Source organism: Microbacterium sp. bgisy189, assembly GCF_057707225.1.
On the sequence record NZ_JBYIPT010000008.1, the window covers coordinates 111605 to 157853 of the forward strand.

The following is a 46249-nucleotide window of genomic DNA, read 5'->3' on the forward strand; positions in this document are numbered from 1 at the left end:
GCGTTCTGCGGCGGCGAGCACCGGCACGGCCGTGCGCGTCGGATCGGCTGCCCGCTCCGACGCCTCCGCCAGCAGCTGGTCCGCGGCATCCAGTGCCTCGATCGCCGTCGTCGAGGCGGCGGCACCGCGCTCCCACTCGACCGCGTCGTAACGCTGCGACAGTTCGGCAATGAGCGCCGACGGATCGCCCATCTCGACGCGGAGTGCCGCGAGGCGCGTGCGCGCGGCATCCACCTGCTCTGCGGCCGAGACGTGCTGCTGCACCCAGTCGGCATGCTCGGTGCGGGCACGCGCCACAGCGGCGGTCGCCGCCTCGGCGCGAGTGCGAATTCGCTGCGCAGCGATGGCGCGCTGGGCAGGCGTGGGCGCATCGTCGAGGTCGCGGTACTGCGAGAACGCATCGTCGCGGGCGTGCTGCGCCGTCATGCGCGCGCGGCGCAGGGCGGGGGATGCCGCACCCTCATACAGCGCACCCGACAGACCGACCTCGAGATCGAGTTCGCCGACCGCATCATCGAGGCGCACCAGCGCGATGCCGGCCTGCGCACGCTCCGCGTCCGCGGCGGCGACCGCCTTGGGCGATCGTCGAGCCCGCCGGGCGAACCACACGCCGGCCGCCACGAGCGCGGCCGCGACACCGAAGACGACCAGCGCCGGGAACACCCAGCCCCACACCTCGCCGGCGGTCACGCCTCGTCCTGCACGAGCAGCAACGCGCGCAGCCCGTCGATGTCGTCGACGACCGCCTGTGCCCCCTCGGACTCGTGCGGCCAGCTGAAACCCCACCGCACGAAAATGACCGGTACACCCTGCTCACGGCCGCCGTCGATGTCGTGGTGGCGGTCGCCGATGAGCACGGGACGTGAGGTGTCCACACCCGAAGCCCGCAACTGGCGCAGCGATTCACCCACGATCGCAGCCTTCGACGCGAGCGTCTTCTCGTCGGCCGTGGCACCGACGATCGCCCGCAGGTGCGGGGCGAGGTCGAAGTGGTCCATGAGGGCGGTGACCTGCACCTCGGGCTTCGAGCTCGCGGTCGCCTGCGGGATGCCTGCGGCATCCAGATCGGCGATCAACTGTGCGACGCCCGGGTAGAGCTTCGCGCCCGTCGTGTACCCGTCGGCCTTGCCGATCGTGCGGTAGTGCTTGACCGCGTCGGCCGCCTGCTCGGGGCTCATGCCGACGTTCTTCTGGAACGACTCATACATCGGCGGGCCGATCCAGTGCACGAGCTCGGCACGCGTCGGCGCCGGCAACCCGTAGTCGGCGAGGCAGCGCGTCAAGCGCCCGAGGATGCCGTCGGATGCGTCGACGATCGTGCCGTCGACGTCCCAGAGGATGCAGGTCCAGGGGGAGCGCGCCATGGCATCCAGCCTACCGACGGGCGGGATGGGCGCCGGTGGTGTCTCGGCGCGCGCAACTCCTGGGATTCCAGCTCTTTCAGCGCGCACGGGGCCTGGATCCGGTCGCCCGGCGGCGAAAGTCAGGAGTTGCGGCCGTCGGCGCGGTGACACGTGAGGTCAAAACAGGCGGGGGACGCCGGACTCGATGCCCTTCATGCCCTCATAGTCGAGGGTGACGCAGCGGATGCCGCGGTCGGTCGCGAGCACGCGGGCCTGCGGCTTGATCTCCTGCGCCGCGAACACCCCGGTCACGGGTGCCAGGTGCGGGTCGCGGCCGAGCAGTTCGAGGTAGCGGGTGAGCTGCTCGACCCCGTCGATGTCGCCCCGGCGCTTGACCTCGACGGCGATCGTGCCGCCCTCGGGATTGCGCAGCAGCAGGTCGACCGGGCCGATCGCGGTCGGGTACTCGCGGCGGACGAGCTGCAGATCGTCGCCGATGACGTCGACCTGTTCGGCGAGCAGGCGCTGCAGGTCGGCTTCGACGCCGTCCTTCTGCAGGCCGGGGTCGATGCCGAGTTCGTGGGTCGAATCGTGCAGCACCTCGTAGATGCGCACGAGCAGCGCGTCACCGGTCTTCGCGTGCGTCACGCGCCAGTGCTCTGCGACGCCGGCCGAAGCGGACTCGGCATCCGGTTCTTCGACCGTGAGCGTGCACGGCGGGCTCATCCAGTTGAGCGGCTTGTAGGAGCCGCCGTCGGAGTGCACGAGCAGCGACCCGTCGCCCTTGTGCACCAGCAGCCGGGTCGCCAGCGGCAGGTGCGCGTTGAGGCGACCGGTGTAATCGACGGAGCAGCGGGCGATGACGAGACGCACCCGACGAGCCTACGCCGCTGCCCACCGTGCCGGGTGCATCGGATTCGGATGGAACCACCGGATTCGGATGCCGGGGGCGGTTTGATCCGAATCCGGTGCAATTCTCCGAATCTGGTGACGGCAGCCGGCCGCGGTCAGTGGTGGCCGGCGCCGACCTTCGAGCCGGCGAGGGGCTTGGCGGCGCCCGAGGCCAGACCGCTCATGACGATGAGTCCGACGATGATCCACAGGGTCGACAGGATGCCGATCTGCTCGCTGATCCAGCCGAGGACGGGCGGCCCGCACAGGAACGCGAGGTAGCCGATGGTGGCCGCGGCCGACACGGATGCGGCCGCCTTCGCCGGGTCGTCGGCGGCGGCCGACATGCCCAGCGGAAAACCGAGCGAGGCTCCGGCTCCCCACAGCGCGATGCCCATGAAGGCGACCGGCATCGACGGCGCGAGGATGAACAGCACGAGGCCCACCGCGGCGGTCACCGCGAGCACGCGCAGCGCCCACACGCGGCCGATCCGGTCGACGATCGGACCGCCGAGGATGCGGAAGAGCGTCATGGCGACCGAGAACACGGTCAGCGCGATTGCGCCGGTCGCCTCGGTCTCGTCGTGCCCGTCGACGACGGCGATCGTGAGCCAGTCGTTCGCGCTGCCCTCGGCGAACGCCATGCCGAGCATGATCGCGCCGATCGCGTAGGTGCGGGGGTCGCGCCAGACGGCGAGCAGCTCTCGCATCCGCTCCCTGCGCGTGGGGCCAGTCGCTTCGTCGTCGTGCACGATGTCGCGGGACGGCACGTACACGAGCGCGACGAACCCGGCCGCGAGCACGAGCACGCCCGCGCCCCACAGGTGCCACGCGACGCCGACCTGCCAGCCGGCCATCGCGATGCCGATGCCGGCGCCGGCGACGGTGCCGAGGCTGAAGAAGGCGTGGAACAGCGGCATGAGCGTCTTGCCGAAGGACTGCTCGACGGCGGCCGCTTCGACGTTCATCATCACGTCGGTCGAGGCCATGCCGAGCCCCATGAGCGCGAGGCCCACCGCGGCGACCGTGAACGACTGCGCGAACTGCACGCCGTATCCGGTGACGATGACGCCGAGCCCGAAGGCGAGGATCGTGCCGATCATGCCCCGGCGGGCGCCCCACCGTGCGACGACGACGTTCGCGATCGACAGACCGAGGATGGATGCCGCGCCCGAGACGAACAGCAGCACCCCGATGCCGACGTCGTCGATGCCCAGCGCCGTCTTGACCGCCGGCAGCCGCGACGCCCACGACGCGAAGCCGAGGCCGGTCGCGAAGAAGATCGTGAAGATCGCGGCACGCCACGCGACGAGTTGCGAGCGGGTGAGGGCGGTGTCCACCAGGTCATCGTACCGAATCGATTCGATGCCCGGAAACGCAGCACGCTACGATCGAGGGGATGAGCACACGCCGCGCCACGATCAGCGACGTCGCCCGAGAGGCGGGGGTCGCTGCGTCGACGGCGTCGGTGGTCTTCAGCGGCAAGACCGCCGTCTCGCAGGCGACGCGCGAGAAAGTGCTCGCCGCCGCCGAGCGACTGGGGTACACCGGTCCCGACCCGCGGGCCGCATCGCTGCGCCGCGGTCGCAGCGGCATCGTCGGCGTCGTCTTCGACGAGCGGCTCGGCGTCGCATTCCTCGACCCCGTCACGCGCCTCATGATGGACGGACTCAGTGAAGCCGTCTCGCCCATCGGTGCGGGACTGCTCCTGCTGCGCACGGCCGCCGGCGAAGCGGAGGCCACGACACCTGAGGGGCCCACCCTCACGACAGCGCCGATCGACGCGGCCGTGCTCGTCGGGTACAGCGGCCGACTGCGGGAGTCACTCGCGACCGTCGTGGCCCGCGGCATCCCCGTCGTCGTGATCGAGGGCGACGCGGGCGAGGGTATTCCGCGCATTCTGCTCGACAACCGCGAGGCGCAGGCGCAGGCCGCCGAACACCTGCGCCGGCTCGGGCACGAGACCGTCTCGATCGTCACGCTCCCGCTCGACAAGCAGCGCCGGCGCGGCTGGATCGCATCCGACGCGGAGATCTCGATCGACGTCACCCGCGATCGGCTGCAGGGTGCGCGCGATGTGTACCCCGACGCACCCGTCTACGCCGCAGCCGCCAGTTCGATCGACGAAGGGTACGCGGCAGGCCGGGTGCTGTTCGCCGACCCGAACCGCCGGCCGACGGCCGTCATCGCGCAGAGCGACCTGCTGGCCGCCGGCGTCATCCGCGCGGCGGAGGATGCCGGGCTGCGCGTGCCGGATGACGTCAGCATCACGGGCTTCGACGGTGTCGTCGTCGACGGCCTCGCGCCCTATCAGCTGACGACGCTCGTGCAGGCCTCGACCGAGAAGGGGCGGGCGGCCGGTGAGGCGATCGCCGCGATGCTCCAGGGCCGAGACCCCGCCTCGATCCGCTTCACGTGCACGTTCCGCGACGGCAACACGACCGGTCCCGCGCCCCGCTGAGTCGCGATCGGCCGACCGAAGAGGTCGATCGCCCCGGTAGACTGAAGATCCGACCCCCGCGAGCTTGAGGAGGCCAGGTTGCTGATCCTGCTCGCCGCGTTCGCGATCGCCCCCGTGGTGATGCCGTGGCTGGTAGGTCGCATCGGTCCCAGGGCCTTCCTCGTCGCAGCAGTGCTGCCGACCGCGACGTTCGTGCACGCCGCGCTGCAGGGGCCGCGCGTGCTCGCCGGCGACGTGCCGTTCGAGACGTACGCGTGGATTCCGAACCTCGACATCGACCTGTCGATGCGCATGGACACGCTCGGCTGGATCATGGCCCTGATCGTCACGGGCGTCGGCGCGCTCGTGATGATCTACTGCACCTGGTACTTCGCGGGCAAGAAGGACGGCGTCGGGCAGTTCAGCGCCGTGCTGCTCGCCTTCGCGGGCGCCATGTACGGGCTGGTGCTCACCGATGACCTCGTCGTGCTGGTGATGCTGTGGGAGGTCACCAGCATCCTGTCGTACCTGCTCATCGGCTTCTATCACCAGCGTGGCGCGAGCCGTCGTGCCGCGTTGCAGGCGCTGCTCGTGACGACCCTCGGCGGGCTCGTCATGTTGGTCGGCGTGGTGATCATCGTCGTGCAGTTCGGCACGTCGAGCATCACCGAGATCCTTGAGCTGTGGACAAGCCGCTCGGCCGAATCCACCCCACCGCTGATCGCCGTGGCGGTCGTGCTGCTGCTGGTCGGCGCTCTCAGCAAGTCGGCGATCTTCCCGTTCCACTTCTGGCTACCGGGCGCCATGACGGCGCCCACCCCCGTGAGCGCCTACCTGCACGCCGCGGCGATGGTGAAGGCGGGCATCTACCTCATCGCGCGGTTCGCACCGGCGTTCTGGGCGATCGAGCCGTGGCGGCCCATCGTCATCGCGCTCGGGGTCTTCACGATGCTGCTCGGCGGCGTGCAGGCGCTGCGCGAGACCGACCTCAAACGCATCCTCGCCTTCGGCACCGTCAGCCAGCTCGGCATGCTGACGGTCGTGCTCGGCTACGGCAGCCGCACCGCAGCGCTCGCCGGGCTCGCGCTGTTGCTCGGGCACGCACTGTTCAAGTCGGCGCTGTTCCTCGTCGTCGGTGTGATCGACCGTCAGCTGTCGACCCGCGACATCCGCGAGTTGTCGGGCGTCGGCAAGCAGGCCCCGACCCTCGCCGTGTTCTCGATCATCGCGATCGCCTCGATGGCGGGCGTCGCACCCACACTCGGCTTCGTCGCGAAAGAAGCCGCGATCACCGGCTTTCTCGACGCGTCGGGTGAGCCGTGGGCGATCGTGGCGCTCGTGGGGATGCTGCTCGGCTCAGCCCTCACCGCCGCCTACGGGCTGCGGTTCGTGTGGGGCGCGTTCTGGACGAAGAAAGACGCGCAGGCCGCGCCGCTGCAGCGCACCGAGTGGCCCGATCCGCCGGTCGGCTTTCTGGCCGCGCCGATCGTGCTCGCCGGCCTCAGCCTGCTGAGCGGTCTGGTCGCACCCCTGCTCGACACGGCGCTCGCCGGCTACGCAGACACCGTCTCGACCCGCACGATCGACGAGCACCCGTACCACCTGGCGCTGTGGCACGGGCTCGAGCCGGCGCTGTTCCTGTCGATCGGGTCGATCGCGATGGGCGCCCTCGTCTTCTGGCTCGTGCAGGTGACCGGGTGGCACAAGCGGGTGCTGCCGTTCACCGCCGCCGACGCCTACAACGCGACCCTGCGCGGCATCGCCCGCGTCGCGGTCGAGACCACCTCGCTCACGCAGCGCGGTTCGCTGCCGGTGTACGTCGGCACGATCTTCGTCGTGCTGGTCGCCGCCGAGGGCACGGCGCTGCTCGCCGGCGCGCCGTGGCGCATGGAGCTCGACGCGTGGCAGACGCCGATGCAGATCTTCGTCGCGCCCATCATGATCCTCGCCGGGTTCTTCGCGGTGCGGGCCGGCAAGCGCTACACCGGCGTCGTGCTCGTGTCGGTGACGGGTCTCGGCATGGTGATGCTGTTCGCCACGAGCGGCGCCCCCGACCTGGCGCTCACGCAGATCCTCGTCGAGACCGTCACCCTCGTCGCGTTCGCGCTCGTGCTGCGGCGCATTCCGTCGCGCATGGGTGAGCACAACGCCTCGGTGTGGCCGGTCGCCCGCGCCGTGCTCGCCGTCGCGGTGGGGGCGACGATGGCAGGGGTCGCGCTCGTCGCCACCGGCGCACGCGTCGCCGAACCCATCTCGACGACCTGGACCGAACTCGCCTACGACGGCGGGCACGGCAAGAACACCGTGAACGTCGCCCTCGTCGACCTGCGCGGCTGGGACACGATGGGCGAACTGTCGGTGCTGATCCTCGCCGCGACCGGTGTCGCGTCGCTCGTGTTCGTGACGCACCGCTCCGACCTGCTCTCGCGCGCGTCGTCGCTGCCCACCGGTGCCACCCGCACGCGCCGTCCGCTGCTGGAGACCGATCAGGGTCCGCGCCCGCGCAGCGCCGAGAACACCGGCAGCCGGCTCGCGTGGCTTGTGGGCGGGCAGCGGGTGCGGCCCGAGAACCGTTCGATCATCCTCGAGGTGATCGTTCGCGTCCTGTTCCACACGATCATCGTCGTGTCGATCTACCTGCTGTTCGCGGGGCACAACCTGCCCGGCGGCGGCTTCGCCGGCGGCCTGGTCGCCGGGATGGCGCTCGTGATGCGCTACGTCGCGGGCGGCCGGTACGAGTTGGGTGCGGCGGCACCCACGGATGCCGGACGACTGCTGGGCGCAGGCATGGCGATCGCCGTCGCGTGCGCGATCGTGCCGATCGTGTTCGGGCAGGAGCCGCTGCGCAGCACGTTCTGGGAGGCGGAGATCCCCGTGATCGGACACATCGAGTTCGTCACCTCGACGCTGTTCGACATCGGCGTCTACCTCGTCGTCGTCGGCCTCGTGCTCGACGTGCTGCGCTCCCTCGGCGCCGAGGTCGACCGGCAGGCGCAAGAGCTGCAGGGACGGGGGCGCGCGTCATGAACGTGTCTCTCGTGCTGATCATCATCATGGGCGTGCTGTTCGCCGCCGGTGTCTACGCGATGCTCGAGCGCAGCCTCACCCGTGTGCTCATCGGGTTCCTCCTGCTCGGCAACGCCGCGAACCTCTTCCTGCTGATCGTCATGGGCCAGCCCGGCATCGCGCCGTTTTACGGTGCGGGTGATCCGTCGGAGATGAGCGACCCGCTGCCGCAGGCGCTGACGCTGACCGCCATCGTCATCACCTTCGCCGTCTCGGCGTTCTTGCTCGCGCTGATCTATCGCTCCTGGCAGCTCGGTCAGGCCGACACCGTCGCCGACGACGAGGCCGACCTCGAGATCCGTGAGCGGGCGGCCGACGACGGGGGCGCGATGGACGACTCGATCACCGACGAAGACGACGACGCCACGACCGATTTCATCGGCACCGAGACCGCGCCCATCACGGTGCTGCAGCACCGTGATTTCGACGGCATCCGCGACGACGCCCCCACCGACTCCCCGTCATCCACGTCATCACCGGAGGACGCCCGATGAGTGCCCTCGTGCCCCTGCTGGTCGCCCTGCCGTTGATGGGCGCCGCCGTCGCGCTCATCTTCGGTCGCCGGCCCAAGGTGCAGGTGGGTGTCTCGATTGTGACGCTCACGCTCGTGTGTGCGATCGCGGGTGTGCTGCTCTACACGGTCGACACGACCGGCGACTCGATCGCGGTGTCGGTGGGCGGCTGGCCGATTCCGTTCGGCATCGTGCTCTACGTCGATCGGCTGGCCGCGCTGCTCGTCGTCGTCTCGAGCATCGTGTTGCTCGCCGTTCTGCTGTTCTCGGTCGGCCAGGGTGCGGCCGACGGCGACGACGACACGCCCGTCACGATCTTCCACCCGTCGTACCTGATCCTGTCGGCGGGCATCTTCAACGCGTTCATCGCGGGTGACCTGTTCAACCTGTACGTCGGGTTCGAAATCCTGCTGGTCGCCTCGTACGTGCTCATCACGCTCGGTTCGACGGAGTCCCGCATCCGCACCGGCGCCGTCTACATCGTCGTCTCGCTGGTCTCGTCGATCCTGTTCCTGTCGGCCATCGCCGCGATCTACGGAGCGCTCGGCACCGTCAACATGGTGCAGCTGGCAGAGCGGATGACGGAGCTCTCGCCCGAAGTGCAGCTCGTGCTGCACCTCATGCTGCTGCTCGCGTTCGCCATCAAGGCCGCCGTCTTCCCGCTGTCGTTCTGGCTGCCCGACTCGTACCCGACCGCGCCCGCTCCGGTCACCGCAGTGTTCGCCGGGTTGCTGACCAAGGTCGGCGTGTACGCCATGATCCGCACCGAGACCGAGATCTTCCGCGACAGCGACCTCAACGTGCTGCTGCTGGTCGTGGCGCTCGCGACGATGGTCGTCGGCGTGCTCGGCGCCGTCGCGCAGGCTGAGCTCAAACGCATCCTGTCGTTCACGCTCGTCAGCCACATCGGCTACATGGTGTTCGGGCTCGCGGTGGCCACCGCCGCGTCGCTCGGCGCGACGATCTACTACATGGTCCACCACATCGTCGTGCAGACGACGCTGTTCCTCGCGGTCGGGCTGCTCGAGCGTCGCGCCGGGTCGACATCGATCCTCAAGGTCAAGGGCCTCATGCGCGCCGCGCCGGTCATCGCCGTGCTGTACTTCATCCCCGCGATCAACCTGGGCGGCCTGCCGCCGTTCTCGGGGTTCATCGGCAAATTCGCGCTCTTCGACGCCGCAGCCCGCGAGGGCGACCCGCTCATGTACGTGCTGATCGTCGGCGGCATCGTGACGTCGCTGCTCACCCTCTACGCACTCATGCGCGCCTGGAACCTGTCGTTCTGGCGTGAGGACGAAGAACACGGCGAAGAGGCTGAGGTCGCCGACCGCAACGCCTACCTGGGCGCGGCACCGGCGGCATCCACGCAGACAGAGCGGCGGGTCATTCCACGCATCATGACGGCCGCGACCGCGGGAATGGTCGCCGTCACGATCGCCCTCACCGTGTTCGCCGGACCGCTGTACCGTCTCTGCGACAGCATCGGCGAAGCGCTCATGCAGCCCACGAGCCTGTCCGAACTGGAAGGGGACCGGCAATGACCCCGGCGCCCTCGCGTTCGCGCACCGCGCTGGAGACGATCTGGCGACAGCTGCCGTTCTTCATCTGGCTGATCGCACTGTGGATGCTGCTGTGGGGCCAGTTCACGGTGCTCGCGTTCGTCACGGGGCTCGCCGTCGCGATTTTCGTAACCCGCATCTTCCGCCTGCCGCCGGTCGAACTGTCGGGGCGGGTGAACCTGTGGTGGGGCCTCGTGTTCTTCCTCGAGTTCCTCGTCGCGCTCGTGCGCGGATCGCTGCTCGTCGCGTGGCAGGCGCTCACGCCGGGACAGCCCGGCACCGCCATCATCGGCGTGCAGCTGCGCACCGACGACGACCTGATCATGACGCACGTCGCGGTCACGGCATCCCTCGTTCCGGGCTCGCTGATCGTCGATTCCGACCGCGACCGGCGCGTGCTGTACCTGCACGTGATCGGGGTGCGCGGCGCCGACGACGTCGCGGCGCAGAAGCGGCACGTGCAGCACTGGGAGGAGCGCATCGTGCGCGCCGTCGGTTCGCGAGCGCAGGTGGCGCAGGTGGAGGCCGCCGTGCAGGGAGGCAAGGCATGACCTGGCTGCTGATCGCGTCGTACGTCGCCTTCGGGGCGGCGGCGCTGCTGACAGTGTGGCGCATCATCGTCGGCCCGTCGATCCTCGACCGCGCCGTGGCCTCTGACGTGCTGCTGACCCTGGTCATGTGCGTGCTGGGGGCCGAGATGGCCATCAACCACCACACCCGCACCCTGCCGCTGCTGCTGATCGTCGCGGCCGTCGGCGTGTTCGGCTCGATCTCTATCGCCCGTTTCGTGGCCCGACGCGATAGGGAGGGCTCATGAACGAGATCCTCGACATCGTCGCCCTCGTGCTGATCCTCATCGGCGCACTGCTGTGTCTCACGGCCGCGATCGGCCTGCTGCGATTCCGCGACGTGCCCTCGCGCCTGCATGCGGCGACCAAACCCCAGGTGCTGGGTCTGCTGCTCATTTGCATCGCCGTGGCGCTGTCGCTGCGGTCATGGCCCGTCGTCGCGTTTCTCGTGCCGGTTGTGCTGATCCAGATGGCGACCGCACCGCTGTCAGCGCACATGGTCGGCCGCCAGGCCTACCGCAACGGCACGATCGATGAGCGCTCGCTCTTCGTCGACGAGCTCGACGAGTCGCGTCGAACCCCGCCTGCCGCCGGCGGCTGAGCGCTCTCGCGCGCGGCGCGGGGTGTCACAGATTCGGATACTGATCACAGATTCGGATGCCAGGGACTGCGGCATCCGAATCTGCGTGCAATATCCGAATCCGGTGACCGGAGTGGTGGCGTCGGTCAGGGCGTGAGGACGAGGGTGTCGGTGGCGGCGGCCTCGACGGCGTCGGGCGTGAACGGCCAGGGGGTCTGCACGCCCTGCTGCCACGCCTCGGTCTGGTCGGTGTAGTTCGGGTGGAACGCGTGGCCGCTGTTGCCGGTCAGGTGGTTCCAGCGGGAGGCGTCGAGGTCGCTGAGGTCGATCGTCATGCGCATCGACGGCACCGTGACCGTGCGGAACGACTCGCCGAGCACCCAGCCGTTGGCATCCACGACGCTCGCGCCGCCGCCGACCGGGTAGGGGCCGCGGTTGAAGAGCATCTCGATCGGTGCGATGCCGCTCGAGCCGAAGGTGTCGCTGCGCAGGTCGAGGGCGTGCAGCGAGCCCCAGTTCCAGTGGTTGGGGTCCTCGCCCTGCAGTTCGACGATGCGGTCGTAGGCGTCGAGGGCGGACTGCGCGAGCATCTCGTCGCGCCCGTTCACGCCGATGCGGTCGTTGATCCACCACGCGGATGCCGGGTTGTCGAGCAGCGCGCCGACGACGGTGAACATGCGGCTCTGGCTCGAGGCCGGTGCGGTCACCTCGCCGCGGGTGAAGAGGTTCAGGACGAGTTCGTCCCACAGCACGTTCGCGAACGCGGCGGGAGAGGACTCGGGGCGGTTCTGCGCATCCCACGTCTGCAGTGCGTCGATCGCCGCCTGGGCGTCGGGGTCGTCGACCTGCACGTCGGCGTAGGCGGCGGCGAGCCGCTTGCCCATCCAGAACTCCTGATCAGCCTGGATCTGGGTCATGTCGTCGGCCGTCAGCGGTCGCACCGACGACGTGCGGGCGAGCAGGTCGGTGATGCGGGCCGCGCGGTACCCGTAGTCCCAGTCGTTCGTGAGGAAGTACGGGTAGTCGTGGCCGACGATCGCGTTGTTCGCGGTGACGATGTAGCTCGACTCCGGGTTGAGCACGACCGGCAGCTCGTCGAAGGGGATGAAGCCGGTCCAGTCGTAGTCAGAGTCCCAGCCGGGTGCGGGCATGGACCCGTCGCCTGCCCCGCGGATCGGCAGCCGGCCGGGGGTCTGGTACCCGATGTTGCCCTCGACGTCGGCGTAGATGAGGTTCTGCGCGGGCACGTCGAACAGCTCGGCCGCTGCACGGAACCCGTCGAAGTCGGTTGCGGTGTTCAGCGCGAAGATCGCCTGTGCGGTCGTGCCCGGCTCGAGCGCCGTCCATCGCAGGCTCACGGCGTACTCGCCGTCGAGCTCGTCGTTCGGTGCGGTCGTCTCGGCGGTCGAGCCGGTTCGGGGATCGGCGGCGATCTCGGTGAACCCGTCGGTCAGTCCCGACACGATCGGGCCGTGCACGGTCGAGCGGATCTCGAGTTCGACGTCGTCACCGCCTGCGACCACGAGCGTCTCGGTGCGCACATCGAGCGGCACGAGTTCGCCGTCGCGCCAGTACTCGTCGCCCGACACCTTCTCGAGGTAGAGGTCGGTGACGTCGGTCGTGAGATTCGTGAACCCCCACGCGATCTGGGCGTTGTGGCCGATGATGACGCCCGGCACACCCGAGAAGCCGAACCCGGCCACGTCGAACGGGCACTCAGCCGAGGTCGTCTCGCAGCGCAGGCCGATCTGGTGCCACACGCTCGGCAGGGCGGCACCGAGGTGCGGGTCGTTGGCCAGCAACGGCATGCCCGTCTCGGTCAGCTCGCCCGAGACGACCCACGAGTTCGAGCCGATGCCCTCGCCCGCACCGCCGACGAGTGCGCTCGCCGCCTCGACGACGTCGCCGACCTCGGTCCACGAGATCGCGGGCACGGTGTCGGTGTCCGCGTCGGATGCCGAGGTCGACGCGGGGGCGGCATCCACCTCCGTGATCGTCGGTACGATGACGGGGTTCGTGTCGAAGGGGTAGTCGGGGTAGAGGTCGGCGATCAGTTCGGGCGACAGGGTCTGGGCGAGGAGCGCGCGTTCGGTCTCGTCCTCGACGTTGCTGCGAAGGTCCCAGGCCATCGCCTTCAGCCACGCGACGGAGTCGGCGGGGGTCCACGGTTCGGGTTCGTAGTCGGGGTTCTGCAGGCCGAGCACCGCGTATTCGAGGGAGAGTTCCGCACCCGAGCGCGACTCGAGGTAGGCGTTGACGCCCTCGGCGTACGCGTCGTAGTACGTGCGCGTCGTCTCGTCGAGCGCTTCGACCTCCTGCTCGGCGATCTGCCGCCATCCGAGGGTGCGCAAGAACGAGTCGGTGCCGAGTTGCGATTCGCCGAACAGCTCCGAGAGGCGGCCGCTCGTGACGTGCCGGCGGAAGTCCATCTCCCAGAAGCGGTCCTGCGCGTGCACGTACCCCTGGCTGAAGAACAGGTCGTCGGTCGTCTCGGCGACGATCGTCGCGGCGCCCTGCGCGTCGCGGTGCACGGCGACCTGCGCGTCGAGTCCTGCGGCGGAGACCGTGCCGGACAATTGCGGGAACGAGCGCTGAATCGTCCAGACCACGACGCCCGCGGCGATGAGCGCGATGACGGTGACGGCGGCCACGATCGAGAAGAGCACGATCGCGATGCGGCGGCGCAGCGAGCGACGCGGGCGCACGGGTGTCGTGTCGGGCATCGTCGGTGAAGCTCCCCAAATGTTCCAGCAACGCGGTATCAGGCATCCCGCGACGCGGTCTCAGCACCTGTGACCGTGATGAGTCCGTCGTCGCATCGTATCCCGTGCGCTGACGGGTTCACATCAGCTTGGTCGACTCGAGGGCCTCGATCAGCTTGCGGTTGAACCGGATGAGCGGACGGCGCAGCACCAGGCCGAGCAGCAGCAGCGGGACCGCGAACAGCGCCAGCATCCCGAGCGCCTGCCAGAAATCGGCCCCGTACATGCCGGCGATCGCCGACCGCAGCGCATCGATGGCATGCGTTGCGGGCAGGAACGGCGAGATGTTCTGGAACCACTGCGGCAGCAGGTCGAGCGGGTAGGCTCCACCGGATCCGCTGATCTGGATCACCAGCAGCAGCACGCACAACGCCTTACCGGCATTGCCGAACGCGACGACCGCGGTATAGGTGATGAGGGTGAACACCAGCGAGGTCGCCCAGGCGGCGAGCAGCAGGAGCCACGGATGCACCGGGTCGATTTGGATGAACGCGATGAGCCCGATCGCGAGCAGCGTGCTCTGTGCAAGCCCGGTCAGGGCGAACAATCCGTAGCGGCCCAGATACTTCTGCGTCGGTGTCAGCTCGGTGCCGGGCAGTGTGCCCTCGTGCACGTCGACCCGGATTGCGACGGTCATCAGCAACGCACCGACGAACAACGCAAGGATCGTGTACAGGGGTGCCATCGCGACACCGAACGAGGCCACGGGATACACCGGCACGCGGTCGACACGCACCGGCTCGGCCAGCGAGGCCGCCAGCGTGCTCGGATCGGCGCCGATGATCTTGCTCAGCGCGGTCAGGTCACCCGTGTCCGCGGCTTCAGCGATGGCGTCTTCGAGCTTGCGCAACCGGTCGGCGCCCTCGTGCAGGGTCGTCGAGACCTCGGCTGCAGCAGACTGGGCACCGGTGAGCGCGGCGGTGACCGAACCGTCGGCGGCGAGACGGCTCGCGGCCGAGGCTAGGTCGCCGCGCACGGCGGCGACGTCGGCGTCGATCGTGTCGAGCGTGGTCGACAGCGCGTCCAGCTGGGGGCGGAGCTCGTCGGTGTACGCCGATCGCGCATCCGCGATCGCGTCGCGCGCCGCTCCGAGGGATGCCGTGAGCGCCTTGTGGCGCTGCTGGGCGGTGTCGCCGCCTGCCGCGGCGTCGTCGGCCGCGGCCACCAAACGGTCGTGCACGTTCTGCTGCCGATCGATGGCCTCGTTGATTCGCGCGATCACCTCGTCGAACGCGGACTGCGCAGCATCCGGCACCTGCGGCCCCACATTCGTCACCAATCCGTCGCGCACGGCGGTGTAGCGGTCGACCTGCTGCTGCACCGAATCGGCGAGGGTGCGCACGGTGGCGACGCGGGCGTCGGTGAGTTCACCGGCATCGGCGAACAGCTCATCCACCCGCGTACTCACCGCGTCGTACCCGGCCGCCGTCGAATCCAGGGCGTGCGAGAGCGACGAGGTGGCCGTGGACAGCGTCTGCTGCAGCCCGTCGACCGCTGCCCGACCCGACCCGACGGCGCCGGCCGCATCGGACAGCGACGCACCGGATGCCGAGATGAGTGCCTGACCGCTTTGGATCAGCGGGACGCCGGCACCCGCCAGGGCCGCGAACATGTCCGCGGTCTGCGCCCCGGCATCCAACTGGGCGGCAACCGACCCGACGCGCGCCTCAAGGCGGGTGAGCGCAGCCTGCGTCTGGTCGTCGGTGAGGTAGTCGGACAGCTCGTCGATGACGCCGAACGCGATATCGCCGAGGGTCTGCGTGAACACCTCCGTGATCTGCGCCGAAACCCCCTCGGCGCCCTGGCCGGTGATCTTGGGTGCCAGCGCGTTCTTCTTCTCGTTGCTGTAGTAGGTGATCGTGGTCGGATCCGACCCGTCCGAATAGAACGTCATCATGTCGGTGCTGAACGAGGGCGGCAGCACGATCGCCGCGTAGTACTCGCCCGACTCGGTGCCGTCGATCGCATCGGCTTCGCTGGTGATCTGCCAGTCGAGCTGCTCGTTCGCGCGCAACGCCGACAGCACCTGCTCGCCGATGTTCACACGCAGCGGCACCAGGTCGCTCTCGTAGCCGGTGTCAGCGCTGGCCACAGCCACCTTGAGGTCGCCGGTGTTCGAGAACGGGTCCCAGCTGGCCATCACGTTGAACCACGTGAACAGCGACGGGATCACCACGAGGCCGAACATGACGATGATGGCCATCGTGTTCGAGGTCGCCTGGCGCAGGTCGCGGCGCAACAGCCGAAGGATGTCGCTCATGCCTGGGTCCCCTCCTGCGTTTCGAGCAGCTTGGTGGGCGGATCGGTGTGCTCGACATGCAGGCGACCGTGGGATGCCTCGACGACCACCGCGTCACGCAACGCATCGTCGTCGAGCCGGTCGACCAGGCGGGCCGACTCGAAGCTGTCGCGCACATACTCGAGGGTGACCAGGAACGCGATCACCAGCAGGATCCACAGCACCCAGATGCCCAGCAGCACTGGCTTGGCGCCGGGGATCGCCCACGCCACCACACCGAGTGCGATCAGTCCGGCAAGCCCCGCGAGCAGCGTCAGCCGCACCAGCGGGCGGTAACGAGCGGCGAACGCCGCGGAACGGCGCGCCAGGTCGTCGCGGTACTCGCGCCGGTTCGACAGCGCATGCATGACGTCGGTGAGGCGGTAGTCGCTGCCGACGACCTGCACGTTCTCGCCGATCAGCAGATCGGTCTGCGCGATCCGACGGTTGAACATGCGGTTCAGGTGCGCCAAGCGACGTCGCAGCACCATGCCCACCACGAACGCCAGCACGATGAACAGCGCCAGCACACCCATGAACCGCCAGTAATGGCCGTCGTAGAACCCACCGATGGTCTCGCGCATCGCGTCGATGCCGTAGGTGAACGGCAGCAGCGGGTAGATCGCTCGGAAGAACGCCGGCATGAGCTCAATGGGATACAGGCCCGAGGCGCCCGGGATCTGCATGATCACCAGCAGGATCGCAAGACCGCGGCCCACGTGCCCGAACGCCGCGCACAGCGCGTAGATGATGCTCAGGTAGGTGAGCCCGGTGAACACACCGGTTGCGACATAGGCGACCGGGTTCACCGTCTGGATGCCGATGACGAGGTTGCCGATGCACACCAGCAGCGCCTGGGCGGTGGCCAGGCAGGCGAACAGCAGGAATCTGCCGACGTAGGCCTGCCCGACGGTGATGTCTTCGACCTCTTCGGTGTCGACCTCGATCTTGAAGATCACTGTCAGCACGAACGCACCGATCCACAATGACAGGTTGGTGAACAGCGCCGCCATTGCGGAGCCGTAGGTGTCGACCGGGTAGACGACCTGCTCGTCGACCGACACCGGCGAAGCGATGAACGCGGCGATCGCTGCCGGGTCGAGTCCGGTGACGGTGGCCAGGTTGTTCCACACTGACGCGGTGCCCAGCGCCGCGACATCGGTCTGCGCGGTGTCCAGCCCGTCCTGGGCGGCCGCGAGATTGGCGTCGAGGCTCTCCAGCGACGCGCCCGTGCTCACCAGTTGGGTGTCCAACTGACCCAGCAATGTGCGGGCCTGGGACAGCTGGCCGCGCTGTGCGTCGATCGCCGCAGAGAATGCACCCGCGCTGGTCGACAGCGTCGACATCGCCTGGTTCAGCGCGGGGACCGACTCGGTCATCGCGCCACGGATCGCTCCGGCAGCGGACTGCGCGTTCGAGGTCGCATCCGCCAGCGAATCACTCGCGGCTTGGATCGCATCGACAGTCGACCCCACGTCGGTGTTCAGCGTCTGCAGATCCGACAGCAGCTGCTGGTCGGTGGCGTTGCGTTCCTGCAGTACGCCGATCGCATCGGTCAGTCGCTGGGTCGTGGCCTCGTCGAACCCGGCGGTGTCGACGAGGTCCTGCAGTCGCTGGATGGCGGCGCCGTTGGCCTCGGCGACCGCAGTCACGCTCGTGATCGCGCCGTCGACGCGAGCGCCGGCCTCGTCGAGGGTCTGGGTCAGCTCGGTGATGGCCACGTTCGCACCCGAGGTGGCATCGGCCAGCGCGGTGGCACCGTCCACGTAGGCGGTGGTGGCCGCATCGGTGAAATCGACCACCTGCTGTTGCGCGTCAGCGATGATGGACTGCGCTTGCGCGATCGCCGTCTGCACGTCGCCGAGCGTCGTGTCGACGCCGCGAAGCGTGGCGGCGGTGTCGGCCAGCGACCCGCGGGAGTCGTCGATGCCCGACTGCACCCGCTCGAGCTTCTCCCGCGCATCGCCGAGCGTCTGCGACGCCTGCTCGAACGCGGCGATCGAGTCGTCGCGCGCACCCGTCAGATCCGACGCGACGTCGACGCCGGCGTCGCGCAGCGCTTTCGTCGCCGCCTCGGCGACCTGCTCCGTGAACGCGCTCGTGATCTGCTCGTCGAGCGTGGAGGCGCCCACGTCAGTGATCTTCGGTGAGATCGCACCCAGCTTCTCGTTGACCGAGTACACGAGCGCCGGTTGCGCGAACGTCCCGCTTGTCACGCTGAGCAGATCTGCGCTGAAGTCGGCGGGAATCTGCATCGAGGCGTAGACGTCGCCGCTGCGCAGCGCAGCGGCGGCCTCGGCTTCATCCATGAAGGTCCAGCCCAGCTGGTCGTTGTCTTCGAGCTGGCCCACCACCCGCGCGCCGACGTCAACCGGACCGGTGAGATCGCTGGTGGCGCCCTCGTCGAGGTTCACCACGGCGACCGCGATGTGGGCGGTGTTCTCGTACGGGTCCCAGAACGCGTTGATGTTGAACCAGGCGTAGAGGGCGGGCGTGACGATGATCCCCACCACGATGATGAAGCTCTTCGGGACGCGCAGCAGCCGCTTCACATCGCGACGGAACACCCGCATGCTGTTCCTCACGCGACGGGCTCCTGCGGTACGCGGGTCGCCGCCATCGCGTCGCGCAGCACGTTGTCGGCTGTCCGCCAGTCGAGCCCGGCGATGCCCAAGACGGCGCGCACGGCGATCGTCGAGGCGTCGGGGCTGGCGGGATCGAGTCTGGTGATGACGGTTCGGGCGGTCTCTTCGACCAGCCGTGCGACGGTGACTGCCGGCAGATCGGAACGCAGCGAGTTCTCCGCCCTCCCGCGGGCGACGATTTCGAGCACCCTGCGCCGCACCGGCACCAGCGCGTCCGCCGTATCGGCCACATGGCTGTCGTCGAGCGCGATCGTCGCAGCCCACTGCATGTGCGCAGCGTTGGACCACAGCGCCAGGGCCAGTCGCGCGAGGGTGACCGGCGCCGGATCGTCGTCGCCGATGTCGGCCGCAACCGCGTTGTAGCGTTCCGCGCCGGTGCGGATGACGGCGCGCAGGAGCGCGTCACGGTCTTCGAAGTGTCCGTACAGTGCCCGGCGACTCAGCCCCGCGGCACGCGCGATCGCGTCGATCGGGGCGTGCGGGTTGTGGGCGATGGTGGCGGCGGCCGCGTCGAGGATCTCTGCGCGATTCGACGCGGCATCCTTTCGGGGGCGCCGCGTCGATGCGGTCGTGGTCACGGCAACCATGCTAAGAACTTGCACACTCATGTGCAAGTTCTTGCGGTGATGTTCAGCAGACGGTCAGCCGGCTGGTCGGCGATGAGCTCGTCACCGACGTACACGCGCAGCACGTCACCGATCCACGAGATCTCGGCATCCACGGCCGGCCGTCCCGCTCGAGTTGCCGGCTTTTGATGCGGATGCCGTTCGGGGTGCCAGCCGGGTGACCCATCTCGAACGGGGTGTCCGTGATCGGGTGTGGCGTCGGAATCTCGACGCGCAGGGCCATCACACGGGTCAGTCTGCGCCGAAGTCGAAGGATGCCGATTCGCCGGCGGCGTCGACGGCCTCGGCGAGGTCCTCGCGGTCGGCGTCGTAGGGAGCGGCGTGCTCGGTGATCTCGGCGGCGCCGCCTGCCTGCAGCTCGCCGATCAGTTCTGCCGTCGCTCCGCCGATCAGGCCCAGGCTCGCGTAGTGCTCCATGCGGGCGCGCGAGTCGGCGATGTCGAGGTTGCGCATCGTGAGCTGGCCGATGCGGTCGATCGGGCCGAAGGCGGCGTCGCCGACGCGCTCCATCGACAGCTTCTCGGCCGCGTACGACAGGTTCGGGCTGGTCGTGTCGAGGATCGTGTAGTCCTCGCCGCGGCGCAGGCGCAGCGTGACGGTGCCGCTGATCGCGGAACCCACCCAGCGCTGGATCGACTCGCGCAGCATGAGCGACTGCGGCTCCAGCCAGCGGCCCTCGTACATGAGGCGGCCCAGACGCCGGCCCTGCTCGTGGTAGGTCGCGAGGGTGTCTTCGTTGAGGATGCCGTTGACGAGGCGCTCGTAGGCGATGAACAGCAGCGCCATGCCGGGGGCCTCGTAGATGCCGCGCGACTTCGCCTCGATGATGCGGTTTTCGATCTGGTCGCTCATGCCGAGGCCGTGGCGACCGCCGATCTCGTTCGCGGCCTTGACGAGTTCGACGGCATCTGCGTACTCGACGCCGTTGATCGCGACGGGGCGTCCGCCCTCGAACGTCACCGAGACGTCTTCGGTCGCGATCTCGACCGACGGGTCCCAGAAGCGCACACCCATGATCGGTTCGACCGTCTCGAGCGACACGTCGAGGTGCTCGAGGGTCTTCGCCTCGTGGGTCGCGCCCCAGATGTTCGCGTCGGTGGAGTAGGCCTTCTCAGCCGAGTCGCGGTACGGGAACCCGTGCGCGACGAGCCATTCGCTCATCTCCTGGCGGCCACCCAGTTCGGTGACGAAGTCGGCATCGAGCCACGGCTTGTAGATGCGCAGCGACGGGTTGGCGAGCAGGCCGTAGCGGTAGAACCGCTCGATGTCGTTGCCCTTGTAGGTGGAGCCATCGCCCCAGATGTCGACGCCGTCGTCCTTCATGGCGCGCACCAGCAGGGTGCCGGTGACGGCGCGGCCGATGGGTGTCGTGTTGAAGTAGGTGCGACCGCCCGAGCGGATGTGGAACGCGCCGCACTGCAGCGCAACCAGCCCCTCTTCGACCATCATCGGCTTGCAGTCGACCAGGCGAGAGACCTCCGCGCCGTACTGCAGCGCGCGGCCGGGGATCGAGGCGATGTCGTCTTCGTCGTACTGGCCGAGGTCGCCGGTGTAGGTGCAGGGGACGGCGCCCTTGTCACGCATCCACGCGACCGCGACGGAGGTGTCGAGACCCCCCGAGAAGGCGATGCCGACGCGCTCGCCGATGGGCAGGGACTGAAGGACCTTCGACATGGCCTCCATCCTATCGAGCGGGCGGTCCGGCCCCCGGCGCGGTTACGCGCGGGCGGTTGCGGCGGAGATCCGGGGCGACACGCGGGGGAACGGATGCCGGGGGGCGGTGTGTCGGCGAGAATCTCCGCTCGGCAGGTCGGTGCGCCGGGATGTGAATGCTCACATCGCCTGGACCGGGCCGCCTGGCGCCCGCGCAGGTGTAGCCCTGCCCGCCCGCCGTGTTACCGGAATGTTATCGCTCACAATCTAGCGCTGCGAGAAATGTGAAGGCTAACATTCGAGCATCCGAAGGCCAGGGCGGCCCGGAACACCGGCGGTGAGCCGGACCCGAACAAGGAGGTTTTGGGATGAAGAAGAGCGTTTTCGCCGCAGCAGCCATGCTGGGGGCATTCGCGCTGGTCGCAACAGGCTGCGCCGGCGGCGCGGCTCCCGGAGCCGGGGGCAACGGGGGCGGCGGTGGTGACGACGTCATCAAGGTCGGGTTCGCACAGACCGGATCCGAGTCGGGCTGGCGCGCCGCCAACACCGAGTCGATGAAGAGGGCCTTCTCGGCGGAGAACGGCTTCGAGCTGATCTTCAACGCGGCCGACAACAAGCAGGAGGCGCAGATCTCCGCCGTCCGCAACTTCATCAACCAGGGTGTGGACGCCATCGTGATCGCGCCGATCACGGTCGACGGCTGGGACGACGTCCTGAAGGAGGCGAAGGATGCCGGGATCCCCGTCATCCTCGAAGACCGCACCGTCTCGGCCAGTGAGGACCTCTACGCCTCGTGGGTCGGCCTCGACTTCGAGCAGGAGGGTCGCACCGCCGGCGAGTGGGTCAAGGAGAACTTCGACGGCAAGGGCGCGAACCTCGTGGTCCTCGAGGGCACGACCGGTTCGTCGGCCGCGCTCGACCGGGCGACGGGCTTCAACGAGGCGATCGAAGGCACCGACGTCAACGTGCTCGACTCGCAGACCGGTGACTTCACCCGCGACGGCGGCAAGAAGGTCATGGAGGGCTACCTGCAGAAGTACGGCAAGGAGATCAACGTCCTCTTCGCGCACAACGACGACATGGGCCTGGGTGCCCTCGACGCCATCAAGGCGGCGGGTCTGACACCCGGCAAGGACATCCAGATCGTCACCATCGACGCGGTGAAGGACGGCATGACCGCCCTCGCGAACGGCGAGTTCAACTTCATCGTCGAGTGCAACCCGCTCCTCGGTGACAAGGCCGCCGAGCTCGTCAAGGCCGTCGTCGCCGGCGGCGAGGTCGAGAAGCGCACGATCGTCGAGGACCAGTCGTTCACGCAGGAGCAGGCCGCCGAGGTCCTCGACTCCCGCCCCTACTGATCGACTAACCCCCCACGGTCCGTACGGATCACCGAACCACCGCCGGGGACCGGATTCCGGTCCCCGGCGGTCACCACGGAAAGGTGCGCCTCATGGTCGATGTCGCAGCCCCGCCGGAGTCCCCGGCCACCATCCCCGCGCATGACGAGGTCGTGCGGATGCGGGACGTCACCATCCGGTTCCCGGGCGTGCTCGCCCTGGAACGGGTCGACCTGACGCTGCGCGCCGGCGAGGTCCACACCCTCATGGGTGAGAACGGCGCCGGCAAGTCGACGCTCATCAAGGCGCTGACGGGCGTGTACGCCATCGACGGCGGGACGACCGAGGTGGCCGGCGAGCAGCGGGTGTTCCGCTCGACGGCCGACGCCGAGGCATCCGGGATCTCCACGGTGTACCAGGAGGTCAACCTCTGCACCAACCTTTCGGTCGGCGAGAACGTCATGCTCGGCCGCGAGGTGCGCCGGGCGGGCTTCATCGACTGGCGGGCCACCCACCGCGAGGCGACGCGGTACCTCGCCGCCCTCGGCCTCGACATCGACCCGCGCTCGGCGCTCGCGTCGCACTCCATCGCGGTGCAGCAGCTCGTCGCGATCAGCCGGGCGACGGTCGCCGATGCCCGGGTGCTGGTGCTCGACGAGCCCACTTCGAGCCTCGACCGCAGCGAGGTCGAGCAGTTGTTCGCCGTCGTCCGCGGTCTCCGCGACCGCGGCGTCGCCATCCTCTTCGTCACGCACTTCCTCGACCAGGTCTACGAGATCTCCGACCGGCTCACGGTGCTGCGCAACGGCCAGCTGGTGGGCGAGTATCTGCCCGCCGAGCTTCCCCGCGGCGAACTCATCGCCAAGATGATCGGCCGGCAGCTCGACGAGCTCGAGGCCCTCTCGCGCTCGGCCGAGCGCGAGATCGACCGCACCGCGACGCCCGTCCTGCGTATCGCGGGCCTGGGCCGCAAGAACGTCATCGAACCCGTCGACATGGAGGTCTACGAGGGCGAGGTCGTCGGCATCGCGGGTCTGCTCGGCTCGGGACGCAGCGAACTCGTCCGCCTCGTCTACGGCGCCGACCGCGCCGACGCGGGCACCCACGAAGTGCGGGGGGATGCCGCACGCATCACCAACCCGCGGAACGCGATCGACAAGCGCATCGCGTTCTCGAGCGAGGACCGTCGCGCCGAGGGCATCATCGCCGACCTGACCGTCGCCGAGAACATCGTCCTCGGCATCCAGGCCAAGCGCGGAGCGATGCGCCCGATCGGCCGCGCCGAGCGCGACGCCATCGTGTCGGAGTACATCTCGGCGCTCGGGGTCCGCCCCGCCGACCCGAACGCACTCGTGCGCAACCTCTCGGGCGGCAACCAGCAGAAGGTACTGCTCGCGCGCTGGCTCGCCACCGCGCCGCAGCTCATCATCCTCGACGAGCCGACACGCGGCATCGACGTCGGCGCGAAGGCCGACATCCAGCGCAAGGTCGCCGAGCTCTCGGCGGAGGGGCTCTCGGTCGTCTTCATCTCCTCGGAGCTCGAGGAGGTCGTCCGCATCGCGCAGCGCATCGTGGTGCTGCGCGACCGTTCTAAGATCGGCGAACTGGACGCCACCGACGTGACCGTCGACGACCTGGTCGCCCTCATCGCGCAAGAGTCCGGCGAGACGACGACGTCCCGCCTCAACCCGGAGACAGCGGCATGAACCCGACACTCAAGCGCTTCCTGGCGCACCGCCTCGTCTGGCCGATCGCGGCACTGCTCGTGCTCGTGATCGTCAACACGATCGCTCGTCCCTCGTTCATCTCCATCACGGTGCAGAACGGTCAGCTCTACGGGCCGCTCATCGACATCCTGCGCAACAGCGCACCGCTCATGCTCGTCGCGCTCGGCATGACGATCGTTATCGCGACGCGCGGCATCGACCTCTCGGTCGGCGCGATCATGGCGGTCTCGGGCGCGGTGGCCCTCACCTTCATCTCGTCGTCGCCGGCACCCGAGGACCTCTCGACGGTGCTCATCGCGATCGCGCTCGCCGTCGGGGTCGCCCTCGTGCTGGGTGTCTGGAACGGCTTCCTCGTCGCCGTCGTCGGGGTGCAGCCGATCATCGCGACCCTCGTGCTCATGCTCGCCGGCCGCGGCGTCGCCCTCCTCATCACGGGCGGCTTCATCACGACGATCACGAGCGCGCCGTACCGCTTCATGGCGCAGGGGTACCTCGTCGGTCTGCCGTTCGCGTTCTACGTCTCGGTCGTCGCGATCGTCATCGTCGCCGTCCTGCAGCGGCGCACCGCGCTCGGCGTCCTCACCGAGGCCGTCGGCATCAACCCCGAGGCCAGCCGCCTCGCCGGCGTCCGCTCGCGCGGCATCGTCTGGGGCGCGTACGCGGCGAGCGGTCTGCTGGCGGGCTTCGCCGGCATCCTCTACTCGTCCAACATCATGGCGGCCGACGCGAACGCCGCGGGCCTCTACATCGAGCTCGACGCGATCCTCGCGGTCGTCCTCGGCGGCACGAGCCTCATGGGCGGCAAGTTCACGATCGCCGGCACCGTCGTCGGCGTCTTCACGATCCAGACCCTCAAGTCGACGATCACCTTCCTCGGGGTGCCGCCGGCGGTCAGCCCGCTGTTCCTCGCCATCGTGGTCGTGATCGTCGTCCTCGTGCAGTCCCCGCGCACGCGGTCCCTCTTCGCCAAGGGAGCCGATGCCGTCCGGGGCGGCACCCGTCGCACCGTGGAGGTGGCCTCGTGAGCGCGATCACCGCAGACCTCGGACGCACCGGCGGCTTCGCCGACACGGTCCAGCGCTTCCGCAGCCGGCACGCCTCGTGGGTGCCCGTCTTCGCGGCCGTCGTCATCCTCGTCGCGATGCTCATCGGGGCGCAGGCCTACTTCGGCAATTTCGTCACCCCGCGCGTGCTGTCGGCGCTGCTGCTCGACAACGCGTACCTGCTGATCCTCGCCGTCGGCATGACCTTCGTCATCCTCACCGGCGGCATCGACCTGTCGGTCGGCGCCGTGATGGCCTTCACCGGCATGCTGGGTGCCAGCATGCTGAGCCAGGGGATGCCGGTGGCCCTCGTCATCCCGGTCATGCTGGTCCTCGGCGCCCTCATGGGTCTGTTCGTCGGCGTGCTCGTGCAGTACTTCGGGGTGCAGCCGTTCATCGCCTCGCTCGCGGCCATGTTCGCGGCGCGCGGTCTCGCGTTCATGGTGAGCCTGTCGTCGATCCGCGTCGAGGAGCCCGCCATCCTGTGGCTGCAGTCGACCCGCATGCAGGGCGGGCCGGGCAGCTTCTACCTGACCCCGACCGGCATCCTGGCGCTGCTGGTCGTGCTCGCCGGCATCCTGATCCTGCAGTTCACCCGCTTCGGACGCACGATCTACGCGATCGGCGGCAACGAGCAGTCCGCGCGCCTCATGGGTCTGCCGGTCGTGCGGACGAAGCTGCTCGCGTACGTCATCAGCGGTGTGTGCGCGGGACTCGCGGGTGTCGTCTTCACGGCGTACACCGGGGCCTCCTACCCGTTGAACGGCATCGGTACCGAGCTCGACACCATCGCCGCGGTGGTGATCGGCGGCACGCTGCTCACGGGCGGCAGCGGGTTCGTGCTCGGATCGATGATCGGCGTGTTCGTCTACGGCACCATCAAGACGGTCATCTCCTTCCTCGGAGTCGACCAGTCGTGGACCCGCATCACGATCGGAGCACTGCTGCTCGTCTTCGTCGTCGTGCAGCGCCTGCTCGTGGCGCGGACCGCGCGAACGTCGCGGTGACGCTCGTGGGGAGCTCACCGCGGGCATGATGGTCCGTATGGATGCGCGCGAAGCAGCGGTCGCGCCGGTCGTCGAGGTGACCGGCGCGACCGTTCGCTTCGGCTCCGAGACGGTGCTCGACGCCGTCGACTTCCGTCTGCTGCCCGGCGAGGTCCACTCGCTGATGGGCGAGAACGGCGCCGGCAAGTCGACGCTCATCAAGGCGATTACGGGTGCGCTGCGACCGGATGCCGGGACGATCCGCGTCGGCGGTGAGCCGGTGCACTTCGCCTCGCCCGCCGATGCGCTCGCCGCGGGCATCAGCGCCGTCTACCAGGAGATCGATCTGCTGCCGAACCTCTCGGTCGGCGAGAACGTGCTGCTGGGACGCGAGAGCAGGCGGTTCGGGGCGATCGACTGGCGCGAGACGCACCGCCGCGCGGGCGAGATCCTCGAGGGGCTGGGGCTCGACATCGACCCCCGCACGCGACTGTCGCGGCATTCCCTGGCGATCCAGCAGCTCGTCGCGATCGCGCGGGCCATCTCGGTCGACGCCCGTGTCGTGGTGCTCGACGAGCCGACCTCGAGCCTCGACCTCGACGAAGTCGCCGAGCTCTTCCGCGTCATCCGCGAACTGACCTCCCGCGGTGTCGCGGTGCTGTTCGTCTCGCACTTCCTCGACCAGGTCTACGAGATCTGCGACCGCATCACGGTGCTGCGCGGCGGCCGCCGCATCGGCGAGTACGTGCCGACCGAGCTGCTGCGCATCGACCTCGTCGAGAAGATGCTCGGACGCGGGGCCGACGAGCTCGACGTCCACCAGCGGGAGGATGCCGCGGCATCCTCTCCCGTCGCCCTCGCCGGACGCGGCCTCGTCTCGGGGACGGGGCTGACCTCGGCCACCCTGGCGATCGGCGAGGGCGAGGTCGTGGGTCTCGCGGGGCTGCTCGGTTCGGGACGGTCCGAACTGGCGCGCGCGCTGACCGGGGTGGATCGACCGGATGCCGGTGAGATCGAGGTCCGCGGTGCGCCCGCCGTGCTCGCGACGCCGCGACGGGCGATCGGGCAGGGGATCGTCTACTCGTCCGAGAACCGGCGCACCGAGGGGATCATCGGCGAGCTCAGCGTGCAGGACAACATCACCCTCGCGCTGCAGGCCGATCGCGGCATCCTGCACCGGCTCACCCGCGCCCGCCGGCGCGAGCTCGCAGTGAGCTGGATCGAGGCGCTCGACATCCGTCCCGCCGATCCGGACCGGCCGGCGGGGACCCTGTCGGGCGGCAACCAGCAGAAGGTGCTGCTCGCGCGGCTGCTCGCACTCTCGCCCCGGGTGCTCGTGCTCGACGAGCCGACCCGCGGCATCGACGTCGGCGCGAAGGTCGAGATCCAGCGGCTCGTCGCCGACCTCGCCGACAACGGCCTGTCGGTGCTGTTCATCTCGGCCGAGCTCGAGGAGGTGCTGCGGGTCTCGAACCGCATCGCGATCATGCGGGGCGGTCGACTCGTCGACACCATTCCGGCGGACTCGCTCACCGTCGACTCGCTGCTGGCGCTCGTGGCCCGACCCGAGGACGAGTCGTGAGCGACGAGCGCGGTGCGAAGTCCGCGAACATCTTCGACGTCGCGCGCCTCGCCGGCGTCTCGCACCAGACCGTCTCGCGGGTGCTCAACGACCTGCCGAACGTCCGGCCCGCCACCCGCGCGCGGGTCGAGCAGGCGATGGCGCAGCTGCGCTACAGCCCGTCGCCGGCGGCCCGCGCGCTCGTCTCCAAGCGCACCCGGACCATCGGGCTGATCACGCCGGGCACGGCGGACTTCGGGCCGACGTCCATCGCGATGCACTTCAACGTCGCGGCGCGCGTCGAGCGGTACTCCGTCGACTCGGTCACATCGCCCGACACCGACCCGGCGAGCGTCCGCTCGGTCGTCGAGGGCCTCCTGCGCCAGCGCGTCGACGCGATCGTCCTGGTCGTGACCGACCTCGGCGTCCTCGAGGTCGTCCGCGGCCTCGACCTCGGAGTGCCGATGGTCGCCGCGGCGGCGACGCAGCGACGGCACCCGTCCCTCGTGTCGATCGACCAGTACCGCGGTGCGCGCTCGGCGGTCCGCCACCTCGCAGAACTGGCGCACCGACGCATCCTGCACATCGCAGGACCGGTGCGCAATCCGGACGCGGTCGAGCGCATCCGCGGGTGGCGGGACGAGCTCGCCGCGCACGGACTGTCCGCCGGTGAACCGGTGCACGGCGATTGGTCGGCCGCGAGCGGGTTCGAGATCGGCCGCACCCTTGCCGTCGAGCCGGGCGACGCCGTCTTCGTCGGCAACGACCACATGGCGATCGGGCTGCTGTCGGCCCTCCGCGCGCGGGGCCTGCGGGTGCCGGAGGACGTCGCAGTGGTCGGGTTCGACGACGTGCCCGAGGCGGCGTACCTGTCGCCGCCGCTGACGACCGTCAGGCAGGACTTCCGCGCGCTCGGGGAGCTCATGATGCAGAAGGTCCTGCTCGCGGTGGAGGAGCCCGACGGTCTCACCGAGGACACCCCGCTGCCCACGCACCTGATCGTGCGCGAGTCCTCGGGGCGCTGACGACTCAGGGGGTCGCGGGGACGACGGCGGGGGATGCCTCGCGTTCCCGCCCGCGCAGACGCGAGATCCACACCACGAAGGAGCCGACCGCGACGAAGGCGGCGGCGATACCCGCGACGTAGGCCCACACCCCGCCCCAGCCTGCGACGCCGTTCGGGTTGAGGAACGGGTAGGGGTACCAGAACGCGACCCCGAGCCGAGGGTCGGTGACGAACGGCCCCCGCAGCAGCGTGTAGGCGATCCATATGCTCGGCACGGCGAGGACGGCCAGCACCGACCGCCAGGGCAGCGCGCGGCGGGTGGGGGCGATGAGCAGGTCTAGCAGCAGGAACGCCGGAGCCACGACGTGCACGATCTCGTTCGCCCACGCGACGTGGTCGTCCGCGTTGTTCGGCAGGGGACGCAGCAGGATGTTGTAGACCACGCCCGTGATGAGGAGGCACGTGGTCGCCACCGCGAGTGCCAGCGCGATGCCTCGCGGCTCGCGCTGCTCGTGATGCGGCCGCATCCAGAACCACACGACGGCAGCGAGCAGGGCGAGCACACCGTCGGCCACGTTCGGGTACGCATGAGCGAACGATAGCGCGCGGAGCACCGTGCGGAGACGACGTCGTCAGCGTGGCTGCCGCGACGAGAATGGGCGGGTGGATGTCGGACAGCTGCAGGCGATCGTGCGCGACGAGGCGCTGGACTCGCCCGTGCTGTACGGAGTGGGCACGGTGGCGACGGACGCCGTCGTCCTCGCGCGCGACGATCACGGCGCATGGCGGGTATGGGTGTCCGACGAGCGGGGCGGGGCCATGGGCCGCACGCTGCGCGTGTTCGACACCGAGTCGGACGCCCTCGAGTACGTGCTGCAGAAACTCCGTCAGGTGATGCGCTCGCGCCGCTCGATCGAGGACTGGCGCCGCTGATGACCGCACGTCGGTGCCGGGCACCCGGCCCGATAGGATGGGGTCTAACCGTCCGATAACGGGGGAGTAGGCATGCCAGGCATCGTCATCGTCGGAGTGCAATGGGGAGACGAGGGCAAGGGCAAAGCCACTGACCTCCTCGGTGAGCGCACCGACTGGGTCGTCAAGTTCAACGGCGGCAACAACGCCGGTCACACGGTCGTGATCGGTGATGAGAAGTACGCCCTGCACCTGCTGCCCAGCGGCATCCTCTCGCCCGGCGTGAACGCCGTCATCGGCAACGGTGTCGTCATCGACCTCGAGGTGCTCTTCGACGAACTGACCGCGCTGCAGGCTCGCGGCATCGACACGTCGCGGCTGCGCGTGAGCGCGAGTGCGCACGTCATCACGTCGTACCACCGCACGCTCGACAAGGTCACCGAGCGCTTCCTCGGCAAGCGCATGATCGGTACGACCGGTCGCGGCATCGGTCCGAGCTACGCCGACAAGATCAACCGTGTCGGCATCCGCATCCAGGACCTCTTCGACGAGAACATCCTGCGCCAGAAGGTCGAGGGCGCCCTCGATCAGAAGAATCACCTGCTCGTGAAGGTGTTCAACCGTCGCGCCGTGACCGTCGACGAGGTCGTCGAAGACCTGCTGTCGTATGCCGACCGGCTGCGTCCGATGGTCGCCGACACGGGGCTGCTGCTGGGCCAGGCGCTGGATGCCGGTGATGTCGTCGTCTTCGAGGGCGGTCAGGCCACGATGCTCGACATCGACCACGGCACCTACCCGTTCGTGACGTCGTCGTCGGCGACGGCCGGTGGCGCGGCGACCGGTTCGGGCGTCGGTCCGAACCGCCTGGACCGCATCGTCGGCATCGTGAAGGCGTACACGACGCGGGTCGGGTCGGGTCCGTTCCCGACCGAGCTGTTCGACGAGAACGGCGACTTCCTGCGCTCGCGCGGGTTCGAGTTCGGCACGACGACGGGGCGTCCGCGCCGTGTCGGCTGGTACGACGCCCCGATCACCCGGTATGCGACGCGCATCAACGGCATCACCGACCTCGTGCTCACCAAGCTCGACATCCTCACCGGACTCGACCAGATTCCGGTGTGCGTCGCGTACGACGTCGACGGTGTGCGCTACGACGAGGTGCCGGTCAACCAGACCGACTTCCACCATGCGACCCCGATCCTGGAGTACTTCCCGGGGTGGAAGGAAGACATCTCGGGTGCCCGCACGTTCGAAGACCTGCCGCTCGAGGCGCAGGACTACGTGCTCGCGCTCGAGGCGATGAGCGGCACCCGCATTTCGGTGATCGGTGTCGGCGCGGCGCGTGACGCGGTCGTCGTGCGTCACGACCTCGTCGACTGACCCGCGCGGTGCGACTGTTCCTCGGCGCGTACGGCGCCGACATGCAGGGCCAGGCGACCGGCATCGGCGTGCTGCATGCCGGCGCGGTCGACTCGCCGCTCGCGTCGGGTCCGCTGGGTGTCGGCCCGGATGCCGTCGCCGCGATGTCGCCGTCGTGGATCGCGTGGCATCCGTCGCTCGATGTGCTGTACGCCGCGCTCGAGGGCGCCGGCATGGTGCAGGCGTATCTGCGCACGGGCGAGGAGCGGTTCGAGCCGCTTGCCGCGCCGGTCGCGGTCGGATCGGCGGTCTGCCACGTCGCGCCATCGCCGGACGGGACGATGCTGCTGGCGTCGTGTTGGGGTGACGGTCGGGTCGTGCGACTGCCGCTGGATGCCGATGGCCGGCTCGGGCGTGCGTCGATCGCGCCCGAGGTCATCGACCCGTATGGTGCTGTCGTCGATCCGGTCGAGCCCGACGCGGACGAGGTTGCGGCCGCACGCGAGGCGCTGCGCGCGGCTGTCGGCGAGGAGTACGACGAGCTGCTCGGCGGAAGCCCTCCCGGGTCGCCCGGCGAACGTACTCCCCGGCCGTTGAGCGAGCGCAGCGAGACGAAACGCGCCGAGCCGCGCCCGTCCCACGCGCACCAGGCGGTGTTCCTGCCCGGTGGGCTCACGGCGACGACCGACATGGGGCGCGACGTCGTGCGCCTGTGGCGGGTCACCGGCGACGGGCTGCGGCTGGTGCAGACCGTCGTGCTGCCGAAGGGGTCGGGTCCGCGCCACATGGTGTGGCATCCGAGCGGGCACCTGTATGTCGTGACCGAGCTTTCACGCGAGCTGTTCGCGCTCGCCTCCGACGGCGCGGGAACGTGGCGCATCGCGGGGGGAGCCCCGCTGGCACCGGGGGCGCCCGACACCGACACGGCGGCCGAGATCGCGTTGTCGCGTGACGGCGAGTTCGTCGTGTCGGCCCTGCGCGGATCGAACACACTCGCGGTGCTCCGCGTCGGCGGTGGCGGCGCGGAGTTCGCGCCCGTCGCGCTCGCCGATTCGGGGGTCGACTGGCCGCGGCATCACCTCATCGAACGCGATGCGATCGTGGTCGCGGGCCAGCGTTCCGACGAGGTCGTCTCGCTCGGGTTCGACGAGCGCACCGGCATCCCCTCGCGTGTACGTCACCGGACAGCGACCCCATCGCCGACCCGCCTGCTGCCGGACCGCGCGTAGGCTGCCGGCGGGGCTCAGGGTTCGGCGCCGACGACGAACAGGCCCGTGTAGGGGTTGACGTGCAGCGTCGTGCCGCGGCGCCATTCGCCGTCGTCGCTGTAGGAGTACGACCCCGAGACGAGCCCGTTCTCGCGCACGACGTGGGTCGGTCCGCACATCTGCAGCTCTTCGCCGACCCACGACACGAGCACGCAGGTCGTCTTGCCGTCGTCGCGTGTGGCCCACCAGACGTCGTCGTCGCGGATCGAGACCATGGGGCGCAGCGATCCGGCATCCCACGGGCCGAGGGCCGAGAGCTCTCGCTCGCGTTCGGCGAAGGAGATCGGTGCGTCGGGGGTGGCCGACGGGTTCGACGCCTGGATGCCGGCCCGCGGCAGGAACGGGGCGGCCGTGAGGCCGGCGACGATCCCGATGAGCAGCAATGCGGCGCCGAGGGCGACGACGGGCCACCGACTGCGCGCACCGATCACGACCGCACTGGGCGCAGCGGGTGCCGATCTGGATGCCGGAGATGCCGTGTGTTGCGATCCGGCGTGCGGGTGGGCGAGGCGGTGCTGGTCTTCGAGCTCTGCCAGTCGGGCGCGTTCGGTCGGCGTCAGCGCGCCCGAGTCGGGGCCGTAGGCACGGCGCCGCAACAGGGCGAGCTCGTCGGGCATGTCACACCTTGGCGTCCTGCTTCGGGATGATGACCTTCTTGAGGATCAGCAGGATCGAGGCCGTCACCGGGATGGCGACGAGTGCCCCGAGCAGTCCCATGAGCGTGCCGCCGACCAGTGCACCGATGACGACGAGCGAGCCGGGGACCGAGATCGCCTTGTTCATGACCCTCGGCGTGATGACGTATGCCTCGATCTGCATGTACAGGAGGTAGACGCCCGCGAAGATCAGTGCGAGCAGCGGGTCGGAGATGAGTGCGACGAGGGAGCCGATCACCCAGAACAGCACGGGTCCGACGAGCGGAATGATCGTGATGCAGAACGCGATCACCGCCAGCAGCTGCGGGAACGGCAGCCCCAGCGCGAGGTAGAGCAAGAACGTGAACAGCGCGTTGAAGAACGCGAGGATCACCATGCCCGCAAGGTAGCTGCCGACCGACGCCGTGATCTCTTCGGTGAGCTCCCCGAGCAGCGGGCGAGTGCGCGCCGGTGCCAGCCGGTAGAACGTCTGCTTGATCTGCGGCAGGGTCGCCACGAAGTACAGGCTCAGCACAATGACGATCAGCATGCCCGACAGCGTCGAGACCACCGACACCCCGACCTGCAGCACCCCGCCGCCGATCGCCGCGAGATTGTTCGGATCGGTCAACAGACTCTCGAGCTCGGAGAGCAGAGACGAGACCGAGTCGCCGAGCTGCGCGGTCACCCAGGTGTAGAACGCGGTCTGCTCGAACGACTCGATCGTCGTGGGCAGGTCGGAGATGAACGCGGCCACCTGCGTCGCGACGGTCGGAATGATCAGCCACAGCACGGCCGCCAGAAAGATCGCGAACAGCACATAGACGATCGCGATGGCGCCCGCACGCGACAGCTTGCCCTGCTGCAGCCGGCGCACCACCGGATCCAGGCCGAGCGCGACGAACAGCGCGAAGGCGATGTAGATCCACACCGTGACCAGCTGGCTCACGGCCATGCCGAGCAGCACTGCGACGAGTCCGCCGAGCACGAGGAAGAAGCCGATCGCGAACGGCCGGTTCAGGAACGCCCAGACCGTCCGTCCCGGTGGCGGCGCATCGGGTGCCGCGGCCGTACCGACGGTTGCGTCGACGCCGGTGACGGGTTCGCCACGGCGCAGCATCCGTCGCAGGCTCGGGCGGCCGGGGGACGACGCTTCGTCGGTCATGGTCACACTCTAGGGCGGTAGGGTCGGACCCGGGAGGAACCATGACCGACGCCACCGCTCAGCTGCACAGCCTCAGGGCCAGTATCGACAACATCGACGCGGCGCTGATCTTCATGCTCGCGGAGCGCTTCCGCTGCACGAAGCAGGTCGGCGTGCTCAAGGCCGAGCATGGCATGCCGGCATCCGACCCGTCTCGCGAGGAGCAGCAGATCGCGCGCCTGCGTGCGCTCGCCGAGCAGGCCGACCTCGATCCTGAGTTCGCCCAGAAGTGGTTCAACTTCGTGGTGGCCGAGGTCATCCGCCACCACACCGAGGCCGCCGAGCGGTAGCCCGACGGCCTCGTGCCGCATGCGCCCGGTCAGGCCGGGACGCGGCGGAGGGTGAGAAAGCAGCCGAGCCCGAGGGCGGCGCCGAGGAGCACCTCCCACAGCGTGAGGCCGACGATGCCGGTCGTCGCGAGCCACGCGCCGACCTCCGGCCACATCTGCTGCCACGTGAACAGGGCGATCAGCCCGACGAGCAGGAGCGCGATCGCGATGATGATCGCGGTGAGCCACGCGGCGCCGTACTGCTTGTAGACGATGGCGAACCAGAAGCCGAGCACGAAGAACAGCATGATCGTCGTGAAGTACGCGAACCATGCGCCGACCGGGCCCGCCGCCCACACCCAGCCCAGGTATGAGAAGTAGCCGTTGAGCCCGTAGCCGTTCGTGACCTGTTCGATGAGGCCGAGGCCGACGAACACGAACGCCATCCCGGCGGCGCTGATGGCGGCGGCCAGCAGCGATCCGAGGAAGAACTCCCGCCGCGTCAGGCTCACTGCCTGCGAGAACGGGAACGTCAGCGACAATGCCTGAATGCCGACGGCGAGGTAGTACCACATGGGTGCCTGCGCGCCGCCGCCGATGACGCTGCCGTCGCCGTTGCCGGTCTCGTTGACGTTGGGGATGCCGGCGCTGTGGAGGATGCCGTAGATCATCAGCGAGATGAGCCACGACGCCCCCAGCACCATGAGCGGCACCCAGATGAAGGTCTGCCGGTTGACGTACTGCAGGCGCACGACGTTGAAGATGCGGCCGCGCGGCGCGGCGGGGGCAGCAGCGTACGCTGCGGCGTCGACCGTGGTCATGACAGGGCTCCTTCGGTGATGTCGGCGGTGCCGGCGGCGTGCTGCGTGCGGCGCACGATCAGCTGCTGCAGCGAGACCGGGGCGAGGTCGAGACCGGCATCCTGGGCTTCGCGCCGCTCCTGTGGCGAGAGCCCGCCGAGCACCGTGACGCTGGCGACGTGGCCGAGCGATTCGCGGTGGATGATCTCGCGGCCGGCGATGAACGATTCGACGAGCGCGGCGTCGCCGACGAGGGTCGCGGCGGAGGCCCGTGCGTCTTCGGTGGTCTCGTCCATGATGATGCGGCCGTTGTCGATGACGAGCACGCGTTCGAGCAGGTTCGCGACCTCGTCGATGAGGTGGCTCGACAGGATGATGGTGCGCGGGTGGTCGGCATAGTCCTCGAGCAGTCGGTCGTAGAACAGCTGTCGGGCGACGGCATCGAGGCCGAGGTACGGCTCGTCGAAGAAGGTGATCTCGGCGCGCGATGCCAGTCCGATGATGACGCCGACGGCGCTGAGCTGCCCGCGCGAGAGCTTCTTGATGCGCTGCTTCATGGGCAGCTGGAAGTCGGCGATGAGCCGGTCGGCGAGGGCCTGATCCCAGTGCGGAAAGCACAGCCGCGCCATGCGGAACGCGTGGGTCGGGGTGGCGTCGTCGGGGTACTTCTGACTCTCACGAACGAAGCACATGCGGCTGAGCACGCGGGCATTCTCGTAGGGGTGCTCGCCGAAGACGCGCACGTCGCCCGAGGTGGCGAAGTTCTGTGCCGTGAGGATCGACATGATGGTGGTCTTGCCGGCGCCATTGCGCCCGAGCAGGCCGTAGATGGTGTCCTTCTCGATGGAGAACGACACCGCGTCGACGGCCGTCTTGCGGCGGTAGCGTTTGGTGAGGTTCGACACCTCGATCACGCTCGTCATCGGGGGTTTCCTTCCGTGTTGGTGGCCCGCTCCCGCAGGAGGAGAGCGAGGTCGTCGGGGTCGAGGCCGAGCTTGCGCGCCTCGGCGAGCAGCGGGTCGAGGAAGCGGTCGGCGAACGCCTCGCGCCGCTCTGCCAGGAGCAGGTCGCGGGCGCCTTCGGCGACGAACATGCCGATGCCGCGGCGCTTGACGAGCACACCCTTGTCGGTGAGCATCGCGACTCCTTTTGCGGCGGTCGCGGGGTTGATGCGGTGGAAGGCGGCGAGCTCGTTCGTCGACGGCGCCTGGTCGTTCTCGGCCAGGCCGCCGGCGAGGATCGAGTCCTCCACGGTCTCTGCGATCTGCAGGAACAGTGGTCGGCCTTCTTCGATCACACCGGACCTCCTCGTACTTGGTCGGTTACTTACTTGACTAACTAACCATGCAACGATGGATGCCGCGCTGTCAAGCGTTCTGCTCGAATCTCCCCGGTTTGCACTTGCAGATCGACCTCGTTACCGTGGAAAGAGGGCCGTGTGCCCCGAACGACCAGTCCGCGCACGTCGAACGCTGAGGCACCCGAGGCCCGCACGACGGACGTATGGTCGGTGAGTTGGGCGACGAACCCGATGTACGTCGCCGCTGTGCAGTGAGCGCGTGTCCTCCCCTGACACGCAGGCCGTTGCACCGGATGCCACCGACCCGGGCGTGACCGAGATGCGGCCTGTACGCGCGGCCGCTGAGGCGAGATCTGTGAGTTCTGCACCCGCTGTCGAAGCGAGGAATCTGTTCAAGGTCTTCGGGCGCAACCCGAAAGACGCCATCAAGCGCCTCAAAGCCGGCCAGACGCGGTCCGAGGTGGCCGACGCCGGCACCGCCGCCGTCATCGACGCGTCGTTCACCGTCGAGCGCGGTGAGATCTTCGTGATCATGGGCCTGTCGGGCTCGGGCAAGTCGACGATCATCCGCATGCTCAACGGTCTGCACGACGCGACCGACGGTTCGGTGCTCATCCACGGCGACCCCATCACCGACGTGCCGGCGAACCGGCTGCGCAGCATCCGCCGTGAGCGCATCGGGATGGTGTTCCAGCACTTCGCACTGCTGCCGCACCGCACCGTGGCCGCCAACGTCGCCTACCCGCTCGAACTGCGCGGCGTTGCGAAGGCCGAGCGGCTCGCGAAGGCCGAAGAGATCCTCTCGCTCGTGGGGCTCGAGGGCTGGGGCGACAAGCTGCCCTCGGAGCTGTCGGGTGGTATGCAGCAGCGCGTCGGCATCGCCCGCGCGCTCGCCGCAGACACCGACATCCTGCTGATGGACGAGGCGTTCAGCGCCCTCGACCCGCTCATCCGCCGCGAGATGCAGGAGCAGCTGCTCGAACTGCAGCAGAGCCTGCAGAAGACGATCGTGTTCATCACGCACGACCTCAACGAGGCGATGTTCCTCGGCGACCGCATCGCGGTCATGCGCGACGGTCGCATCGTGCAGATCGGCACACCCGAAGACATCCTCACCGACCCCGCCAACGACTACGTCGAGCAGTTCGTGCAAGACGTCGACCGTGCCCGCGTGCTGACGGCCGCGAACGTCATGGAGCGCCCGAGCCCCGCCGTCGTCGCCGAATCGGCCGGCCCCCGCACGGCGCTTCGCACGATGCGCGATGCCCGCATGGCCGCCGTGTACGTGACCGACCGTGCGCGAAAGCTCATCGGCATCGTCACCGACCGCGACGCCCTCAAGCTCGTGCGTCGGGGCGACAGCGACCTGCGCGGTGCCCTGCGCCCGGCGCCGCAGAGCGTCGGCGTCGACGACGTGCTGGCCGACCTGTTCGTGCCCGCCGCCGAGTCGCCGCTGCCGCTCGCAGTGACCGATGCCGAGGGTCGCCTGGTCGGCGTCATCCCACGCATCACGCTGCTGACCGCGCTCGGCCCGCAGACCACCGACACGACCGAGATTCCCGTGCTGCCCGAGCCCGTGCCGCACGCCTTGATCGACGAGGTGCTCGCGGAGGCCGTCGTCGAAGCCGTGTCGGGCGAAAGTGAGGAGGTGCGCTGATGGATGGATTCCGCATTCCCGTCGGCGAGTGGGCCGAGGCGATCGTGGACTGGATCCGCGACAACCTCGCCTGGCTGCTGTCGGCGATCTCGGACGGCCTGGGCTGGCTGATCGAATCGCTCACCGGCGCCCTGCTGAGCCTGCCGATCGTCGTGTTCGTCATCATCGCGGCGCTGCTGGGCTGGTTCGTGCGCTCGTGGAAGTTCGCGATCGGCACCGCCATCTCGTTCGTCCTCATCCTGGCGATGGGGCAGTGGGTCGGCGCGATGCAGACCCTCGCGCTCGTCGTGGTCGCGACGCTGATCGCCGTCGTCATCGCGGTGCCCGTCGGCATCCTCGCGGCGCGCAGCAACCGCTTCAGCGCGATCATCAAGCCGGTGCTCGACCTCATGCAGACCATGCCGGGGCTCGTCTACCTCATCCCGGCGATCGTGTTCTTCAGCCTGGGCGACGTGCCGGGCCTTGTCGCGACCGTCATCTTCGCGCTGCCCCCGGGCGTGCGACTGACCGAGCTCGGCATTCGAGGCGTGGATGCCGAGACGGTCGAAGCGGGCATGGCGTTCGGCGCCACCCCGGGGCAGATCCTGCGCGGCGTGCAGCTGCCGCTGGCGATGCCGACGATCATGACCGGCGTCAACCAGGTCATCATGCTCGCCCTGTCGATGGCGGTCATCGCCGGCATGGCCGGTGCCGACGGCCTGGGCAAGGAGGTCGTGCAGGCGATGTCGACCGTCGACATCGCCAAGGGCGCCGAGGCGGGGCTCAGCGTCGTGCTGCTGGCCGTCTACCTCGATCGCCTGAGCGCCGCGCTCGGTCAGCCGAGTGCATACGACAGCTCTCTGCGGGCACTCCTCGGTCGGCGACGGACGGCGGCATCGACGACGCGTCGCGCCGCGCAGGCTCCTGAGCCCGTGCTCGCAGGCGGCACCGTCTGACCGGTCTACGGCCGCACCACACACCTATACGGAACGAACGAATCCATACGGAAAGGAATCACATGAACAAGCGACACCTCACAGCAACCCTGGCGCTCGGCGCCGTCGCATCCCTCACCCTGGCCGGCTGCGCGAGCGGCAACCAGACCGAGGGCGGCTCGCAGGAGGGCGGCACCGAGAGTCTCGGCACGATCACGCTCGGCTTCCTGCCGTCGTGGACCGACGGGCTCAGCACCGCGTACCTGCTCGAGGACCAGCTCACCAAGCTCGGCTACACCGTCGAGATGGAAGAGCTCACCGAGGCCGGTCCCCTGTACACCGGGCTCGCCCAGGGTGACGTCGACATCTACCCGTCGGCCTGGCCCGAGCTGACCCACGCCTCGTACATGGAGAAGTACGGCGACCAGATCGAAGACCTCGGCGCGTACTACGAGGGCGCCAAGCTCACGATCGCGGTGCCCGAGTACGTCGACATCGACTCGATCGAAGACCTCGCCGGCAACGCCGACCGCTTCGACGGCAAGATCATCGGCATCGAGCCCGGTGCGGGCCTGACCGCGCAGACGCAGGACTCGATGATCCCCGCCTACGAGCTGGGTGACGAGTACGAGCTGGTGACCTCGTCGACGGCGGCCATGCTCGCCGAGCTCGACACCGCCACGAGCGCCGAGGAGGACATCGTCGTGACCTCGTGGCGTCCGTTCTGGGCCAACGAGACCTACGGCCTGAAGGACCTCGAAGACCCGAAGGGCGCCATGGGCGAGCCCGAGGCGCTGCACTTCCTCGGCACCGCAGGCCTTGCCGACGAGTACCCGGAGGCGGCCGAGCTGATCGCCGGCATCCAGCTCGACGACGCGCAGTACGCGTCGCTCGAAGACATGGTCGTCAACGAGTACGGCGAGGGCAAGGAGACCGAAGCGGTCGACGCGTGGATCGAGGCGAACCCCGACGCGTTCGACACCCTCATCGCGGAGTAAGGGGCGCGCGGTAGTTGCCGCGAACCCTCACGCTCTTCACGAACCCTCACGTTCTGCACGCGCAGAACGTGAGGGTTCGTTCGTTTTGTGTGGGTTCGCGGGGGTGGACGGACGCTGCTCCAGCTGCAGGCCGACGCGCTTCTCGAGCACCTCGACCGCCTCGTCAGAGAGGGCGATGAGCCCGTCGAGCTCTTCACGCACGCGCCGATAGGCGAGGTGACGTTCGGCCGGTGTCGCGGCCTGGTCGACGGCGGTCGCGAGCAGCCGCTGCGCCGTGCCGAGGCGTTTGCGCTCGACCTCGGTGAACCCGGCGTCCTTCGTGCGGCGCGCCTCGCGTTCGGCGAGGTCGAACGCGACCTCGTAGTCGGTGACGGCGGCGCGGTATTCGGTGACCTGGTCGGGGGTGACCTTGGCATCCACCGAATCGGGGCGCAGCCGGTCGGCGATCTTCTTGGCCCGCAAGAAGGCGGCGGTGAGGTCTTGGCGGCCGTCGCTCATGGCGGGGAAGGCGATGAGCTTCGCCACGTCGAGTTCGTAATCGAGCCAGCGCGCCGTCACCTCGTCGTGCGTCGCGAACAGCTTCTCGAGCTGATTCGGCAGTGGCGCGGGCTTGGTGATGGGCTTCGGCTCCGACGCCCGTGCCGCGGTCTTCGCCCCCGCGATCTCGGCCTTGGCGCGCAGCACTTCGAGGCGACGCTTGTGGCGGCGTTTGGCGTAGTAGTCCCAGCGCCCGAGGATCGCGCCGGACGCCCCGATGAGCGGGAACGCGAGCCACCAGTAGCTCCCGAGGAAGTTGAAGAACGCGTCCACGTTGCCATGCTACGCGGGGAGCTCGTGGCGTCAGTCGCGGGGGCGGCGATCGGTGCGTGATGGGACCGGCCAGATCGGGCGTGCGGTCGGGGGCGGTGGCACGTCGGATGCCGGCGCTCCGGACGGCGGCGGTGCGTCCTGCGGCGGGGCGCTCGGCGGGCGAGTCGTCTGGGTGGGATCGGCTCGTCCGGGCTCGGTTCGGGCGCGTTCGTCGCGGGCCGTGCGGCGCGACTCGATCAGTTCGGCGGCTGCTTCGGCTGCACGGGCCAGCGCGTCGGTCGACCGGGCCAGCACGTCTTGTGCGGCGACGGTCCACGCCGGCTGCTCGGCCGGCACGGCGCCGCTCGCCCGAGCCTGCCGCCACGCCTCCTTCTCGGCCGCCTCGAACGTGCGCTCCAGGTCGACGACGGCATCGCGGTACGCGGCGTACTCGTCGGGCGAGACCCTGGCATCCGGTTTCGGGCGGGCGTGCGACGCGCGGGCGCGCACCTCGAGGAACACCGAGGTCGTCGGCACCTTCGCGTCGCTCATGGCGGGGAACGCGATGAGGCGGGCCGGGTCGGTCTCGTACTCCATCCAGCGCGCCGTGATCGCATCGTGCCGGGTGCGCAGCGCGTCGAGCGGCGGAGGTGCGGCGCGGTCGCCGAGGGCAGCGCGCGCGGCGGTGAGCTGGGCGCGGCGGGCGCGGACGGTCGCACTCGCGGCACGCGCGTCGCGCTGCGCGGTCTGCAGTTCGCGGCGGGCGGTGCTCACATCGCGCGCACTGGCGCGGGATGCGGCACGCTCGGCCTGCACACGGGCGACCTCGGCGCGCGCGATGCGCACCGCCGAGCGAGACGACGTGACCGCCGAGCGGGCTTTGGCGAGCTCGACGCGTGCGGCGTCGTACGCGAGCCGGCGGGCGGTGTCACGACGAGCCATGCGCACCCCCACGAATCCGAGCGTTCCCGCGCCGACGGCCGCGGGCGCGATCCACCACAGCTCTGCGACCGATGCCCACAGCGGATCCACGCGCCCAGCCTAGCCAGCGCGCCTGAACATCTCTCAGGATCGGGGGTGCTCGGGGTCAGGCCTTCTGGACGACGATCGCCTGCGTGTCGGTGAACTCGCGTTCGATGCGCTCGTCGGGCTTGTGCGTTGCGAGGCTGACGAGCATCGCGACGAGCAGCGCGCCGACGAAGCCGGGCAGCAGTTCGTAGATGCCGGTGTTCAGCAGGCCCCACGTGAAGACGATGACCGCGCCGGTGGCCATGCCCGCAAGCGCGCCCCACGTCGACAGGCGACGCCAGAACAGGCTCAGCAGGATGATCGGCCCGAAGCTCGCACCGAACCCGGCCCACGCGAACGACACCAGTCCGAGGATGGTGTCGTTCGGGCTGATCGCCAGCAGCGCCGCGATGACCGCCACGGCCAGCACGCAGCCCCGGCCGAGGTAGGCCAGCATCCGGTCGCTCGGCGGCGTCTTGCGCATGACCCGGAACAGGTCTTCGACGAGGGCCGACGAACACACCACGAGCTGGCTCGAGATCGTCGACATGATCGCGGCGAGCACGGCGGCGAGCACGAGGCCCGCGACCAGTGGATGCAGCAGCGTCTGCGACATGAGCAGCACGATCGTCTCAGGGTTGGCGAGGTCGATGCCGCGGTCGGCGATGAACGCGACGCCGATCAGACCCGACACCACGGCGCCGAGCATCGACAGCACCATCCAGGTCATGCCGATGCGACGCGCGGGCTTGGCCGCGGCTGCACTCGGCAGTGCCATGAACCGGATGATGATGTGCGGCTGCCCGAAGTAGCCGAGCCCCCACGCGAGCGCCGAGATGATCGCGATGAGGGTGACGCCGGTGAACTCCTCGCCGCCGAACATCGACAGATGGGCGGGTTCGACCTCGGTGAGCGTCTCGCCGACGGCGGCGATGCCGCCGAGCTGGGTGATCGCGACGATCGGCACCACGATCAGCGCCGTGAGCATCATGAGGCCCTGCGCGACGTCGGTCAGCGATGCGCCCAGGAACCCGCCGAACAGTGTGTAGGCGAGGGTCACGATCGTGACCAGCAGCATGCCGACGAGGTAGTCGCCGTCGAACGCGCTCTCGAAGAACACCCCGCCGGCGACCATGCCCGACGAGATGTAAAGCGTGAAGAAGACGAGGATGATGACCGCGGAGAGGATCCGCAGCAGCCGGGTGCGGTCCTTCAGCCGGTTCTCGAAGAAGCTCGGCACCGTGATCGAGTTCGCGCTCACCTCCGTGTAGGCGCGCAGGCGCGGGGCGACGAGCAGCCAGTTGAGGTACGCGCCGATCGTGAGGCCGATCGCGATCCACGCCTCGATGAGCCCGGCGGCGTAGATCGCACCGGGCAGACCCATCACGAGCCAACCCGACATGTCGGATGCCCCGGCGCTCAGCGCCGCAGCCCACGGCGGCAGGTTGCGCCCGCCGAGCATGTAGTCCTCATGCGTCTTCGTGCGCCTGGCGGCGAAGTAGCCGATCAGCAGCATGCCGGCGAAGTACACGCCCAACGCGATGAACAGGTAGACCTGGTCGGACATCGTCGTCCTCCATCCCTCGTCGTGCCCGCCACGCTACCGCGCGACACCCGATCGTTGAGCGAGGAGCGCAGCGACGAGACGAAACGCAGCCCCGGGCCGACGGTTCGTCTCGCTGCGCTCGCTCAACGACCGGAACGAGCTCAGCCGAAGAGCAGGGCGAGCACCGTCGCGCCGCCGCCGACGAGGATCATCGAGATGATGACCGACCAGGCGATGACCTTCATGCGCGTGGCGCGCTTGTCGGCGAAGCCCGAGTACTCGTCGAGGTCACTCATGCGCTGACCTCTTCGATGACGGGACCGAAGGCGGCCGGCAGCGTGCCGCGCGACTGCTCGCGGAGCTCGGTCAGCGGCACGGTGAAGATATCCTGCACCTCGAGCGCCGGCTCGTCGCCGTCGGCCGCGACGTCGGTGACGCCGATGCGCAGCACCGGGTAGCCGCGTCCGTCGCACAGGCCGCGGAACTTCACGTCCTCCTCGCGCGGCACCGACACGATCACGCGACCGGTGGATTCGCTGAACAGGGCGGTCGCGGCATCCACGCCGTCGCGCTCCATGATCTCGCGCAGCCACACGCGGGCGCCGACGCCGAAGCGCATGACGCCCTCGGCGAGAGCCTGCGCGAGCCCGCCCGACGACAGGTCGTGCGCGGCCGAGACAAGACCCTGCTGACCGGCGGCGTGCAGCAGGTCAGCGAGCTTGCGCTCGTTCTGCAGGTCGACGGCCGGCGGGTGACCGCCGAGGTGACCGTGGATGGTGCCGGCCCACTGCGAACCGCTCAGCTCAGTCGAGGTGACACCCAGCAGGTAGATGTTCTCGCCGGCATCCTGCCACCCCGACGGGATGCGGCGGGCGACGTCGTCGATGATGCCGAGCACACCGACGACGGGCGTCGGGAAGATCGGGGTGTCGCCGGTCTGGTTGTAGAAGCTGACGTTGCCGCCGGTGACCGGCACGCCGAGCTCGAGGCATCCGTCGGCCAGGCCGTCGACGGCCTGCTCGAACTGCCACATGACCTCGGGGTTCTCGGGGCTGCCGAAGTTGAGGCAGTCCGTGACGGCGGTCGGGACGGCACCCGTGACGGCGACGTTGCGGTACGCCTCGGCGAGGGCCAGCTGCGCACCCGCGTACGGGTCGAGCTGGCAGTAGCGGCCGTTGCAGTCGGTCGCGATTGCGAAACCGAGGCCGCTCTCCTCGTCGACGCGGATCATGCCGGCGTCGTCGGGGAAGCTCAGGGCGGTGTTGCCCATGACGTAGTAGTCGTACTGGTTGGTGACCCACGACGTGTCGGCGAGGTTGGGGCTCGCGACCAGCTGGGTGAACTGCTGGCGCAGCGTGTCGGGGTCGTCGGTGCGCGGCAGGGCGGATGCCGAGTCGTCGCGCAGCGCATCGATCCAGGTCGGGTAGGCGACGGGGCGCTCGTACACCGGGCCGTCGACGGCGACCGTCGAGGGGTCGACGTCGACGATCTGCTCGCCGTGCCAGAAGATCTGCAGGCGGCCGTCGCCGGTGACCTCGCCGAGCACGCTCGTCTCGACATCCCACTTGGCGACGACCGCGAGGAACGCGTCGAGCTTCTCGGGAGCGACGATCGCCATCATGCGCTCCTGGCTCTCGCTCATGAGGATCTCTTCCGGCGTGAGCGTGGGGTCGCGCAACAGCACGTTCTCAAGATCCACGCGCATGCCCGATCCGCCGTTGGCGGCGAGCTCGCTCGTGGCGCACGAGATGCCGGCGGCGCCGAGGTCCTGGATCGCCTCGACGAGCTCGCCCTGGTACAGCTCGAGGCAGCACTCGATGAGCACCTTCTCGGCGAACGGGTCGCCCACCTGCACCGCGGGGCGCTTGGTGGGGCCGCCGTCGGCGAAGGTGTCGGATGCCAGGATCGACGCGCCGCCGATGCCGTCGCCGCCGGTGCGTGCACCGAAGAGCACGACCTTGTTGCCGGCGCCGGTGGCGTTGGCGAGCTTGATGTCTTCGTGGCGCATGACGCCGACCGCGAGGGCGTTGACGAGCGGGTTGCCCTGGTAGACGGCGTCGAACACGGTCTCGCCGCCGATGTTGGGCAGGCCCAGGCAGTTGCCGTAGAAGCTGATGCCGCTGACGACACCGTGCACGACGCGGGCGGTGTCGGGGTGGTCGATGGCGCCGAAGCGCAGCTGGTCCATGACGGCGACGGGGCGGGCGCCCATCGAGATGATGTCGCGGACGATGCCGCCGACGCCGGTCGCGGCGCCCTGGAACGGCTCGATGTAGCTGGGGTGGTTGTGCGATTCGACCTTGAAGGTGACCGCCCAGCCCTCGCCCACGTCGACGACGCCGGCGTTCTGGCCCATGCCGACCATGAGGCGTTCTTTCATCTCGTCGCTGACCTTCTGGCCGAAGCGGCGCAGGTAGATCTTCGACGACTTGTAGGAGCAGTGCTCGCTCCACATGACCGAGTACATCGCCAGCTCGCCCGAGGTGGGGCGGCGGCCGAGGATCTGCTTGATCTGGGCGTACTCGTCGGCCTTGAGGCCGAGGGCGCCGTACGGCTGCTCCTTCTCCGGCGTGGCGACGGCGTTCTCAACGGTGTCTGCGACGGGGGTGCTCACGCGGCGTGACTCCAAAGTTCAGGGGTGCCGGGGGATGCCGCCAAGTCTACGGGGTGGGTGCCGTGCTGTTTCGGCGCGTCGGGTGCCCGATCTGACCGACTTCGGGTCGCATATGGCGGGTGAGCGGCACTGTGACCCGCAATGCGCGACGACGTGGGGGTGGCCGCTGATGCGGCTGACGGCGCGGGCTTCGCGGAGGAAGCGGCGGCGGTTGCGCTCGTCGTCCATCATGCGCGAGTCGATTTTGACGGCGACGCGGCGGTCGGTGGAGCGTTGGGTGCCGGTGTAGACGACGGCGAACCCGTCGCGGGGTCGGGGCTGTGCGGGCGTCAGGCCGCGTCCGACATCGTCAGCGTGTAGCGGGAGCGTCCGCCGCGTCGGGGGGTTTGGGC

At 69.2% G+C, this 46249-nt stretch carries 41 protein-coding genes (1 of these 41 only partly in view); 21 read left to right on the forward strand and 20 right to left on the reverse strand.

All coding sequences use genetic code 11. From position 1 onward, the window contains the following. From AC3ENX_RS11265 to AC3ENX_RS11280, 4 genes are all read right to left on the reverse strand, one after another. Positions 1-690: the 5' portion of a hypothetical protein gene (locus tag AC3ENX_RS11265; protein ID WP_434811969.1), read on the reverse strand. It extends 567 nt beyond the left edge of the window; the window shows 690 of its 1257 coding nt (coding positions 1-690); the start codon lies at positions 688-690; its stop codon lies beyond the left edge, outside the window. After that, complete coding sequence (locus AC3ENX_RS11270; RefSeq protein ID WP_434811970.1) at positions 687-1364, reverse strand: HAD hydrolase-like protein; 678 nt, start codon at positions 1362-1364, stop codon at positions 687-689. Before AC3ENX_RS11270 ends, AC3ENX_RS11265 begins: the two co-directional genes overlap by 4 nt. A gap of 156 nt (positions 1365-1520) precedes the next feature. Further along, positions 1521-2216: an endonuclease NucS gene (gene nucS, locus AC3ENX_RS11275; RefSeq protein WP_434811971.1), complete on the reverse strand. Its 696-nt coding sequence runs from the start codon at positions 2214-2216 to the stop codon at positions 1521-1523. Between the two features lie 134 nt (positions 2217-2350). Then, complete coding sequence (locus tag AC3ENX_RS11280; protein WP_434811972.1) at positions 2351-3574, reverse strand: MFS transporter; 1224 nt, start codon at positions 3572-3574, stop codon at positions 2351-2353. Between the two features lie 59 nt (positions 3575-3633). On the opposite strand from AC3ENX_RS11280, the gene AC3ENX_RS11285 reads away from it, so the two are divergent. The 7 genes from AC3ENX_RS11285 to mnhG all read left to right on the forward strand — a co-directional run bounded on the left by AC3ENX_RS11285 (position 3634) and on the right by mnhG (position 10981). Next, positions 3634-4695, forward strand: coding sequence for a LacI family DNA-binding transcriptional regulator (locus AC3ENX_RS11285; RefSeq protein WP_434811973.1), 1062 nt, complete (start codon positions 3634-3636; stop codon positions 4693-4695). Between the two features lie 78 nt (positions 4696-4773). Beyond that, positions 4774-7701: a Na+/H+ antiporter subunit A gene (locus tag AC3ENX_RS11290; RefSeq protein ID WP_434811974.1), complete on the forward strand. Its 2928-nt coding sequence runs from the start codon at positions 4774-4776 to the stop codon at positions 7699-7701. After that, complete coding sequence (locus AC3ENX_RS11295) at positions 7698-8234, forward strand: Na(+)/H(+) antiporter subunit C (RefSeq protein WP_434811975.1); 537 nt, start codon at positions 7698-7700, stop codon at positions 8232-8234. The genes AC3ENX_RS11290 and AC3ENX_RS11295 overlap by 4 nt, the downstream gene beginning before the upstream one ends. Beyond that, entirely contained in the window at positions 8231-9793 is a 1563-nt protein-coding gene (locus tag AC3ENX_RS11300) for a Na+/H+ antiporter subunit D (protein WP_434811976.1), read from the forward strand. The genes AC3ENX_RS11295 and AC3ENX_RS11300 overlap by 4 nt, the downstream gene beginning before the upstream one ends. Further along, positions 9790-10362 carry a Na+/H+ antiporter subunit E gene (locus AC3ENX_RS11305; RefSeq protein WP_434811977.1) on the forward strand — a complete coding sequence of 191 codons (573 nt, stop codon included), beginning with the start codon at positions 9790-9792 and terminating at the stop codon, positions 10360-10362. Before AC3ENX_RS11300 ends, AC3ENX_RS11305 begins: the two co-directional genes overlap by 4 nt. Continuing rightward, positions 10359-10628 carry an MrpF/PhaF family protein gene (locus AC3ENX_RS11310; RefSeq protein WP_434811978.1) on the forward strand — a complete coding sequence of 90 codons (270 nt, stop codon included), beginning with the start codon at positions 10359-10361 and terminating at the stop codon, positions 10626-10628. Before AC3ENX_RS11305 ends, AC3ENX_RS11310 begins: the two co-directional genes overlap by 4 nt. Then, the gene (gene mnhG / locus AC3ENX_RS11315) at positions 10625-10981 is read left to right on the forward strand and encodes a monovalent cation/H(+) antiporter subunit G (RefSeq protein ID WP_434811979.1); all 357 of its coding nucleotides are present in this window, start codon (positions 10625-10627) and stop codon (positions 10979-10981) included. The genes AC3ENX_RS11310 and mnhG overlap by 4 nt, the downstream gene beginning before the upstream one ends. 125 nt (positions 10982-11106) lie before the next feature. Here mnhG and AC3ENX_RS11320 read toward each other — a convergent pair whose 3' ends face one another. The 5 genes from AC3ENX_RS11320 to argG form a co-directional block, all read right to left on the reverse strand. Continuing rightward, positions 11107-13683 (reverse strand): penicillin acylase family protein, encoded by a 2577-nt coding sequence (locus AC3ENX_RS11320; protein ID WP_434811980.1) that lies wholly within the window; start codon positions 13681-13683, stop codon positions 11107-11109. Between the two features lie 118 nt (positions 13684-13801). Continuing rightward, positions 13802-15982, reverse strand: coding sequence for a YhgE/Pip domain-containing protein (locus AC3ENX_RS11325; protein WP_434811981.1), 2181 nt, complete (start codon positions 15980-15982; stop codon positions 13802-13804). Next, positions 15979-18585 (reverse strand): YhgE/Pip domain-containing protein, encoded by a 2607-nt coding sequence (locus AC3ENX_RS11330; RefSeq protein ID WP_434811982.1) that lies wholly within the window; start codon positions 18583-18585, stop codon positions 15979-15981. Before AC3ENX_RS11330 ends, AC3ENX_RS11325 begins: the two co-directional genes overlap by 4 nt. Then, a complete protein-coding gene (locus tag AC3ENX_RS11335) occupies positions 18582-19223 on the reverse strand; it encodes a TetR/AcrR family transcriptional regulator (RefSeq protein WP_434811983.1) in 642 nt (213 codons plus the stop codon). The genes AC3ENX_RS11330 and AC3ENX_RS11335 overlap by 4 nt, the downstream gene beginning before the upstream one ends. A gap of 279 nt (positions 19224-19502) precedes the next feature. Further along, a complete protein-coding gene (gene argG, locus AC3ENX_RS11340; RefSeq protein ID WP_434811984.1) occupies positions 19503-20945 on the reverse strand; it encodes an argininosuccinate synthase in 1443 nt (480 codons plus the stop codon). Between the two features lie 347 nt (positions 20946-21292). Between argG and AC3ENX_RS11345 the strand changes: the two genes are divergently transcribed. From AC3ENX_RS11345 to AC3ENX_RS11370, 6 genes are all read left to right on the forward strand, one after another. Beyond that, positions 21293-22282, forward strand: coding sequence for an ABC transporter substrate-binding protein (locus AC3ENX_RS11345; protein WP_434811985.1), 990 nt, complete (start codon positions 21293-21295; stop codon positions 22280-22282). 92 nt (positions 22283-22374) lie between these two features. Continuing rightward, positions 22375-23967 carry a sugar ABC transporter ATP-binding protein gene (locus AC3ENX_RS11350; protein ID WP_434811986.1) on the forward strand — a complete coding sequence of 531 codons (1593 nt, stop codon included), beginning with the start codon at positions 22375-22377 and terminating at the stop codon, positions 23965-23967. Next, entirely contained in the window at positions 23964-25013 is a 1050-nt protein-coding gene (locus AC3ENX_RS11355; RefSeq protein ID WP_434811987.1) for an ABC transporter permease, read from the forward strand. Before AC3ENX_RS11350 ends, AC3ENX_RS11355 begins: the two co-directional genes overlap by 4 nt. After that, positions 25010-26038 carry an ABC transporter permease subunit gene (locus AC3ENX_RS11360; RefSeq protein ID WP_064002850.1) on the forward strand — a complete coding sequence of 343 codons (1029 nt, stop codon included), beginning with the start codon at positions 25010-25012 and terminating at the stop codon, positions 26036-26038. The genes AC3ENX_RS11355 and AC3ENX_RS11360 overlap by 4 nt, the downstream gene beginning before the upstream one ends. 37 nt (positions 26039-26075) lie before the next feature. Further along, positions 26076-27599 (forward strand): sugar ABC transporter ATP-binding protein, encoded by a 1524-nt coding sequence (locus tag AC3ENX_RS11365; protein WP_423719484.1) that lies wholly within the window; start codon positions 26076-26078, stop codon positions 27597-27599. Further along, the gene (locus tag AC3ENX_RS11370; RefSeq protein ID WP_434811988.1) at positions 27596-28603 is read left to right on the forward strand and encodes a LacI family DNA-binding transcriptional regulator; all 1008 of its coding nucleotides are present in this window, start codon (positions 27596-27598) and stop codon (positions 28601-28603) included. The genes AC3ENX_RS11365 and AC3ENX_RS11370 overlap by 4 nt, the downstream gene beginning before the upstream one ends. Before the next feature lie 4 nt (positions 28604-28607). Here AC3ENX_RS11370 and AC3ENX_RS11375 read toward each other — a convergent pair whose 3' ends face one another. Continuing rightward, positions 28608-29198: a Pr6Pr family membrane protein gene (locus AC3ENX_RS11375; RefSeq protein WP_434811989.1), complete on the reverse strand. Its 591-nt coding sequence runs from the start codon at positions 29196-29198 to the stop codon at positions 28608-28610. Between the two features lie 49 nt (positions 29199-29247). Between AC3ENX_RS11375 and AC3ENX_RS11380 the strand changes: the two genes are divergently transcribed. The 3 genes from AC3ENX_RS11380 to AC3ENX_RS11390 all read left to right on the forward strand — a co-directional run bounded on the left by AC3ENX_RS11380 (position 29248) and on the right by AC3ENX_RS11390 (position 32084). Next, complete coding sequence (locus AC3ENX_RS11380) at positions 29248-29517, forward strand: hypothetical protein (protein WP_248170665.1); 270 nt, start codon at positions 29248-29250, stop codon at positions 29515-29517. A gap of 72 nt (positions 29518-29589) precedes the next feature. Then, positions 29590-30876, forward strand: coding sequence for an adenylosuccinate synthase (locus AC3ENX_RS11385; RefSeq protein ID WP_434811990.1), 1287 nt, complete (start codon positions 29590-29592; stop codon positions 30874-30876). 8 nt (positions 30877-30884) lie between these two features. Next, positions 30885-32084 carry a lactonase family protein gene (locus AC3ENX_RS11390; protein ID WP_434811991.1) on the forward strand — a complete coding sequence of 400 codons (1200 nt, stop codon included), beginning with the start codon at positions 30885-30887 and terminating at the stop codon, positions 32082-32084. Positions 32085-32098: 14 nt separating this feature from the next. Here the strand turns inward: AC3ENX_RS11390 and AC3ENX_RS11395 are convergent, their stop codons facing one another. Both AC3ENX_RS11395 and AC3ENX_RS11400 read right to left on the reverse strand, forming a co-directional pair. Next, positions 32099-32740: a hypothetical protein gene (locus AC3ENX_RS11395; RefSeq protein ID WP_434811992.1), complete on the reverse strand. Its 642-nt coding sequence runs from the start codon at positions 32738-32740 to the stop codon at positions 32099-32101. Position 32741: 1 nt separating this feature from the next. Then, the gene (locus AC3ENX_RS11400; RefSeq protein ID WP_434811993.1) at positions 32742-33923 is read right to left on the reverse strand and encodes an AI-2E family transporter; all 1182 of its coding nucleotides are present in this window, start codon (positions 33921-33923) and stop codon (positions 32742-32744) included. A gap of 41 nt (positions 33924-33964) precedes the next feature. On the opposite strand from AC3ENX_RS11400, the gene AC3ENX_RS11405 reads away from it, so the two are divergent. Then, entirely contained in the window at positions 33965-34252 is a 288-nt protein-coding gene (locus AC3ENX_RS11405) for a chorismate mutase (RefSeq protein ID WP_434811994.1), read from the forward strand. Between the two features lie 29 nt (positions 34253-34281). On the opposite strand, the gene AC3ENX_RS11410 is transcribed toward AC3ENX_RS11405, so the two are convergent. Genes AC3ENX_RS11410 through AC3ENX_RS11420 form a run of 3 tightly spaced genes read right to left on the reverse strand, consistent with a single transcriptional unit; the run spans position 34282 to position 36328 of the window. Then, positions 34282-35052 (reverse strand): hypothetical protein, encoded by a 771-nt coding sequence (locus AC3ENX_RS11410; RefSeq protein ID WP_434811995.1) that lies wholly within the window; start codon positions 35050-35052, stop codon positions 34282-34284. After that, complete coding sequence (locus AC3ENX_RS11415) at positions 35049-35954, reverse strand: ABC transporter ATP-binding protein (protein ID WP_434811996.1); 906 nt, start codon at positions 35952-35954, stop codon at positions 35049-35051. Before AC3ENX_RS11415 ends, AC3ENX_RS11410 begins: the two co-directional genes overlap by 4 nt. Next, positions 35951-36328 carry a GntR family transcriptional regulator gene (locus AC3ENX_RS11420; protein ID WP_434811997.1) on the reverse strand — a complete coding sequence of 126 codons (378 nt, stop codon included), beginning with the start codon at positions 36326-36328 and terminating at the stop codon, positions 35951-35953. Before AC3ENX_RS11420 ends, AC3ENX_RS11415 begins: the two co-directional genes overlap by 4 nt. Positions 36329-36650: 322 nt before the next feature. On the opposite strand from AC3ENX_RS11420, the gene AC3ENX_RS11425 reads away from it, so the two are divergent. The 3 genes from AC3ENX_RS11425 (at position 36651) to AC3ENX_RS11435 (ending at position 39900) form a co-directional block, all read left to right on the forward strand. Then, positions 36651-37988, forward strand: coding sequence for a quaternary amine ABC transporter ATP-binding protein (locus AC3ENX_RS11425; RefSeq protein ID WP_434812013.1), 1338 nt, complete (start codon positions 36651-36653; stop codon positions 37986-37988). Continuing rightward, positions 37988-38923, forward strand: a complete 936-nt coding sequence (locus tag AC3ENX_RS11430) for an ABC transporter permease (protein ID WP_434811998.1) — start codon at positions 37988-37990, stop codon at positions 38921-38923. The genes AC3ENX_RS11425 and AC3ENX_RS11430 overlap by 1 nt, the downstream gene beginning before the upstream one ends. 62 nt (positions 38924-38985) lie before the next feature. Continuing rightward, positions 38986-39900, forward strand: coding sequence for a glycine betaine ABC transporter substrate-binding protein (locus AC3ENX_RS11435; RefSeq protein ID WP_434811999.1), 915 nt, complete (start codon positions 38986-38988; stop codon positions 39898-39900). Positions 39901-39936: 36 nt separating this feature from the next. On the opposite strand, the gene AC3ENX_RS11440 is transcribed toward AC3ENX_RS11435, so the two are convergent. From AC3ENX_RS11440 to purL, 5 genes are all read right to left on the reverse strand, one after another. After that, complete coding sequence (locus AC3ENX_RS11440) at positions 39937-40710, reverse strand: hypothetical protein (protein WP_434812000.1); 774 nt, start codon at positions 40708-40710, stop codon at positions 39937-39939. 30 nt (positions 40711-40740) lie between these two features. Then, positions 40741-41721, reverse strand: coding sequence for a hypothetical protein (locus AC3ENX_RS11445; RefSeq protein ID WP_434812001.1), 981 nt, complete (start codon positions 41719-41721; stop codon positions 40741-40743). Between the two features lie 55 nt (positions 41722-41776). Continuing rightward, positions 41777-43264 (reverse strand): sodium/proline symporter PutP, encoded by a 1488-nt coding sequence (gene putP / locus AC3ENX_RS11450; protein ID WP_434812002.1) that lies wholly within the window; start codon positions 43262-43264, stop codon positions 41777-41779. Positions 43265-43404: 140 nt separating this feature from the next. Continuing rightward, positions 43405-43539: a hypothetical protein gene (locus tag AC3ENX_RS11455; RefSeq protein ID WP_434812003.1), complete on the reverse strand. Its 135-nt coding sequence runs from the start codon at positions 43537-43539 to the stop codon at positions 43405-43407. Beyond that, positions 43536-45857 (reverse strand): phosphoribosylformylglycinamidine synthase subunit PurL, encoded by a 2322-nt coding sequence (purL, locus tag AC3ENX_RS11460; protein ID WP_434812004.1) that lies wholly within the window; start codon positions 45855-45857, stop codon positions 43536-43538. Before purL ends, AC3ENX_RS11455 begins: the two co-directional genes overlap by 4 nt. Before the next feature lie 141 nt (positions 45858-45998). On the opposite strand from purL, the gene AC3ENX_RS11465 reads away from it, so the two are divergent. Next, positions 45999-46217 carry a hypothetical protein gene (locus AC3ENX_RS11465; RefSeq protein ID WP_434812005.1) on the forward strand — a complete coding sequence of 73 codons (219 nt, stop codon included), beginning with the start codon at positions 45999-46001 and terminating at the stop codon, positions 46215-46217. Positions 46218-46249 lie beyond the last annotated feature (32 nt).

Coding starts and splice junctions, on each gene's coding strand:
- putP (WP_434812002.1), bottom strand. CDS start 43,264: ATGTCCGACCAGGTCTACCTGTTCATCGCGTTGGGCGTGTACTTCGCC.
- AC3ENX_RS11345 (WP_434811985.1), top strand. CDS start 21,293: ATGAAGAAGAGCGTTTTCGCCGCAGCAGCCATGCTGGGGGCATTCGCG.
- AC3ENX_RS11435 (WP_434811999.1), top strand. CDS start 38,986: ATGAACAAGCGACACCTCACAGCAACCCTGGCGCTCGGCGCCGTCGCA.
- AC3ENX_RS11365 (WP_423719484.1), top strand. CDS start 26,076: ATGGATGCGCGCGAAGCAGCGGTCGCGCCGGTCGTCGAGGTGACCGGC.
- AC3ENX_RS11300 (WP_434811976.1), top strand. CDS start 8,231: ATGAGTGCCCTCGTGCCCCTGCTGGTCGCCCTGCCGTTGATGGGCGCC.
- AC3ENX_RS11325 (WP_434811981.1), bottom strand. CDS start 15,982: ATGAGCGACATCCTTCGGCTGTTGCGCCGCGACCTGCGCCAGGCGACC.
- AC3ENX_RS11465 (WP_434812005.1), top strand. CDS start 45,999: ATGCGCGACGACGTGGGGGTGGCCGCTGATGCGGCTGACGGCGCGGGC.
- AC3ENX_RS11425 (WP_434812013.1), top strand. CDS start 36,651: ATGCGGCCTGTACGCGCGGCCGCTGAGGCGAGATCTGTGAGTTCTGCA.
- AC3ENX_RS11305 (WP_434811977.1), top strand. CDS start 9,790: ATGACCCCGGCGCCCTCGCGTTCGCGCACCGCGCTGGAGACGATCTGG.
- argG (WP_434811984.1), bottom strand. CDS start 20,945: ATGTCGAAGGTCCTTCAGTCCCTGCCCATCGGCGAGCGCGTCGGCATC.
- mnhG (WP_434811979.1), top strand. CDS start 10,625: ATGAACGAGATCCTCGACATCGTCGCCCTCGTGCTGATCCTCATCGGC.
- AC3ENX_RS11395 (WP_434811992.1), bottom strand. CDS start 32,740: ATGCCCGACGAGCTCGCCCTGTTGCGGCGCCGTGCCTACGGCCCCGAC.
- AC3ENX_RS11350 (WP_434811986.1), top strand. CDS start 22,375: ATGGTCGATGTCGCAGCCCCGCCGGAGTCCCCGGCCACCATCCCCGCG.
- AC3ENX_RS11320 (WP_434811980.1), bottom strand. CDS start 13,683: ATGCCCGACACGACACCCGTGCGCCCGCGTCGCTCGCTGCGCCGCCGC.
- AC3ENX_RS11285 (WP_434811973.1), top strand. CDS start 3,634: ATGAGCACACGCCGCGCCACGATCAGCGACGTCGCCCGAGAGGCGGGG.
- AC3ENX_RS11430 (WP_434811998.1), top strand. CDS start 37,988: ATGGATGGATTCCGCATTCCCGTCGGCGAGTGGGCCGAGGCGATCGTG.
- AC3ENX_RS11355 (WP_434811987.1), top strand. CDS start 23,964: ATGAACCCGACACTCAAGCGCTTCCTGGCGCACCGCCTCGTCTGGCCG.
- AC3ENX_RS11400 (WP_434811993.1), bottom strand. CDS start 33,923: ATGACCGACGAAGCGTCGTCCCCCGGCCGCCCGAGCCTGCGACGGATG.
- AC3ENX_RS11415 (WP_434811996.1), bottom strand. CDS start 35,954: ATGACGAGCGTGATCGAGGTGTCGAACCTCACCAAACGCTACCGCCGC.
- AC3ENX_RS11270 (WP_434811970.1), bottom strand. CDS start 1,364: ATGGCGCGCTCCCCCTGGACCTGCATCCTCTGGGACGTCGACGGCACG.
- AC3ENX_RS11310 (WP_434811978.1), top strand. CDS start 10,359: ATGACCTGGCTGCTGATCGCGTCGTACGTCGCCTTCGGGGCGGCGGCG.
- AC3ENX_RS11410 (WP_434811995.1), bottom strand. CDS start 35,052: ATGACCACGGTCGACGCCGCAGCGTACGCTGCTGCCCCCGCCGCGCCG.
- AC3ENX_RS11385 (WP_434811990.1), top strand. CDS start 29,590: ATGCCAGGCATCGTCATCGTCGGAGTGCAATGGGGAGACGAGGGCAAG.
- AC3ENX_RS11405 (WP_434811994.1), top strand. CDS start 33,965: ATGACCGACGCCACCGCTCAGCTGCACAGCCTCAGGGCCAGTATCGAC.
- AC3ENX_RS11295 (WP_434811975.1), top strand. CDS start 7,698: ATGAACGTGTCTCTCGTGCTGATCATCATCATGGGCGTGCTGTTCGCC.
- AC3ENX_RS11455 (WP_434812003.1), bottom strand. CDS start 43,539: ATGAGTGACCTCGACGAGTACTCGGGCTTCGCCGACAAGCGCGCCACG.